The organism is Streptomyces sp. NPDC056231 (assembly GCF_048270745.1).
Lineage (GTDB): Bacteria > Actinomycetota > Actinomycetes > Streptomycetales > Streptomycetaceae > Streptomyces.
The window spans coordinates 1-57671 of record NZ_JBLVKW010000017.1; the positions used below are offsets into that span (position 1 = coordinate 1).

47 protein-coding genes and 2 pseudogenes (1 of these 49 running past the window's edge) are annotated in these 57671 nt (G+C 70.1%); 18 read left to right on the forward strand and 31 right to left on the reverse strand.

From position 1 onward, the window contains the following. Positions 1–167: 167 nt before the first annotated feature. Together ACNPQM_RS15990 and ACNPQM_RS15995 are read right to left on the reverse strand one after the other, a co-directional pair. The gene (locus ACNPQM_RS15990) at positions 168–851 is read right to left on the reverse strand and encodes a response regulator (protein WP_418084507.1); all 684 of its coding nucleotides are present in this window, start codon (positions 849–851) and stop codon (positions 168–170) included. Further along, positions 848–1987, reverse strand: a complete 1140-nt coding sequence (locus ACNPQM_RS15995) for a sensor histidine kinase (RefSeq protein ID WP_358859381.1) — start codon at positions 1985–1987, stop codon at positions 848–850. Before ACNPQM_RS15995 ends, ACNPQM_RS15990 begins: the two co-directional genes overlap by 4 nt. A gap of 168 nt (positions 1988–2155) precedes the next feature. Here ACNPQM_RS15995 and ACNPQM_RS16000 point away from each other — a divergent pair, with 168 nt between their 5' ends. Then, positions 2156–3139 carry a carboxymuconolactone decarboxylase family protein gene (locus ACNPQM_RS16000; protein ID WP_418084508.1) on the forward strand — a complete coding sequence of 328 codons (984 nt, stop codon included), beginning with the start codon at positions 2156–2158 and terminating at the stop codon, positions 3137–3139. Then, the gene (locus ACNPQM_RS16005; RefSeq protein ID WP_418084509.1) at positions 3136–3945 is read left to right on the forward strand and encodes a class I SAM-dependent methyltransferase; all 810 of its coding nucleotides are present in this window, start codon (positions 3136–3138) and stop codon (positions 3943–3945) included. Before ACNPQM_RS16000 ends, ACNPQM_RS16005 begins: the two co-directional genes overlap by 4 nt. An 11-nt stretch (positions 3946–3956) precedes the next feature. Here ACNPQM_RS16005 and ACNPQM_RS16010 read toward each other — a convergent pair whose 3' ends face one another. Beyond that, on the reverse strand, positions 3957–5393 hold the full coding sequence (locus ACNPQM_RS16010) for an amidase (protein WP_358859384.1): 1437 nt from the start codon (positions 5391–5393) through the stop codon (positions 3957–3959). Positions 5394–5575: 182 nt separating this feature from the next. On the opposite strand from ACNPQM_RS16010, the gene ACNPQM_RS16015 reads away from it, so the two are divergent. Beyond that, positions 5576–6187 carry a hypothetical protein gene (locus ACNPQM_RS16015; protein ID WP_418084510.1) on the forward strand — a complete coding sequence of 204 codons (612 nt, stop codon included), beginning with the start codon at positions 5576–5578 and terminating at the stop codon, positions 6185–6187. Here ACNPQM_RS16015 and ACNPQM_RS16020 read toward each other — a convergent pair. The 4 genes from ACNPQM_RS16020 to hydA all read right to left on the reverse strand — a co-directional run bounded on the left by ACNPQM_RS16020 (position 6178) and on the right by hydA (position 12811). After that, positions 6178–8055, reverse strand: coding sequence for a CocE/NonD family hydrolase (locus ACNPQM_RS16020; protein ID WP_418084511.1), 1878 nt, complete (start codon positions 8053–8055; stop codon positions 6178–6180). The genes ACNPQM_RS16015 and ACNPQM_RS16020 overlap by 10 nt on opposite strands. A gap of 522 nt (positions 8056–8577) precedes the next feature. Then, positions 8578–10140: an NCS1 family nucleobase:cation symporter-1 gene (locus ACNPQM_RS16025; protein ID WP_418084512.1), complete on the reverse strand. Its 1563-nt coding sequence runs from the start codon at positions 10138–10140 to the stop codon at positions 8578–8580. A gap of 80 nt (positions 10141–10220) precedes the next feature. Beyond that, positions 10221–11222, reverse strand: a complete 1002-nt coding sequence (locus tag ACNPQM_RS16030; protein WP_418084513.1) for a TIGR03842 family LLM class F420-dependent oxidoreductase — start codon at positions 11220–11222, stop codon at positions 10221–10223. A 188-nt stretch (positions 11223–11410) separates the two neighbouring features. After that, the gene (gene hydA, locus ACNPQM_RS16035) at positions 11411–12811 is read right to left on the reverse strand and encodes a dihydropyrimidinase (protein ID WP_393301026.1); all 1401 of its coding nucleotides are present in this window, start codon (positions 12809–12811) and stop codon (positions 11411–11413) included. Between the two features lie 434 nt (positions 12812–13245). Here hydA and ACNPQM_RS16040 point away from each other — a divergent pair, with 434 nt between their 5' ends. Further along, entirely contained in the window at positions 13246–14325 is a 1080-nt protein-coding gene (locus ACNPQM_RS16040; protein WP_418084514.1) for a mechanosensitive ion channel family protein, read from the forward strand. A 351-nt stretch (positions 14326–14676) separates the two neighbouring features. Next, the gene (locus tag ACNPQM_RS16045; protein WP_418084515.1) at positions 14677–16566 is read left to right on the forward strand and encodes an alkaline phosphatase family protein; all 1890 of its coding nucleotides are present in this window, start codon (positions 14677–14679) and stop codon (positions 16564–16566) included. A gap of 78 nt (positions 16567–16644) precedes the next feature. On the opposite strand, the gene ACNPQM_RS16050 is transcribed toward ACNPQM_RS16045, so the two are convergent. The 4 genes from ACNPQM_RS16050 to ACNPQM_RS16065 form a co-directional block, all read right to left on the reverse strand. After that, positions 16645–17928 (reverse strand): aspartate aminotransferase family protein, encoded by a 1284-nt coding sequence (locus ACNPQM_RS16050; protein WP_358859393.1) that lies wholly within the window; start codon positions 17926–17928, stop codon positions 16645–16647. Continuing rightward, positions 17925–18767, reverse strand: coding sequence for a nitrilase-related carbon-nitrogen hydrolase (locus ACNPQM_RS16055; RefSeq protein WP_418084516.1), 843 nt, complete (start codon positions 18765–18767; stop codon positions 17925–17927). Before ACNPQM_RS16055 ends, ACNPQM_RS16050 begins: the two co-directional genes overlap by 4 nt. Positions 18768–19079: 312 nt before the next feature. Continuing rightward, positions 19080–19469, reverse strand: coding sequence for a PPOX class F420-dependent oxidoreductase (locus ACNPQM_RS16060; RefSeq protein WP_358859394.1), 390 nt, complete (start codon positions 19467–19469; stop codon positions 19080–19082). A 10-nt stretch (positions 19470–19479) separates the two neighbouring features. Further along, positions 19480–19860, reverse strand: a complete 381-nt coding sequence (locus tag ACNPQM_RS16065; protein WP_418084517.1) for a winged helix-turn-helix transcriptional regulator — start codon at positions 19858–19860, stop codon at positions 19480–19482. Positions 19861–19992: 132 nt separating this feature from the next. Between ACNPQM_RS16065 and ACNPQM_RS16070 the strand changes: the two genes are divergently transcribed. Beyond that, on the forward strand, positions 19993–20637 hold the full coding sequence (locus ACNPQM_RS16070) for an NAD(P)-dependent oxidoreductase (protein WP_358859396.1): 645 nt from the start codon (positions 19993–19995) through the stop codon (positions 20635–20637). Positions 20638–20659: 22 nt separating this feature from the next. Here ACNPQM_RS16070 and ACNPQM_RS16075 read toward each other — a convergent pair. Next, positions 20660–20791: pseudogene (locus ACNPQM_RS16075) on the reverse strand (XRE family transcriptional regulator); the annotation flags it as partial. Here ACNPQM_RS16075 and ACNPQM_RS16080 point away from each other — a divergent pair. After that, positions 20792–21289: pseudogene (locus tag ACNPQM_RS16080) on the forward strand (M24 family metallopeptidase); the annotation flags it as partial. A 165-nt stretch (positions 21290–21454) separates the two neighbouring features. Here ACNPQM_RS16080 and ggt read toward each other — a convergent pair. From ggt to ACNPQM_RS16115, 7 genes are all read right to left on the reverse strand, one after another. Then, complete coding sequence (gene ggt / locus ACNPQM_RS16085) at positions 21455–23257, reverse strand: gamma-glutamyltransferase (protein WP_418084518.1); 1803 nt, start codon at positions 23255–23257, stop codon at positions 21455–21457. Positions 23258–23417: 160 nt separating this feature from the next. Continuing rightward, the gene (locus ACNPQM_RS16090) at positions 23418–25271 is read right to left on the reverse strand and encodes a serine/threonine-protein kinase (protein ID WP_418084519.1); all 1854 of its coding nucleotides are present in this window, start codon (positions 25269–25271) and stop codon (positions 23418–23420) included. Positions 25272–25626: 355 nt separating this feature from the next. Beyond that, on the reverse strand, positions 25627–26154 hold the full coding sequence (locus ACNPQM_RS16095) for a hypothetical protein (protein ID WP_418084520.1): 528 nt from the start codon (positions 26152–26154) through the stop codon (positions 25627–25629). Positions 26155–26327: 173 nt separating this feature from the next. After that, positions 26328–27764, reverse strand: a complete 1437-nt coding sequence (locus tag ACNPQM_RS16100) for an ATP-binding protein (protein ID WP_418084521.1) — start codon at positions 27762–27764, stop codon at positions 26328–26330. Next, complete coding sequence (locus ACNPQM_RS16105) at positions 27761–28444, reverse strand: response regulator transcription factor (protein WP_358859401.1); 684 nt, start codon at positions 28442–28444, stop codon at positions 27761–27763. The genes ACNPQM_RS16100 and ACNPQM_RS16105 overlap by 4 nt, the downstream gene beginning before the upstream one ends. A 102-nt stretch (positions 28445–28546) precedes the next feature. After that, positions 28547–30235 (reverse strand): murein biosynthesis integral membrane protein MurJ, encoded by a 1689-nt coding sequence (gene murJ, locus ACNPQM_RS16110; protein WP_418084522.1) that lies wholly within the window; start codon positions 30233–30235, stop codon positions 28547–28549. Then, complete coding sequence (locus tag ACNPQM_RS16115; protein ID WP_418084523.1) at positions 30232–31404, reverse strand: lipid II:glycine glycyltransferase FemX; 1173 nt, start codon at positions 31402–31404, stop codon at positions 30232–30234. The genes murJ and ACNPQM_RS16115 overlap by 4 nt, the downstream gene beginning before the upstream one ends. 226 nt (positions 31405–31630) lie before the next feature. Between ACNPQM_RS16115 and ACNPQM_RS16120 the strand changes: the two genes are divergently transcribed. Next, complete coding sequence (locus tag ACNPQM_RS16120) at positions 31631–32851, forward strand: Ig-like domain-containing protein (RefSeq protein ID WP_418084524.1); 1221 nt, start codon at positions 31631–31633, stop codon at positions 32849–32851. Positions 32852–33112: 261 nt separating this feature from the next. Beyond that, positions 33113–33907 (forward strand): class I SAM-dependent methyltransferase, encoded by a 795-nt coding sequence (locus ACNPQM_RS16125; protein ID WP_418084525.1) that lies wholly within the window; start codon positions 33113–33115, stop codon positions 33905–33907. Between the two features lie 83 nt (positions 33908–33990). Here ACNPQM_RS16125 and ACNPQM_RS16130 read toward each other — a convergent pair whose 3' ends face one another. Further along, positions 33991–34596: a DUF6191 domain-containing protein gene (locus tag ACNPQM_RS16130; protein WP_418084526.1), complete on the reverse strand. Its 606-nt coding sequence runs from the start codon at positions 34594–34596 to the stop codon at positions 33991–33993. A gap of 213 nt (positions 34597–34809) precedes the next feature. On the opposite strand from ACNPQM_RS16130, the gene ACNPQM_RS16135 reads away from it, so the two are divergent. After that, positions 34810–35556, forward strand: coding sequence for a DUF4232 domain-containing protein (locus tag ACNPQM_RS16135; RefSeq protein WP_418084527.1), 747 nt, complete (start codon positions 34810–34812; stop codon positions 35554–35556). 475 nt (positions 35557–36031) lie between these two features. Here ACNPQM_RS16135 and ACNPQM_RS16140 read toward each other — a convergent pair whose 3' ends face one another. Continuing rightward, positions 36032–37468 carry an amidase gene (locus tag ACNPQM_RS16140; protein WP_418084528.1) on the reverse strand — a complete coding sequence of 479 codons (1437 nt, stop codon included), beginning with the start codon at positions 37466–37468 and terminating at the stop codon, positions 36032–36034. Between the two features lie 91 nt (positions 37469–37559). Between ACNPQM_RS16140 and ACNPQM_RS16145 the strand changes: the two genes are divergently transcribed. Then, positions 37560–38195 (forward strand): TetR/AcrR family transcriptional regulator, encoded by a 636-nt coding sequence (locus ACNPQM_RS16145; RefSeq protein WP_358859408.1) that lies wholly within the window; start codon positions 37560–37562, stop codon positions 38193–38195. Between the two features lie 208 nt (positions 38196–38403). On the opposite strand, the gene ACNPQM_RS16150 is transcribed toward ACNPQM_RS16145, so the two are convergent. From ACNPQM_RS16150 to ACNPQM_RS16170, 5 genes are all read right to left on the reverse strand, one after another. Continuing rightward, complete coding sequence (locus ACNPQM_RS16150) at positions 38404–39270, reverse strand: amino acid ABC transporter permease (protein WP_358859409.1); 867 nt, start codon at positions 39268–39270, stop codon at positions 38404–38406. Further along, the gene (locus ACNPQM_RS16155; RefSeq protein WP_358859410.1) at positions 39267–39911 is read right to left on the reverse strand and encodes an amino acid ABC transporter permease; all 645 of its coding nucleotides are present in this window, start codon (positions 39909–39911) and stop codon (positions 39267–39269) included. The genes ACNPQM_RS16150 and ACNPQM_RS16155 overlap by 4 nt, the downstream gene beginning before the upstream one ends. Before the next feature lie 17 nt (positions 39912–39928). Continuing rightward, complete coding sequence (locus ACNPQM_RS16160; protein ID WP_358859411.1) at positions 39929–40840, reverse strand: glutamate ABC transporter substrate-binding protein; 912 nt, start codon at positions 40838–40840, stop codon at positions 39929–39931. A 14-nt stretch (positions 40841–40854) separates the two neighbouring features. Continuing rightward, the gene (locus tag ACNPQM_RS16165; RefSeq protein ID WP_358859412.1) at positions 40855–41598 is read right to left on the reverse strand and encodes an amino acid ABC transporter ATP-binding protein; all 744 of its coding nucleotides are present in this window, start codon (positions 41596–41598) and stop codon (positions 40855–40857) included. Positions 41599–41715: 117 nt separating this feature from the next. After that, positions 41716–42156, reverse strand: a complete 441-nt coding sequence (locus ACNPQM_RS16170) for a DUF6278 family protein (protein ID WP_358859413.1) — start codon at positions 42154–42156, stop codon at positions 41716–41718. A gap of 550 nt (positions 42157–42706) precedes the next feature. Here ACNPQM_RS16170 and ACNPQM_RS16175 point away from each other — a divergent pair. Beyond that, positions 42707–43939, forward strand: coding sequence for a Cmx/CmrA family chloramphenicol efflux MFS transporter (locus ACNPQM_RS16175; protein WP_418084529.1), 1233 nt, complete (start codon positions 42707–42709; stop codon positions 43937–43939). 291 nt (positions 43940–44230) lie between these two features. Here ACNPQM_RS16175 and ACNPQM_RS16180 read toward each other — a convergent pair whose 3' ends face one another. Next, positions 44231–45250: an RNA-guided endonuclease InsQ/TnpB family protein gene (locus ACNPQM_RS16180; protein WP_418084530.1), complete on the reverse strand. Its 1020-nt coding sequence runs from the start codon at positions 45248–45250 to the stop codon at positions 44231–44233. Between the two features lie 284 nt (positions 45251–45534). On the opposite strand from ACNPQM_RS16180, the gene ACNPQM_RS16185 reads away from it, so the two are divergent. Then, positions 45535–45702: a hypothetical protein gene (locus tag ACNPQM_RS16185; RefSeq protein WP_418084531.1), complete on the forward strand. Its 168-nt coding sequence runs from the start codon at positions 45535–45537 to the stop codon at positions 45700–45702. Positions 45703–45785: 83 nt separating this feature from the next. Here ACNPQM_RS16185 and ACNPQM_RS16190 read toward each other — a convergent pair whose 3' ends face one another. The 3 genes from ACNPQM_RS16190 to ACNPQM_RS16200 are packed head-to-tail and all read right to left on the reverse strand — an operon-like array spanning position 45786 to position 48561. Continuing rightward, positions 45786–46565 carry an exodeoxyribonuclease III gene (locus ACNPQM_RS16190; protein WP_358859416.1) on the reverse strand — a complete coding sequence of 260 codons (780 nt, stop codon included), beginning with the start codon at positions 46563–46565 and terminating at the stop codon, positions 45786–45788. A gap of 48 nt (positions 46566–46613) precedes the next feature. Continuing rightward, positions 46614–47270: an MBL fold metallo-hydrolase gene (locus ACNPQM_RS16195; protein WP_358859417.1), complete on the reverse strand. Its 657-nt coding sequence runs from the start codon at positions 47268–47270 to the stop codon at positions 46614–46616. Between the two features lie 13 nt (positions 47271–47283). Continuing rightward, entirely contained in the window at positions 47284–48561 is a 1278-nt protein-coding gene (locus ACNPQM_RS16200) for an alpha/beta fold hydrolase (RefSeq protein ID WP_358859418.1), read from the reverse strand. A gap of 359 nt (positions 48562–48920) precedes the next feature. On the opposite strand from ACNPQM_RS16200, the gene ACNPQM_RS16205 reads away from it, so the two are divergent. The 5 genes from ACNPQM_RS16205 to ACNPQM_RS16225 all read left to right on the forward strand — a co-directional run bounded on the left by ACNPQM_RS16205 (position 48921) and on the right by ACNPQM_RS16225 (position 54748). Continuing rightward, the gene (locus ACNPQM_RS16205; protein WP_418084532.1) at positions 48921–49565 is read left to right on the forward strand and encodes a DUF3558 family protein; all 645 of its coding nucleotides are present in this window, start codon (positions 48921–48923) and stop codon (positions 49563–49565) included. A 424-nt stretch (positions 49566–49989) separates the two neighbouring features. Beyond that, complete coding sequence (locus ACNPQM_RS16210) at positions 49990–51519, forward strand: hypothetical protein (RefSeq protein WP_418084533.1); 1530 nt, start codon at positions 49990–49992, stop codon at positions 51517–51519. Positions 51520–51551: 32 nt separating this feature from the next. Beyond that, the gene (locus ACNPQM_RS16215) at positions 51552–52097 is read left to right on the forward strand and encodes a DUF3558 family protein (RefSeq protein ID WP_418084534.1); all 546 of its coding nucleotides are present in this window, start codon (positions 51552–51554) and stop codon (positions 52095–52097) included. Positions 52098–52256: 159 nt separating this feature from the next. Further along, on the forward strand, positions 52257–52496 hold the full coding sequence (locus ACNPQM_RS16220) for a hypothetical protein (protein WP_358859422.1): 240 nt from the start codon (positions 52257–52259) through the stop codon (positions 52494–52496). A gap of 122 nt (positions 52497–52618) precedes the next feature. Further along, on the forward strand, positions 52619–54748 hold the full coding sequence (locus ACNPQM_RS16225) for a BTAD domain-containing putative transcriptional regulator (RefSeq protein WP_418084535.1): 2130 nt from the start codon (positions 52619–52621) through the stop codon (positions 54746–54748). 62 nt (positions 54749–54810) lie between these two features. Here the strand turns inward: ACNPQM_RS16225 and ACNPQM_RS16230 are convergent, their stop codons facing one another. Further along, a protein-coding gene (locus tag ACNPQM_RS16230; RefSeq protein WP_418084536.1) for a S8 family peptidase crosses the window boundary here: on the reverse strand, positions 54811–57671 show its 3' portion. Its footprint extends 526 nt past the window's final position; 2861 of the gene's 3387 nt are visible here — the last part of the coding sequence; the start codon falls outside the window, past its right edge; its stop codon occupies positions 54811–54813.

Genomic DNA, 57671 nt, shown 5'->3' on the forward strand with positions numbered 1-57671 from the left:
CGCAGCGAACTCCGGCGCTTCGCGCCTCCGGGCCGAGGATGCGTTTCCCTCCCCGGCTGAAGCCGGGGATACCCACGCAAGATCACGGATGGAACTGCTCCGTGAGATCGGCCGCTGGCCGCGGGAGCTTCCGGGCCGGTGATTCCCGTCGGGCGACCCGGAAGGTCTCAGGGGTGCGGGTCCCGCGGCGCGACGAGACCCGACTCGTAGGCGAAGACGACGAGTTGGGCCCGGTCACGGGCGCCCAGCTTCGTCATCGCCCGGCTGACATGTGTCTTCGCGGTGAACGGGCTGATCACCATGTGCGCGGCGATCTCCTCGTTGGTCAGCCCCCGTGCGGCCAGCGCACTCACCTCGCGTTCGCGCCGGGTCAGGGTCTCGAAGCCGGGGGCCGTGGCCCGGTCGGGCGGCCGGGAGACGAACTCGCCGATCAGACGGCGGGTGATGGCAGGCGACAGCAGCGCGTCGCCGCGGGCCGCGACACGGATGGCCTGGAGGAGTTCGGCGGGCTCGGTGTCCTTGAGAAGGAACCCGGCGGCCCCGGCGCGCAGCGCGTCGAAGACGTACTCGTCGAGCCCGTAGTTGGTGAGGATGACGACATGGACACCGGCCAGCAGCGGGTCGGCGGCGATCTCGCGGGTGGCCTCGATACCTCCCATCACGGGCATCTGTACATCGACGAGGGCAACGTCCGGGGTGTGGTGGCGGGCGAGTTCCACTGCCTGACGGCCGTCGGTCGCCTCGCCGATCACTTCGATGCCGTCCTCGGAGTCCAGCAGGGCACGGAATCCGGCGCGCATCAGGGCCTGGTCGTCAACGATCAGCACCCGGATCGTGTCCTGATGGTTCATAGCGCGGTTCCCGTTGTCCGCAGGGGCAGTTCGGCACGTACGGAGAAGCCGCCGCCAGGGCGTGGCGCGGCGGCGAGGGTGCCACCGAGGGCCCTGACACGCTCGCCCATGCCGGTGAGGCCGGTGCCCGGGGTGACGGAATCGCCGGGGGCGCAGGGGCCCTGATCGTCGACGCTCACAGTCAGCACATTTGCCTCGTAGACGAGTTCGACGGTCGTCCGGGCGCGGTCGGCGTGCCGGGCCACATTGGTGAGTGCTTCCTGCACGATGCGGTAGGCGGCCCGGTCGATGTCCGACGGCAGGGTGCGTTCGACGCCGGTGACGGTGACGGACAGTGCGATGCCCGCGGTGCGGGCCCGCTCGGCCAGCTCGTCGATGCGGTCCAGCCCCGTGCCCGGCTCCACCACATCGGTGCGAAGCACCTCCAGGGTCGCCCGCAGCTCCCGCATCGCTTCGCCGCTCGCCTCCTGGATCGCAAGCAGTGCGGGCTCCACCTCGCTGCCCCGCTTGCGGGCCAGGTGAACGGCAACTCCGGCCTGGAGCTTGACGATCGAGATGGAGTGGGTCAGCGAGTCGTGCAGCTCCCGGGCGATTCGCAGCCTCTCCTCCCCGGCCCGGCGCAGCGCCGCCTCGTCGCGGCTGCGTTCGGCGTCGAGCGCCCGCTGCTCGGTCTGGCGGAGATACGCCTGCCAGTTCTTGTCGATGAGTCCGGTGACCCCGGCGCAGAGGAACCAGCCGAGCAGCAGCAGGGTGCGCTCGATGGTGTCCTGTGCGCTTGGTGCGGCGACGATCAGGACCGTGAAGTACCCGGCGAGGAAGAGGGCGCCGGCGGCGATGCCCCACACGCGGTGTCCACTGCGTGCCGCCGCATGCACGGCGGACAGCACGGGGAACGCCGCCCAGCTTCCGGGGTGGGCGTGCACGACGTACGCCAGCATGGAGACGGTGGTGACGGCGAGCACGGCGCGCGGCGCCCGCCGGTGCCCGGCGAGTGCCAGGGTGCCGACTGCGACGAGCAGCAGGTCGAGCGTGTCCGGCCTTGAGGCGGCGCAGGCAGCGGCGAGGACCGCCGCGCAAATCGCGACGGCGAGTGCGGTGTCCAGCAGGTGAGTCCGCCGGTCGATGTCCCCCTGCATGCGCCGCACCCTAACTCCGCCCCGACAGCGTGGTCATCATCCTGCGGGACGGATTCCGCGCTACTCCCGGGGCAGCAGTCGAGGCCACCGCCGGTCGGCCGGGACCATCCTCAACTGCCTTCGGCCGTAAGACGACCGGGCACCGTCCGACGGGTGAGCATCGTCGCCATGACCGGACCCTTTCGATACACCTCACCCGAACCTCCGAAGTCGGCGACCGGAGCGGTCGCCGATGTGTACGCACAGCTGGCCACCGACTTCGGTATCGACCGCGCCGTGACCTTTGTCGTGCTGTCCGCCGCGCCGCCGCTGCTGGCCGGCACCTGGGCCGTCATGCGGGAGTCCCTGCTGGCCGGGCAGGCATCGCGCACCGGAAAGGAGGTGGTGGCGGCCGGGGTGTCGCTCGCCAACCGGTGCCCGTTCTGCGTCACCGCGCACACCGTGCTCCTGCATGCCACCGGCGACCACACCCTGGCCGAGAGAATCGCCCGCGGCGAACAGCCCGAGGACTCCCGACACCGTCAACTGCTGGCGTGGGGAAAGGATATGAGCAAGCCGCAGCCGTTCCCGTCCGGGGAGGCACCGGAGTACATCGGGACCGCGCTGGTGTTCCACTTCATCAACCGGATCGTGTCGTCCCTGCTGACCGAGGAGATGCTGCCCGGGGGTGCCGAGAAGTACCGCCTGGTACGGAGCGTGGCGGGCCGCTCGCTGGCCCGTACGGTCCGCCGCGAGCTTGTCCCCGGCGAGAGCCTGGCCCTGCTCGAGACGGAGGGGCCGCCGCCCGAGTGGGCGGCGGACACCCCTATCGGCACCGCGTTCGGCGCGTTGCGAGCGGCGGCGCACCTGGGCGCGGGGCTGCTCAGTGACGAGGACGCCGCCCTGGTACGGGCATCGGTCGCGGCCTGGGACGGCGTGACCCCGCTCCCTCTGCACGGCGAGGAGCTGCCCGACCGGGCGGAGCGGCCGGGAGCACGGCTCGCGCTGCTCGCGGCGCGTGCCCCGTACCGGATCACCGACGAGGACGTGGCGGCCTGGCTGGCGCCGCCGTTCACCGATCACTGCCTGGTTCATCTGATCGCGTTCGGCTCGATCTGCGCCGTCGAACGCATCGAGGCAACCCTGACCGCAAGGACCAAGGAGCACGCATGACCGTCACCGACGCGTGGAACGGACCGATCGGCCTGCACTGGGCCGACCATCCCGACCGCTACAACGCCATGCTGGCCCGCTTCGACGAGCCGCTGTTCGACGCTGCGGCTATCGGCACGGAGGACCGGGTCGTCGACATCGGCTGCGGCAGCGGGCCCTCGACCCGGACCGCCGCCCGGCACGCACCGCGGGGCCGGGTTACCGGCGTCGACGTCTCCTTGCCGCTCGTCGAACGCGCCAGGGCTCTCACCGACCCCGACGAATTCCCCTCGGTCTCGTACGAGTTGGGGGACGCACAGGTCCATCCTTTCGAGCCGGGCGGCTATGACGTGGCGATCAGCCGGGGCGGCGTCATGTTCTTCACCGACCACATCGCGGCGTTCACCAATATCGCGCGTGCCCTGCGCCCCGGCGGCCGGCTGGCGTTCATCAGCCCGCAGCCCCCGTCGCCGGACGGCGAGGAGCGCAAGGCGCTCGGGCTGCTGGCTTCCCTGCTGGGACAGGAGCACCCGGTGGAGAACGCCGTCGCGGACGCCATGACCTCGCTCTCGGACCCGGAGCACGTCCGCAAGGTGCTGGGCACGGCGGGCTTCGAGGAGATCGGCATCGCCTCCGTGACGGCCGCGACCTGCTGGGGGCGGGACGCGGCGGACGCGGTGGACTTCTTCATCTCCCGTACGCCGGGGCTCACCGTCTCCGGCACCACCCGGGCCTCGATGACGAAGACCCTGCTGCCGTACGAGACGGCGGAGGGCGTGCTGCTGCCGGCGGGGGTGTGGGTGGTCGGCGCTCGCCGCCCGCTCTGACCGGCGGGGTGTCAGGCGTCCGCGGAGGCCGGCGGCCGGTGCTCGTACCAGCGCTGATCGGCCTCCAGCTGGGCGGCGAGGGAGATCAGCAGCTCCTCGCTGCGGGAGGGGCCGAGCAACTGGGCACCGATGGGGAGCCCGTCGGCGGTGAAGCCGGCCGGCACATTGATGCCGGGCCACCCCAGCACGTTCCACGGCCAGGCGTACGGGCACGCCTCGGTGATCGCCACATCGGTGCGCCAGGCGCTCAGGCCGTCGAATGCGCCGATCCGGGGCGGCGGCGCTGCGGTGGTCGGGGTGAGCAGTACGTCGAACCGGGCTCCCGCCCGGGGCGCGTGGAAGAGCGCACCGATCCTGCGCTGCTGGCGCACCTCCCGGGCCCGGGCCGCCCGCACTGCCCGGCCCCCGAGCCGGGTGCCGGTGCGCAGGGCGCTGCGGGTGCGCGGGTCGAGGAGGGCAGGTTCGGGGTGGAGCGCGGCAAGTTCGGCGATCCCGGCCGTGGCACGGGGGAGGAAGCCGAGACCGATCAGCCCGTAACGGGGCCTGGCCTCCTCGACCTGATGGCCGAGCCGGGCGAGCGCCTCGGCGAGTGCCGCGACAGCCCGTCGTACTTCGGGGTGCGGGGCGGTACGGGTGAGGGTGAGCGGGGGCTGCCACGCGAGGGCGATCCGCAGCCGGCCGGGGTCGCGGCCGGCGGCGGCGGAGGCCGCGACGGGCGGGGGCCGGTGCAGGTCGTCGGGGTGCGGTCCGGCGGCCGCGTCGAGCAGCAGGGCGGCGTCGGCGACGGTGCGGGCCAGCGGCCCGTTGACGGTGAGGCCCTGGAAGGCGTCGTGGTGCGGGTGGACCGAGATCCGTCCGCGCTGCGGCTTGATGCCGACGAGATGGGTCCAGGCGGCCGGGATACGGACGGACCCGGCGCCGTCCGAGCCGAGGGCCGCGGGCACCAGCCCGGCGGCCACGGCCGCGGCGGAACCGCCGGACGACCCACCGGGGGTGTGGTCGGTGTTCCACGGGTTACGGGTGGCACCGAAGGCAGGTCCTTCGGTGAAGGGCCACTGCCCGAGCTCGCAGGAGTTGGTCTTGCCGACGATCACGGCCCCGGCGGCGCGGAGCCGGCGGACGGCCTCGCTGTCGGTGGTGGCTGCGGGCAGGTCGCCGCGGCAGCCGAAGTAGGTGGGCATTCCGGCGACATCGGTGTCGTCCTTGACGGCGACCGGCACCCCGAGCAACGGCAGCCGCTCCCCCCCGGCGAGGCGCCGGTCGGCTTCGGCGGCCTCCGCGAGCGCTTCGGTGACACGCAAGTGCCGGAAGGCATTGAGGGTGCTCTGGCTCGCTTCGATGCGTTCGAGGGCGGCGGACACCTGCTGGGTCGAGGTGGTCCGGCCGTCGGCCAGCTCGCGTGCGCTGTCCGCCAGTCCGGTCGACTCCGTGAACTCTGCTGAGGACATGGGCTGTACGCCTCCCGGATTTCGGCGCGTTCCCGCGCCTTCCGCATCTGTCCGCCCAAGCGAACTTACTGGAGGGTAACGAGTAGCGGGCGGTCTGCTCAACCGTTCGGCGGGGAGTGTCAGTCCCCGTTGCCGGTTTCTCCGACAGGAGTGGACAGAACCGAACGGCCGAGGTGAGGCCTGTGGGAGCAGAGTTCGCGGGAGAGCTCGAGACGCACCTGACGGTGCGCCTCGACACCGCGGTCGGCGCCATGGATGCGAGTTCGCGCCTGGAACACTGGGCGGGCAGGACCGGACTGAAGCTCACCCGCATCGCCTTGGACCGCGGTTCCATGCCCGACCAGCCCATGCCGACCGAGACCGGGCGCGGCCCCCTCACCGAGCGGCGGGCCGCCGCCCTGCTCCGTTCGGCCGAACTGCGGGCGGCGGACTTCCCCGTCATACGAGTGAAAATCGAGGCCGCTCCCTGGAACGCGGACATACCGCAGATGGCGGACGAGGCTGCCGCGCTGTCCCCTGTCGGCCACTTCGAAGCACCACATCAAGCTGCCGCTGGGGGAACCGGAGGTGGCCACGGCACGGGCCGTGGCCGAACGGCACAGCGCGCACCGATCGCGCAACGCCCGCCGTGCGGCCCGGGAGGAGGGGCACGAGCGGTTCGTCATCCAGCGCTGCCGCGCGGGTCGGCCGCCCTGAGGCCCGCGCCCGGCCTGGGCCGGCGCCGGACGGCGCTCCGGAGCGAGTCCGCGAGCCGTGCCGTCGGCGCCGGCCTGTGGGCGTCGGATCAGATGTGACCGCCAGGCGTCACGGTGAAGGACGCCGGACCGGCCGGCAGGTCCACGGTGTACTGGCGCAGGTAGGTGTCCAGGTACGGTGAGCGGTCGCCCTGGGTGGCCACGTCGTCGGACGGGTCGTCCAGGGACAGCCTCAGCACGGCGCCCGAGACGTCGATGGTCTGGCCCGACGGGGCGTCACGCCACGACCCGGTCTGGATCGAGCCTATCTCCACAGCCAGGACATGACCGGCCGCCAGCGTCCAGTCGGTCGCCTTGAGGTCGACGCTCATCCGGCCCTTCTTCAGCAGGGAGACCTGCTCGTCGAACATCACGGCCTTGCCGTCCGGGCCGACGTCGTAGAGCTTGAGCATGAGGTTGCCCTCGCCCTTCACGGTCAGCGAGATGTTCGGCGCGGCAGTCAGCCGCACGTCCTGGGCGAGCGGCTGCGACCAGACGAAGAAGCTGGAGCCGACCTCACCGGCCTGCTGCTTCTTCGCGATCCCCTTGGCCAGACCCTTGGGCGCCGGCTGCTCGGTCGCCGGGGCGTTCTCCATGTCCCAGTTACCCGACGGCTGGACCGCCTTGGGCGCCGGCGTGCCGGCTGTGGCCAGGACGGCGCGGGCGGAGGCACCGCCGTCGTCGAGGTAACTGCCGTTCCCCAGCGGGAGGGTGACGTCGCGCTCCACCGCCGGCCAGGTGTCCTGGGCGCGCCAGTGGCCGGTGGAGTCCTCGACGGAGTACATCGGGTAGTCGACCGAGGGCTCAACTCCCTTGAGGTACTGGTCGTAGAAGGACAGCGTCTCGCCGTACCAGTTCTCGCGTCCCATGGCCAGGCGGCCGTCCCTCACCCGGTCTCCACCACGCACGTGGTCCCACTGTCCGACCCAACCGCGCTCCGGGCCGGTGTGGTTGGTGAGGTACTCCTGCATCTCCTCGGGCTTGGTGTTGTTCTCGATGAAGCCCTGGGTGACGAAGAGCGGCGTGTTGGTGCCCTGAGCCATCTTGGCCAGGTCACGGGAGGTCCAGAACGGGTCGTTCTGGTCTGAAATCCGGTAGCCGGCCGAGTTCTCGGTCAGGCACTGGGGGTGGGAGTTCTCGTACCGGGCGTTGGCCTGGTAGTGCGCGTCGTCGTCCGGCAGCGGAGCCATCGTGGCAATGCCGTTGTAGGCATTGGCGGTTCCGGTCACATTCGGGCGGGGGACCCCGTTGGAGTAGATGTACTGGTACATGTCCCAGAGGGGCTCCTGGGCAACGACGGCCTTCAGCGGGGACTGCTTCAGGTTGTTGCCGATGAGGCCGGTGACGGCGTCGTAGGACTTGCCGTACATGCCCACCGCGCCGGTCGACCACGACTGGCTCGCGGCCCAGTTGATCGCGGCCTTCACGTCGGCCTGCTCCCCGGGACCGCCCCAGTCGAGGCAGCCGGTCGAGCCGCCGAAGCCGCGCAGGTCGACCATGAGGAACGCGTAGCCGTGGGCGAAGAGGTCGCTGCCCTCGATGAAGTCCTGGAAACGACTCGAGGGACCGGTGTGGGTCCAGCCCTCGGGGCCTGTCTGGCCCGCGTGTCCGAAGTACGGGCCGATGGAGAGGATGACCGGCACCTTCTGCCCGGCGGGCACGCCTTTGGGCATCAGCAGGTCGCCGTGCAGTTCGGTACCGGAGCCGTCCGAGGACGGGAAGTAGTGCTGGGTCCAGACCGAGCCCTCTGGGACACGGTCGTTCTGCTCGTGCGTGATGCCGTCGGCCGCGGTGGCGACCTCGGCGGTCCGGGTCTGAGCGGAAGCGGCGGTCGGTGACGCGACGGCGGGGCCGGCGAGTGCGCCGGTCAGCGCCAGAGTGGTGACGAGTGCCGAGGCGGCCCAGCCGGGCGCGCGACGTCTGTTCACTGGCTCTCCAGAGTCGTCGGTACGGAGTGGGGCGGCGGTTCCGGCTGAGCGGCAGCCCCCTGCCCGCCGTCGCCGCAGCGACGACGGACGGTCGCACACACATCAAGAACGGGACCGTGTGTGCGAACCCCGGCCGGAACCGATGGTTAGAGACCCTAAGGTCATCACTGAAACGCGTCAACGGTGCTGTATAGCCCTTGTGTTATTGATGTGACGGGAGCAAGTACGTTGCCCATAGGGACGGTTGCATGAGAGGAAGGTGCGAACGCCGGCTGCTGACGCAGCCCGTCCAGGAAAACCTCGGACGCAGGTCAGAGGCCCTTCCGAAGGAGAAACCGCAGGTAGCGGCAGACAAGTCGGGCTGTACGCCGGGTACAGGCTCCCTACCCCGGTGTCACAGCGGCAAGGGTGGCTCTCCTCCTGCCGCAGGAGATCGCCGCATCCTCGCCCTGCGGATGGCGTGCACGCCCCCGCCTCGCGGCGGGCGCCGCGAGGCGGGGGCGGCTGCGGGGTTTCGGGCTCTCAGCGTCTGGTGCGTTCACCAAGGTTGAGGAGGGTGTAGAGGAGGAGGGAGGAGGCGAGGCCGACGGCCCAGCCGTAGTCGGCGAGGGGTTTGAGGACGGGGATGAGGCCGTCGACGGGGAAGGGACCCTGTGCGGTGCCGTTGGCGTCGATGGTGGAGTAGGAGCCGCCGATGGCGAGGACGCCGCCGACGAGGAGGGCGAGGACGGCGCGCAGGTTCCAGCCGGCCGTGTACCAGTAGCGGCCGGCAGGGCTGTACAGCTCGTCCAGGGCGAGTTGGGTGCGGCGGACGATCCAGTAATCGGCGATCAGGATGCCCGCGACGGTGCCGAGCAGGCCGCCGACGACGCCCAGCCAGGTGAAGATGTAGACGTGCGGGTTGGCGATCAGCTTCCACGGCATGATGGCGATCCCGACCACGCCCGTGATCAGCGCGCCGGTACGGAAGTTGATGAAGCGCGGGACCAGGTTGGCGAGGTCGTACGCCGGGCTGACGACGTTGGCCGCGATGTTCACCGACAGGGTGGCGACCAGAACCACGAGCAGGGCGAAGAGCGTCCCGGCGACGCTGTCCATCTTCGCGGCGAGCGCGATCGGGTCCCAGATCGGGACGCCGTAGACCGCCTGCGAGCCCGAGGTGACCAGCACCGAGAGCAGCGCGAACAGCGTCATGGTGGTGGGCAGGCCCAGGGCCTGGCCGCGCATCTGGGCGCGCTGGCTGCCGCCGAAACGGGTGAAGTCCGGGATGTTGAGCGACAGCGTGGACCAGAACCCGATCATGCCCATCAGAGCCGGGAAGAACACCATCCAGAAACCGCTGCCCCACCCCAGCGCCGACGGCTGCGACAGCAGCGGACCGAACCCGCCCGCCTTCACCGCGATCCACGCCAGCAACGCCAGCGCGCCCACGATCACGAACGGTGCGGCCCAGTTCTCGAACCGCCGCAGGGTCTCCATGCCCCGCGCGATCACCGCGATCTCCAGCGCCCAGAACAGACCGAACGACAGCCACAGTGTCCACGGCTGCCCGGCTACCTGACCTGCGGTCTGCCAACCGCTGCCGAAGAGCTTCCCGGCCAGCAGGAAGATCCCCTCGCCGCCGATCCAGGTCTGGATTCCGAACCAGGCACACGCCACCGCCGCCCGAATCAGCGCCGGCAGATTCGCACCCCTCATCCCGAACGAAGCCCGCGCGAACACCGGGAACGGAATCCCGTACTTCGTCCCCGCATGCCCCGTGAGCAGCATCGGCACCAGCACGATGAGGTTGGCCAGCGCGATGGTGAGGACTGCCTGCTTCCAGTCCATGCCGAGCGCGACCAGACCGGAGGCCAGAGTCCAGGACGGGATGTTATGAGCCATTCCCACCCAAAGACTCAAATAGTTGTAAACACCCCAGGTGCGCCTCTCGACGGGCACCGGCGCCAGGTCGTCGTTGGCGAACCGTGTGTCGCCCAGGACGACCCCCTCGGCGAGGGCGACGCGGCCATCGGGATAGGTCTGCTGGATCGTGGACGCGGATATGCGGCCCTGCGGTGGAGTGGGTGGGACGGTGGATGTCATGGCGGCTGGACCCTTCGCTCAGGAGCGGTGCTGTGCGGGGCTGGGGAGGGGGCGCGTACAGCCGTGGGGGGAGGCGCGGGTCAGGCGGAAAGGGCGGAGATGATCTCGGAGCCGTACGCGTCGATCGTCGCTTCGCGCGCATCGTGCATGTTGTAGACGGCGAACTGGTCGACGCCCAGGTCGCGCAGCGCCCGGAGCTTCTCGATGTGTGCCTCGGCGGGGCCGAGCAGGCAGAACCGGTCGACGATCTCGTCCGGCACGAAGGCGGTGTCCGGGTTTCCGGCGCGCCCGTGGTGGCTGTAGTCGTATCCGGCACGCCCCGCGATGTACTCGGTCAGCGCCTCGGGTACCAGGCCGGAGTGTTCGCCGTACCTGGACACCAGGTCCGCGACATGGTTGCCGACCATGCCGCCGAACCAGCGGCACTGCTCGCGGGCATGGTCGAGGTCGTCGCCCACATAGGCGGGGGCGGCGACGCAGATGGTCACGGAGTCCGGGTCGCGGCCCGCCTCCGCCGCCGCGTCCCGGACAGCCTTGATCATCCACTCGGTGAGGAACGGGTCGGCGAGCTGCAGGATGAATCCGTCGGCCTTCTGTCCGGCGAGGGCGAGCGCCTTCGGACCGTACGCGGCCATCCAGACAGGCAGTCTGCCGTTCTTCACCCACGGGATCTGGACCGGCTGCCCGTCGACGGTCGCCTCCCGGCCTTCGGCGAGGTCGCGGATGACGTCGATGGCCTCGCCGAGGCGGGCCAAGGTGTTGGGCTTGCGTCCGGCGACGCGCATCGCGGAGTCGCCGCGGCCGATGCCGCAGACGGTGCGGTTGCCGTACATGTCGTTGAGGGTGGCGAAGGTGGAGGCGGTGACCTCCCAGGTGCGGGTGCCCGGGTTGGTGACCATCGGGCCGACGATGAGGCGTTCGGTGTGTTCGAGGATCCGGCTGTAGATGACGAACGGTTCCTGCCAGAGCACCGCCGAATCGAAGGTCCAGCCGTAGCGGAACCCGTTGCGTTCGGCGCGGCGCATCAGGCCCACGACGGCTGATGCGGGCGGGTCGGTCTGGAGGACGAGTCCGAAGTCCATGGCAGGTGCTCCTAGGGCGTGTTTCGAAAGTGGCGTCGTCCGCCCGTAGGGCGGGCCGGGCGGCGTCCGGGGCGTGCGATCGCAAGGCGGAGGGTCGCCCCGATACCGGTGGTATCGGGGCGGGCCCGACAACGCGGCGAGCGTGCGTGCCAGGCATCGCCCGGCAGGCGGGACGTCCGAAGCACGCCCTAGTCCAGGTACTGACTGGTGGCGCGCGGGGTGTAGATGCCGTGGCCGGCGCGCCCGGTGAACTTCCTCCGGTCGATGACGACTTCGCCGCGCGAGAGGACAGTCTCGACCTGTCCGGTGATCCGCTTTCCCTCGTACGCCGAGTAGTCGACGTTCATGTGGTGGGTCTCGGCGGAGAGGGTCTGCTCGGCGTGCGGATCGTAGATGACGACATCGGCGTCGGCGCCCGGGGCGATGGTGCCCTTCTTCGGGTAGAGGCCGAACATCCGGGCCGGGGAGGCGCAGGCGATCTCGATCCAGCGGCGGCGGGAGATGTGGCCGTCCACGACCGCCTGATGGAGGAGGTCCATCCGGTTCTCCACGCCGGGCATGCCGTTCGGGATCTTCGAGAAGTCGCCGCGTCCCATCTCCTTCTGGCCGGAGAAGCAGAACGGGCAGTGGTCGGTGGAGACGACCTGGAGCTCGTTGTTCCGCAGGCCGCGCCAGAGAGCCTCCTGGTGCTCCTTGGGCCGCAGCGGTGTGGAGCACACGTACTTCGCGCCCTCGAAGTCCGGCTCGGCGAGGTTGTCGGTGGAGAGGAAGAGGTACTGGGGGCAGGTCTCACCGAAGACCGGAAGTCCCTTGTGGCGGGCGGCCGCCAGCTCGGCGACGGCCTCGTCGGCGGAGACGTGCACGACGTACAGCGGGGATCCGGCGACCCGGGCGAGCTGGATGGCACGGTGGGTGGCCTCGGCCTCCAGGGCCACCTTGCGGACGTCGCCGTGGTAGCGCGGGTCGGTGCGACCCGCGGCCAGTGCCTGTTCGACGAGGACGTCGATCGCGATGCCGTTCTCGGCGTGCATCATGATCAGCCCGCCGTTCCCTGCGGCCCGTTGCATCGCGCGCAGGATCTGGCCGTCGTCGCTGTAGAAGACACCGGGGTACGCCATGAAGAGCTTGAAGGACGTGACGCCCTCCGAGACGAGGAGGTCCATCTCCTTGAGCGAGGACTCGTTCACATCGGAGAGGATCATGTGGAAGGCATAGTCGATGGCGCAGTTGCCGTCGGCCTTCGCATACCAGGCGTCGAGTCCTTCGCGGACCGCGCGCCCCACGGTCTGGATGGCGAAGTCGACGATCGTGGTGGTGCCGCCCCAGGCGGCAGCCCTGGTCCCGGTCTCGAAGGTGTCGGCGGCGTAGGTGCCACCGAACGGCATCTCCATGTGCGTGTGCGCGTCGACACCGCCCGGGATGACGTACTTGCCGGTGGCGTCGATGGTCCGGTCGGCGGTCCAGCTCGTGGCCGCGTCGGTGCCGTGCGCGGCGAGCGCGGCGATGCGGCCGCCCTCGATGAGTACGTCGGCGTGAAGTTCGTCGGACGCGGTGACGACGAGGCCGCCGTGGATGACGGTGCGGCTCATGTACCCCTCCTCACTCTGGCGGAATGGGTCTACGCACGTAGATGTGGTGCGTGGTGAAGAACGTAGAAGTGGGTTACCCACTGTGGCAATACCGCTGCGGCTAACTGCTGAAGACGTTTGCGTTTCCGGGCATCCCGTACACCGTCGGCCCAAAGCCGGCGCCGCCGCACGACCGGAAGGTCCCCGCACTCTGATCTGCCATCAGTACGTCCGCCCCGCGTGAGCCGACGCAGGGTCAGCCGCGGCTCGCGCGAAGGCGTACGGCAGGATGAGCGATCGCGTCGGCCCCCGACTCGCACATCCGTATGTCCCGACGCGAACCGCACACCCGAGAATCGAACAGGTAACACGGTGACGAAGCATCCCGTCCGGCGCCCGGAAACGGCGACGGTTCCCCCCATCAGTCGCGTTCCCCGGAGAGTGGGGGCGCAGCGGTGAACCGGGCCCTCACTCTGCACGACTTGATCGTCGCCGGTATTGCGATGGCTGCCGGCATCGCGGCGGGCCTCCTGCTGCGCGTGATTCTGCGATGGCTGGGAGAACGAGCCAGCAGGACGCGATGGACCGGTGACGACGTCATCGTCGACGCCTTGCGGACCCTGGCCCCCTGGGCTGCACTGGCCGCCGGCGCGGCGGCGGCAGCCACGGCACTTCCGCTGACCGCCAGGGTCGGGCACCACGTCAACATGACGCTGACCGCCCTGCTCATCCTGGCCGCAACGCTCACGGCAGCCCGGGTGATCACCGGCCTGGTGCGGTCCGTGGCGCAGTCCAGGTCGGGGGTGGCCGGATCGGCCACTATCTTCGTCAACATCACGCGCGTCGCGGTGCTGGCGATGGGCTTCCTCGTCATGCTCCAGACGCTGGGCGTCTCCATCGCGCCTCTGCTCACCGCGCTGGGCGTGGGCGGTCTGGCGGTCGCCCTGGCGCTGCAGGACACGCTGGCCAATCTGTTCGCGGGCGTGCACATCCTCGCTTCGAAGACGGTGCAGCCGGGCGACTACATCCGGCTCAGCAGCGGCGAGGAGGGCTATGTCGTCGACATCAACTGGCGGAACACCGTGGTGCGTCAGTTGTCGAACAACCTTGTGATCATCCCGAACGCCCGGCTCGCGGGCACCAACATGACCAACTTCAACCGGCCGGAACAGCAACTTTCGATCACGGTCCAGGTGGGCGTCGGCTACGACAGCGACCTCGAACACGTCGAGCGCGTCACGGCCGAGGTCGTCGAGAACGTGATGACCGACATCACCGGCGCCGTACCTGAACACGAACCGGCCATCCGGTTCCACACGTTCGGGGACTCCAGGATCAACTTCACGGTCATTCTGGGGGTCGGCGAGTTCAGCGACCAATACCGGATCAAGCACGAGTTCATCAAGCGCCTGCATGCGCGATTCCGGACCGAGGGCATCGCGGTCCCCGCTCCGAAGCGCACCGTGACCGTGCAGCCGGGAACGACGCCGGTCACGATCCCCCACCAGCGCGAGGCGAAGCAGTCGATGTCATAGCCGTAGGAAGTCCGAGGTGCGGACGGTGGTACGGACCGGCCGGGCTCCGCGTTCCCCGGAGCCCGGCCGTTCGCGAACACCGATCCGCACGCCCGGCAGCTGACATTCCGCCAACACCGACCGAACCACGATGAGTTCACTTCGGATCACCCGGCAGGACATCGTCGCCCCGCAGGCGACAACAACCGAGCCAAATATAACGCAATGATTACGGGTCTGGTCCAAATGTTGGGTACGGTTCACGTGCTCGTCCCGTTTCGGGCGTGAGGCGATCACCGCGGACGACGAGTCTGTGGCGCGTCACCGGACGCCTGTTGTCCGGTTCCCCCGCTTTCGATCCCGGAGGATCACGTGCCCATATCACGCTCCGTGCGTACCGTGCTGGCCGCCGCCACCGTCGCCGCCGTCGCCCTTCCGCTGTCCGCAGCCTCGGTCGCCCGGGCCGACGAGCCCCAGGCTGCCGCCGCTGCCCCGTACGCCGGTCTGCCGTCCGGCAGCAAGCAGGCGAAAACCCTCGTCATCGGCATCGACGGCGCCACGTTCGACGCCTTCGCCCGCGCCGATGTACCGCACCTCGAGCGGCTGATGGCCGAGGGGATGACCGCGCGCAGCAACCTGTACGCGAACCCGATGGCCCCGACGGTCTCCGGCGCCGGCTGGTCGTCCATCGCCACCGGTGTCTGGCCGGACAAGCACAACGTGAAGGACAACAACTTCACCGACCCGAAGTACGGCCAGTACCCGGACTACGCGACCCGGCTGGAGACCGCCGACCCGACCACGTCCACCCTGGTCGTCGGCACCTGGAGCCCGGTCCCCCAGATCATCTTCGGGTCGGCAACGGATCTGCGGATCGCCGGCGGCAACGACGAGAACACCACCGCGAAGGCCGCGGACTATCTCGCCCACGGCAACCCCGACTCCACCTTCGTCCACCTCGACGAGGTCGACGGTGCCGGGCATGCCTCCGGCAGCGCGAGCGACGCCTACCTCAAGGCACTCAACACGGTGGACGGACAGGTCGGCCGGCTGCTCGACGCCGTCGCCTCCCGGCCGACCTACGCCAAGGAGAACTGGCTCGTCGTCATCACCGCCGACCACGGCCACACCCCGACCGGCGGCCACGGCGGCAACACACCGCTGGAGCGCGGCACCTTCGTGATCGCCCGAGGCCAGGGCATCGAGCCCGGTTCCGTACGCAACGACGTCAAGATCACCGACATCGCGCCGACCGTACTGCGCCACGAGGGCGTCGCCACGGATCCGGCCTGGAACCTCGACGGCACCGCGCTCTCCGAGCTGAAGCCGGACGCGTTCGACGCGCTGCGCGACTCGCTCCGTACCCCCGTCGACGAGACGAAGCTCCCCGCCGGCACCAAGGGCTGGACCAACACCGCCCCCGACGGCTGGACGATCGACAACTCGAAGATGCCGGCCGGTGGCGTCACCGAGTGGCGCGGCTGGTCCTTCGCCACCGACGAGTTCTGGACCAATGCCGAGCGCGGCCAGGGCCGCGAGACCAACGTCCGCGCCCGCAATGTGTTCGCCGTCGCCGACTCCGACGAGTGGGACGACAAGGCACACGACGCCGGACAGTTCGACTCCACGCTCGTCAGCCCCGCGTTCCCGTTGAACGGTGCGGCCACGGCGAACGTCTCGTACGCCACGAACTACCTCATCGACGGCCCGCAGACCGGTGATGTCTACGTCTCGTACGACGGTGGCACACCGCAGCTCGTGAAGTCGTACCGGGCGAACACCAATACGGTCGAGCACCTGCAGCTGAACGTTCCGGCGGGCACGCAGTCGGCGAAGCTCAGCTTCCGCTACACCGGTACGAACAGCGCCTTCTGGACCGTCGACCAGGTCGCGTTCGGCCAGCCCAACCCGCCGTCGCAGCTTGCCGTCGCGTCCCTGAAGGCCGACACCGAGCTGCTCGGCCGGCCGGGCACCGACGCCCCGTGGAAGGTCACCGCGGACGGCGTGGTGAGAACCGCGCAGGGCGAGCCGGTGCGGGGCGCGAAGGTCGTCGCCGAACTGCGGTACGGCAACGAGGTGCAGAAGCTGACCGGAACGACGAAGACGGACGGCTCCGTCCGCTTCAGGGCGACCGTGCAGCAGGGCAACGCCGAGGCCACCGTCACCGTCACCGACGTGCGCTACCAGCACCTCGGGTACTACGGCGAGCTCGACCCGGTCCACACCTTGGAGCTCACCCGCCCCACCGGCCACAACGGCTGACCGAGCCACTCCGACCGGCCGGACCCCGCGCCTCCGCGGGGTCCCCTGGAGCCTGTACGCCGGCACACCCCCGTCGCCTCACCCCACCGTCCGCAGCGCGGCCGCGAGGATCTTCGCACCCTCCTCCGCCTCGGCGATGGACAGCGACAGCGGCGGGGCGATCCGGAGGACGCTGGTGTTGTGCGCGCCGCCCTTGCCGATGAGCAGCCCGCCCTCGCGGGCCGCTTCGAGGACAGCGGTTGCCGCCTCCGGGTCGGCCTCGTCCGTGCCGGGTTTCACCAGCTCGATGCCGATCATCAAGCCCCGGCCGCGTACCTCCCGCACACACTCCGCTCCCGCGCCGATCGCCCGCAGCCGCTCGATGAGCAGCCCGCCGACTCGTCGGGCGTTGCCCTGGAGGTCGTGGTCCAGCAGGTACGACAGGTTTGCGAGGCCCGCCGCCATGGTGACCGGGGAGCCGCCGAACGTCGAAATGGAGTTGGCGTCCAGGCAGTTCATGACGTCGGCGCGGGCGACGACGCCACCGATCGACATGCCGTTGCCGATGCCCTTGGCGAAGGTGAGGATGTCCGGCGGGCCGTTCCGGGAGTGCGCCTGCCAGCCCCAGAAGTGTTCGCCGGTACGGCCCCAGCCGGTCTGCACCTCGTCGGAGATCCACAGAATGCCGTGCCGGTTCAGGACTTCGCGGAATGCCGCGAACAGGCCGTCGGGCGGGGAGGTGAACCCGCCGACACCCTGGATGGGTTCGGCGATCAGCGCGGCGGCGCCGCGGGTGTGGCCGAGCAGGTCCTCCAGATCGGCCACGCACGCCTTGATGAACTGTGCGTCGCTGAGTTCCGCGTACGGGCCCCGGGTCCGGACCCCGCCGTGGACGTACAGCGTCTGCAGCGGGGACAGACTCGTCGGTGACCAGGCCTTGTTGCCGGTGATGGCGACGGCCGAGAACGACCTGCCGTGGTAGCTGTTGCGCATCGCGAGGATCTGGTTCGAACTGCGGTACGTGGTGGCGAGCAGCAACGCCGTGTCATTGGCCTCGGTGCCCGAGGTGGTGAAGAAGACCCGGGCATCGGGGATGCCGGAGAGCGTGGCGATACGCTCGGCCAGTTCGACCATCGGACGGTTGAGGTACAGCGTCGAGGTGTGGATGATCCGCCCGGCCTGCTCGGTGACCGCCTTCGTCACTTCGGGCAGCGCGTGAGCGGTCATCGTGGTGAGGATGCCGCCGAAGAAGTCGAGGTAGCGCTTGCCGTCCGCGTCCCAGACATGGCGGCCCTCACCGTGCGTGATCTCCAGCGGATGCCGGTAGTAGAGCGCGAGCCATTCGGGGCTGACGGCGAGGTGGCGGTGGTGGAGACTGCTCACGGCTCCACCAGTCCCTCGTACGCGTCGGGGCGACGGTCCCGGTAGAACGCCCACTGCTGGCGCACTTCCTCGATGAGGCCGAAGTCGAGTTCCCGGACGAGGAGTTCCTCCTCCTTGTCGCTGGCCACCTCCCCGACGAACTGACCGCGCGGGTCGACGAAGTAACTGGTGCCGTAGAAGTCGTTGTCGCCGTACTCCTCCTGGCCGACGCGGTTGATCGCTGCGACGAAGTACTCGTTGGCCACGGCGGACGCGGGCTGTTCCAGCTGCCAGAGGTAGCTGGAGAGGCCGCGCGAGGTCGCGGACGGGTTGTACACCAACTGGGCTCCGTTGAGTCCGAGTTGACGCCAGCCCTCAGGGAAGTGCCGGTCGTAGCAGATATAGACACCGACCTTGCCGACGGCAGTGTCGAAGACCGGCCAGCCGGCATTTCCGGGCTTGAAGTAGTACTTCTCCCAGAACCCCTTGACCTGCGGAATGTGGTGCTTGCGGTACTTGCCGAGGTACGAACCGTCGGCGTCGATCACCGCGGCGGTGTTGAAGTAGAAGCCGGACTGCTCGATCTCGAAGACCGGCACCACGATCACCATGCCCGTCTCGCGGGCGAGCTCCTGCATCCGCCGGACGGTCGGCCCGTCCGGGACGGCCTCGGCCCAGCGGTAGTGCTCGGGCTCCTGCACCTGGCAGAAGTAGGGTGCGTTGAACACCTCCTGGAAGCCGATGATCTTCGCCCCCTGCCGGGCGGCCTCGCGAGCATGTTCCTCATGCTTGGCGATCATGGATTCGGTGTCGCCGGTCCAGGTCGCCTGGACGAGTGCGGCGCGTACGACGTGGGACATGAGCTGCTCCTTCGACGCGGCGTCAGAGAGCCTCTACGCGTTTTCTACGCACGTAGATTCGATGCACAGGAGGAGAACGTAAGCCCCGCCACACGACGGGGCAAGACCGTAGCCGTGAACCGGTCGAGTCGATCATGTTTCGTACCCGTGCGGTTCACACTCTCTCTTCTCCTCCCCCGGGGAGAGCAGATGCCACGCCGACAGACCAAGCCGGCTCGGAAGCAGGTACGGGTGTCGGCTCGTGGACCGTGCTCCACACCGTGCCACCGGCGCTCGCCGTAGCGGCGTTCAAGGACGGCGCCCCCGTCGGTCCTAGAAAGTGACGGCGATCCCGGTGTGCGGCCGCCTGCCGAGGCGTACGACCGTGGCCGGCCAGTCGACCAGCCAGAACTTCCAGGTGTACTTGCGGGCCAGCAATCCGCGTACGGCACGCGTCCCCGCCTCGTCGAGCAGCCGCGCCGTACCCTCGGCGCTCGGCGCGCCGTCGGCGATCCGGCCACGCACGTCGCAGACGGTCACCGTGACCCGGCTGTTGTTCCGGATCCTTTTGACCTTCCACGAGTCGCTCCGGGTCCAGATGAACAGCTCCTCGCCGTCGGCCGCCGCCCACACGGGCGTCGCGACGGGCGTGCCGTCCTTCCGGTACGTGGTCAGGCTGACGTACTCGCCGCGGGCGAAGTCCTGGAGTGTCTGAGGAGTCACGGGCGTGACCCTACGCTTCCTGTCTGCCGGACACGTATGCCGCACGCGCGCTCACCAGCTCCGGAAGATGCTCCCGGGTCCACGCGCAGGCCATGTCGAGCGGGCCGAGCAGGGAGCGGCCCAGCGCCGTCAGTTCGTACTCGACCCGCGGCGGCCGCTCGTCGTGAACGGTGCGGGTGAGGAAGCCGTCCCGCTCCATGGCCCGCAGCGTCTCGGTGAGGACCTTCGGAGTGACCCGGTGCAGCGGCACCCGCAGCTCCGAGAAACGGCGCGGGCCGTCCTGCAGGCAGCGCAGCACCATGGCGGTCCATTTGTCGCCGACCCGGAACGGCTGGACCGGTTGCACGCAGTCCGGGTCGTTGAACAGGTCGGCGGCCAGAGGTTCTCTCATCCTCCCGACGCTAACGCACTCCCCCGCGGGGAGGCCGTGACCGAGTTCCCTTGAAGTAACCGAGGGGGCAGGTCCTACCGTCGCTCCAGCACCGCAGAGACCGTACGCAGCAGCAGAGAACAGGGGACTTCCATGAGCAGCAGGATCGTCGTCTTCGGGGCCGGTGGCCGGGTCGGTCGCGCGGCGGTCGCGGAGGCCGTCCGTCGCGGGCACACCGTGACGGCCGTGGTCCGCGACCCGGCCCGCTATCGGGACCTTGCCGGTCCGGGCATCGAGGTCGTACGGGGAGACGCCACCGATCCCGGGTCGGTGTCGGCCATCGCTGCCGGCCACGACGCGGCGGTCAACGCGTCGGCGCGGCTGGACATCCCGTCCGAGGAGTACTTCGTCGCGGCGGCCCAGGCGCTGATCGCAGGACTGGGTTCGGCCGGGGTGCGGCGACTGGTGGCCGTCGGAATCGCGTCGACGCTGGAGACCGCGCCAGAGGTACGGGTGATGGACGCGCCGGATTTCCCGGAGGCGTACCGGGTCTTCTCGCAGGGCCATGTCGCCGAGTTCGAGACCCTGACCGCGGCGGGTGAGGAGCTGGACTGGGTCATGGTGGTGCCGCCGATGGACCTGGACGCGGCGGGTCCCCGTACCGGCGGATATCGCAGCGCGGTGGGCACGGTGCTCGACGGCACCGGGCACATCTCGCACCCGGACCTGGCGATCGCGCTGCTCGACGAGATCGACACACCGCGCCACCACCGCATTCAGCTGGCGGTCGCCGACTGAGCAGCCCCGGGGCCGCCCGGCGCTACCCGGCCAGCCGGACTGCCGTGTCCGGTTCCCCGGCGCAGCGGATCAGCAGATCGTCCATGGAGAGGCCGAGCGCGCCGGCCAGTGCCGCAACGGTGAAGAACGCGGGGGTCGGGGCGCGGCCGGTCTCCTGCACGACGGCGATCTCGTGAGCATCGACGCGGGCGCGACGCTCAACGGCTGGGCCGGCGATTCAGCCGTCAGCTTCACCGTCGGCCGCGCCCGGCCCGCGGACACCCGGCTGATCGACACAGCGTTCGCCGCACTGGACGCCGGGATCGCGGCGGCGGTCGTCGGCAACCGGATCGGAGACATCGCACACGCGAGTGGAACGGTCTGCCGGAGCGCCGGATACGGCATTCCGGAAGGGTTCGGCGGCCACGGTGTGGGCCGCTCCATGCACGAGGACCCGTCCGTCCCCAACGAGGGACGACCGGGCCGCGGCATGCCTTTGCGGCACGGAATGGTGCTGGCGATCGAGCCGATGCTGATCGGCAGCGGGCACGATGCGTTCCGTGCGGACCGGGACGGCTGGACGCTGCGCACCTCCGACGGCAGTCGGGCGGCGCACTTCGAGCACACGGTGGCGATCACGGACGAGGGACCCAGCGTCCTCACCGCTCTCTGAACAACCCGTACCCATGCCCCCGTCACGGCCGCGTGGCTGGTCCATGGCCGCCATCCGGCCCTGGACCAGGGCGTGTTTCGAAAGTAGCGTCGTCCGCCCGCCCGGCAGGCGGGACTTTCGAAACACGCCCCAGCCCCGTGGATCACCTGGGACCGACCGTCACATTCAGTCGCTCGGCGTCACGACCATGGCGGACCCGCCGCCGCGCCGCACCTTCTCCGCCGCCGCGAACCACCTCCCGTCCGGCAGCCGCTGCACACCGGTGGCCGCACCGATCTCCGGGTTCAGCTTGAAGGCATGGCCGAGCGACTCCAGTTCCGTCCGCAGCGGACTGTTCCACAGCGCGGGTTCGAGCTCGGTCGTCGGCGAGTTGCGCTGACTGGCGCGTGGCGCCGCGATCGCATCGGCGAGCGGAAGACCGCGGTCGACCGTGCCGACGAGTGACTGCAGCACCGTGGTGATGATCGTCGCGCCGCCCGGCGAGCCCAGGGCCAGTACCGGCTGCCCGTGCTTCAGCACGATCGTCGGCGAGATCGACGACCGCGGCCGCTTGCCCGGACCGGGCAGATTCGGGTCGTGCACCGCCGGGTTGGCGGGCGCGAACGAGAAGTCCGTCAGCTCGTTGTTGAGCAGATAACCGCGTCCCGGAACCGTGATGGCGCTGCCGCCGGTCTGCTCGATGGTCAGGGTGTACGCGACGACGTTGCCCCACTTGTCGGCGGCCGTCAGATGTGTGGTGTTCTCCCCCTCGTACGTCGTCGGGGCGGCCGTTCCACGGTTCGCACAGTCGGCAGGATGGCGCGGGTCGCCGGGGGCGAGCGGGCTGGTCAGCACCGCGTCGTCCTTGATCAGGCACTCCCTCGAGTCGGCGAACCGCTGGCTCAGCAGTCCGCGCGTCGGTACGTCCTCGAAGGCCGGGTCGCCGACCCACCGCCCGCGGTCGGCGAACGCGATCCGGCTCGCCTCGATGAAGCGGTGCAGATACTGGGACTCGCTCGCCCGCGAAAGATCGGTGTTCTCAAGAATGTTGAGCGCCTCGCCCACGCTCGTACCACCGGACGAGGACGGCGCCATGCCGTACACGTCGAGCCCCCGGTAGCCGACCTTGGTCGGCGCCTGCCGCAGGGCACGGTAGGAGCGCAGGTCCTTCGCGGTGAGATCGCCGGGGCGCACCACCCGGCTCGCCTTCGGGTCGACGGGCGGGTTGCGGACGGTCCGGACGACGTCGTCGGCCAGGTCGCCGCGGTACAGCTCGTCGATGCCGTCGCGGCCCACCTTCTCGTACGTACGCGCAAGGTCGGGGTTCTTGAAGACGGAACCGACCACGGGCAGTTGCCCGCCCGGCAGGAACAGCTTCGCGGTGTCCGGGAAGTCGGCGAACCGGGCCTGGTTCCCCTCGGTCTGCGAACGGAAGGTGGAGTCGACGACGAAGCCGTCCCTGGCGAGCCGCACGGCCGGCTTCAGCAGCGCGCTCAGTGGCTTGCTGCCCCAGGCGTCGAGCGCGGTGGCCCAGGTGGCCGGGGTGCCGGGCGTGCCGACGGCCAGACCACTGGTGACGGCGTCCGCGAAGGCGAGGGGCTTGCCGTCCTCCAGGAAGAGGGAGGAGTCCGCGCTTCGTGGCGCGGTCTCGCGGCCGTCGACGGTCTCCACGGTGTGCTTCTTGGCGTTGTAGTAGACGAAGTAGCCGCCCCCGCCCAGGCCCGACGAGTACGGCTCCGTCACACCGAGCGCGGCTGCGGTCGCCACGGCGGCGTCCACGGCGTTGCCGCCCTTGCGGAGCACCTCGATCCCGGCGGCCGTGGCATCCGCGTCGACGCTCGCTACGGCACCGCCGTAGCCCACGGCGACGGGCGACTTGGGGGGCGGCGATATCGGCGGTGCGGACGAGGGCGGTGCGGCCGCCCCGACCGAGACGACAGCGGCGAGAACACCCAACAACGACACATTCCGTGCGACGGAACGTCGCATGCGCACCTCCAGTGAAGGATCGTCCGCGCAGGGTAACTCCGCCTCCTACGTCTCGTCAGGACCGTGGTCAGCATGGATCTCAGACTCGTGCACCTCGACGCGGACAGGCAGCCCGCGTCAGCCGGTGGCCGGAGCGCGGGCGACCACCGCGAACGGCGCCTCACCTCATACGGTGGAAGGTGGTGGTGCGCGACTCCGAGAAGGACGACCGCACAAGGACGTTGGGGTCCCGGTCAGCCAGTCGGTAGTCGTAGGTGCCCCGCGGCGCCTGACACTTCGGCGCGCGGACGACCGGTTGAGCGCCGGTCGTCCGCAGCACCCCGTCCTCGTAGGAGAGAAGGGCGGCCTCCCAGCGGCACGTACGGCCGCCTGCGACCAGTTCACCGGTCACCGAGACCAACCCGAGTCCGCCTTCAACGAAGGTGATCCGCAGTCCGTTCCCGTCCTGCCAGACCCCGCGCATCACGGCGGGCACCTGCACGGCTCCCGACTCCACGTACTCCACGTCGGTCGAGGTGCTGCCCTCCACCCAGGCCATCGAGCCGTCCGGCCCGGCTTCCAGGCGCATGCTGCGCGGCACTCCGCAGGTCCGCGCCGGGCCCGATCCGGCCGCCTCCATCGTGAACTCGGAGAGCACCAGCGCCTTCTCACTCCTGGACGTGGCCACCGCGCTGCCCCGGCAGATGGCGTCACCTGTGGCTGCCACGACGTCGACTCGGTGCGCGGAGGTGACACGCCGGGGTATGTCCAGGCGAATCACGAACAGGGGAGCGTCCTCGCCGTGCCCCGTCAGCCACGCACCCGAGAAGTCGGTGCCCGGCCCGGCCGCGTCGAGGGTGTGCTCCCGGGGAGAGCCGTCCCCGCCCCAGAGGCCGTAGGCACCTGGAGCCGCCGCCAGTACCCCGGCGGTCAGCACGGCGGCCACGACGCGCCCGCGCCGGCGCTTCGGCGCGGGCTCCTGGGTGGCGACCGTACGGCTTGCGCCCTCGGCGGGCGGGGAGGAGAGGTGCGCCACGCCCGGTTCCGGCCCCGTGTCCCAGTTCGCGCCCGGCTCGGACGTGTGGACGGAGAGCACCGCCGGGCCGGGGCCTGCGCGGTCCTCCTCGCGTGAGGCCACGGCAGGGACCGGCTCCGCCGCGAACCGGTGCACCCGAGCCAGCAGGGACGGTGGCAGCCACGCACCTGCGGGGGCGGTCCGTGTCCGCTCGGCGATCTGCATCGTGCTCGGCCGTTCCGCCGGATCCTTCGCCAGGCAGTCCCTCACCAGGTCGGCCACCGACTCCGGAATCCCGGTGAGGTCCGGCTCCTCGTAGGCGATGCGGAAGAGCAGGGCGTGGATCCCGGACTCCGCGTCCCCGAACGGGGTCCGGCCGGTCGCCGCGTACGCCAGTACGGAGCCGAGTGAAAACACGTCACCGGCCGTGGTGACCTGCTGGCCGCGCACCTGCTCGGGTGCCATGTAACGGGGGGAACCCGGCCCGGCACCGGTCGAGGAGAGCGTGTCGGCGTCGGTCCCCTCCAGGGCGCGGGCGATACCGAAGTCGATGACCCTTGGCCCCGCCGCGGTGAGCAGCACGTTGGACGGCTTGAGATCGCGGTGGACGATCCCCGCACGATGGATGGCGGTGAGGGCCAGAGCCATCCGATGGGCGAGTACCTGGGCGGACGCCGAAGGCAGAGGGCCGAAACCGTCGTCCACCACGGCTTGCAGGGTGGGACCAGCGATGTAGGAGGTGGCGATCCACGGGGGAGTCCCAGCGGTGTCCGCATCGAGGACCGGCGCCGTCCACACATGCCCGACCCGACGAGCCGCACGCACTTCACGGGCGAACCTGGCTCGGAAGGTGGGGTGTTCGGCGATCTCTGCCCTGATCGTCTTCACCGCGACCAGACCGTCGCCCGTCTCGTCACGGTGCCGCGCCAGATAGACCCGCCCCATGCCTCCCGCCCCCAGCCGGCCGAGCAGCCAGTAGGGGCCGAGATGTGACGGGTCCTCGTCAGTCAGTGGTCGCATGGTGCGGCATCCTCGCACGACAGGGATGCGGCCGGGCGAAATCCGGCCGCGTTGGCGCAGGCTAAGGGCTGTCCCGTAATCCCTGGTGGATCAGCGCGCGGCGTCAGATGCGGTGCATCGCAAGGCGGATGGGCGTCCTCATACTGGGCGTATTCGGGCGTTCCGACAACGCAGCTAGCTGCCGTAGCTGCCGTCGTGCGCCCGCCAGGGATTACGGGACAGCCCTTAGGGGCTGTCCCGGCAAGCCTTGCCCCGTCGCACCGCCCGGCACGCCCGCTCGCCCGGACGGCAGCTCCGGGCCCCGGCCGAGGGCACCCGGCCCGACGGTCTCGTCCCGGAGTCCGCCCGCGGACGGTCAGACGGTGCAGTGGGTGGGCCCGACGGAGCCGTCGGTGCCGGACAGCGTCACCGCCGCACCCGGGTCGGGCACGCCGGAGTGGACTGCCGTGCAGATCAGCTGCTGCTGGGCGAGTCCGGAAAGTCCGGCGACAGGGATGTCCAGCCGGACCAGCACCCCGCTGCGAGTCAAGGTCAGGCTCAACCCACCATGACTCGGGGGAAGTTCGGTCGCCAGTCCGGCATTCATCTCCGCTCTGGAGGGGCCGCCGAACAGCAGGACGAGCGGCTTGCCCGCCCAGCTCGTCAGATCCCCCGTACCCGAGGACACGCCCTGCACCGGTATGCCGGTCTGCCGCACGACGGGCAGCAGCGTGCCCGGGGATGACGAGGAGATGAAGTACAGCAGCATGCCCTGCCGGCTCCCCGGGGTCACCTCCACGGTCGCCGGATCGCCGACCTCGACCACGTCCGAGGCCCGGATGCCGCACCCGGTCGCCAGCAGCGCGAACGTCATCAGCGCGACCAGGGCTAGGGCGTGTTTCAAAAGGAGCGTCGTCCGCCCGTAGGGCGGGCCGGGCGACGTCTGGTGCGTGCGATCGCAAGGCGAAGGGTCGCCCCGATACCGGTCGCATCGGGGCGAGCCCGACAATGCAGCGAGCGTGCGTGCCAGACGCCGCCCGGCAGACGGGACTTTCGAAACACGCCCTAGCAGCCGGCTCACTTCCCCTCCCGTGGCAGCTCGACGGTGAACACCGCGCCACCGGACGGGTTGTCGGCGGCGCGGACCGTGCCACCGTGCAGCCGTACGTTCTCCTGCGTGATCGCCAGACCGAGTCCGCTCCCGGCCGAGCGGGTACGTGCCGCGTCGGCCTTGTAGAACCGGTCGAAGATGTGCGGCAGCACGGCTGCGTCGATCCCGGGGCCGCTGTCCGCGACCTCGGTCACCAGCTGGTCCCTTCCGTCCCGCCGCTCGGTCCACAGCCGTACGGAGACGGGCTCGGCGCCGTGCCGCAGCGCGTTGCCGACCAGGTTGGCCACGATCACGTCGAAGCGGCGCGGGTCGAGCACCGCCCTTACGCCTTCCGGGAGTTCGGTGTCAACCCGGTCTTCCCACCGTCTGCTCTGCAAGGTCTTGCGGATCGTCTCGGCGACATCGACCTCGTCGGGATGAAGGTCCGCGGCCTTCGCGTCGAAGCGGGAGATCTCCATCAGGTCCTCGACCAGGGTGGCCAGCTTCCCGGTCTCCGTGCTGATCAGCCGCACGGCTGCCGCGGTGTCGGCGTTCAGGTGCGCGGCGTCCTCGTCCAGGACCTCGGTGACGGCGAGCATCCCGGCGAGCGGGGTGCGCATCTCGTGCGAGACGTCGGAGGCGAAGCGTCTGGCGCGTTCCTCTGCCTGCCGGAGCTCCGCCACGGACTGCTGGAGCTTGGTGGACGATTCGTTGAACGTCCAGGCCAGATCGGCGAGTTCGTCCGAACCCTTCACCTCGATACGGGTGTCGAGCTCGCCGCGGCCGATACCGGCGGCGGCCCGCCGCAGATCACGTACCGGGCGCAGCACACTTCGGGCGGCGAGCAGTGCGGGCACCAGCGCGATGAGGAGGGCGGGCAGGGCGCCGTCGCGGGCCGCGGTGACCATGGCGCTGACATTGGCCTCCTCAGGGACGAGCGGCATCACGGCGTAGAGGACGAGCCCGGTGGGCTGACGCCCCTGGCCCCGGTCGAACATCACGGGCATCCCGATCGTCAGCCAGGGTTTACCGTCCTTGACGACCCGCTGGAACGAGGCGTGCGCGGTGTTCCGGGCCGCATCGCGCAGTTCGCTTGTGATCACGTTGGAGACGGGCCGGTCCGAGGACGAGACCTTCAGGTCCGCGTATTCGGCGAAGACGATCCAGGTGTGCGGCTTGCCCTCGCGGGCGAGGGTCTGGCACATCGTCCGCAGCCGGGTCGCGTCGAACGGCAGGGACACCGCCTGTGCAGTGATCCGGTCCCGGAACTGGGCGACCGCCGTGTCCTGCGCCTGCTGAAGGATCGCGGACCGGGCCTCGCGGTAGGTCAGGGTCGCGGTGGTGGCCGCGCTGATCGCCGCGACCAGCAGAAAAGCGGATATGAGACGGATACGCAGGCCGAACCGGGCGGCGAGAAGTCTCATGCGAGCGGCCCGAATCGGTAGCCGAAGCCACGGACCGTCTGGATGTAGCGGGGGCTGCCCGCCACGTCCTCGATCTTCTGCCGCAGCCGCCGCACACAGGCATCGACGAGTCGCGCATCGCCGTGGTAGCTGTGCTCCCACACGTATTCGAGGAGTTGCTGCCTGCTGAAGACCTGCTCGGGCGAGGCCGACAGGTACAGCAGCAGCTTCAGTTCGGAGGGGGCGAGCAGAAGGCGCTCCCCCGCCTTGGCGACGGACAGCCCGGCGCGATCGACGGCGAGTTCGCCGTGGAACTCGATGCCGCTGCGCCCGGCCGGCTCGGCGAGCCGTCGCAGCACGGCCCGGATCCTGGCCTCGATCACCTCGGTACGGGCGGGTTTGACGATGTAGTCATCGGCCCCGGCCTCCAGCCCGACGACCACGTCGAAGTCGTCACCGCGCGCCGTGAGCATGATGATCGGCAGTTGGCTGGACTCCCTTATGCGACGGCAGACCTGGACGCCGTTCATGCCGGGCAGCATCAGATCCAGCAGGACGAGATCGGGCCGGAACTCCGCCAGCGCACCCAGTCCCGCCTCCCCGCTCTCCACGGCCCGGAGTTCATGCCCGCGCCGACGCAGCCCGAGCTCGACCCCTTCCCGCACGGAGGGGTCGTCCTCGATCAGGAGCACACGCGGCATGGCACCAGTATCCCAACGATCATGATCGAACCTGTCCAGCACCTCATCACGCCCGTCCGGCCAGGGAGAACGGATCGTCGGCCGGACGCGAGCGGCACCCGCTCACCGGCCCCCGGCCCCGCGGATCCGCGCACGCCCCGCACCCAGCATCGCGCTGACCTCGCTCAACCGCAGCGGCCGGGCCAACACCCCCACCACTGCCAGCAGCGCTGCCGTACCCGCCCCCGCGGCCGCGAAGTCCCCGAATCCGTCGCACGCCCGGGCCACCCCGTACGCCAGCGCCCCCGCCGGCACACACGCCACCACCAGCCGCGCATGCGCCCACAGCCCGGCCGAGCGCCACAGCACCGACCTCGGCCCCCCGGCGCCTTGAGACACCCTGCGATGCAGCACATACCCGGTTACCGCGAACCCCGCGAAGAGCGCCACCGAGTACGCCCCCGCCATCCCCGTCACCGCCCATCGCGCAGGCAGCATCAGATAGGCGAGCGCCGACAGACCGGCGTTGAGTGCCGCGATCACCAGGTTCAGGAAGAACGGCGTGCGGGTGTCGCTCATCGCGTAGAACCCACGGGACAGCACGTACTGCCCGGAGTACGCGATGAGCCCCGGCGCGAACGCCATCATCATCCCCGCCATCACCGTGATATCGGCGTCGCCGGTCCGGCCGTATCCGAACACGGCCCCCATCACCCACGGCGCCAGCGCGAAAAACACACCCGCTGCGGGCACCACCACCGCGGCCGTGGTCCGCAGTGCGTATGAGACATCGCGGCGCACCCCCACGAGGTCGCCGTCGGCCGCCGCCCGGCTCATCCGCGGCATCAGCGCCGTGACGAGCGAGACGGTCACGATGCCCTGCGGCACCACCCACAGCTGAAAGGCGTAGCTGTACGCGGTGTAGCCCGCGCCGCCGACCACCCCCTGCTCGACGGCGTGCTGTCCGGTGATGGTGGAGAGCCGGGTCACCACCCAGTAGGCGCCCTGGTTCGCCAGTACCAGCATGACAAGCCATCCGGCCGACCGCAGCGGGCGGGTCAGACCGCTCCCCCGCCAGTCGAACCGGGGCCGCCAGCGGAACTTCGCGGCGCGGAGCGCGGGCACCAGGGCCAGCGTCTGCACGACTATCCCGGCGGTCGTCCCCCAGCCCAGCAGCCGGGCGTGGGTGGCGGTCAACTCCCCACCGGAACCAGATGCGACCACCAGATAGAGCCCGAACACCGCAATGATGACCACGTTGTTGAGGACGGGGGTCCACATCATGGCGCCGAACCGGTTCCGGGCGTTGAGTACTTGGCCGAGGAGGGTGAAGAGCCCGTAGAAGAGGATCTGCGGCAGGCAGTAGCGGGCCAGCGCGATCGTGAGCTCCGCCTGCTCCCCGGAGTAATCCGTGTAGGTGCCGACGATCAGCGGGGCGCCGACGACCGCGAGCGCGGTGAGGGCGACGAGGCCGACCGTGCAGACGGTGAGCAGCCGGTCGGTGTACGCTGCCCCGCCGTCGCTGTGTTCCCTGGCGGCCCGCACCAGCTCCGGGACGAACACGGCGTTGAGGGCTCCGCCGATCAGGAGCATGTAGAGGATGTTCGGGACGGTGTTGGCGACCGTGTAGCCGTCGGCCGTGAGTCCGGTGCCGAGGGCGGCGACGACAACCGCCGAGCGTATGAACCCGGTCGCCCGCGAGACGACCGAACCCGCGGCCATGACGGCGCCGCTGCGCAGCACCGAGCCCGGCTTCTGCCGTCCCTCCGGCCCCTCCTGCACGACCGTTCCGGTCGTCCGCGCGGCGGTCACCGGCGGGCCAGGTATGCCTGGAACGCCCTGTACAGCGTGTTGTTGGCGGCTCCGCCCACCGATGTCTCCCACTCCCCGAGAGTCTCGACGACCTGCCCACCGGTGCCGAGCTTCCAGCGCAGCAGTCCGAAGGAGCGGTCGTCGGGGTCAAGGGTGGAGGGTACCCCGCGCATGTCGTACAGCTGGGCGCCGAGGGCGTGCGCATCGAGCATCATCCGCCACTGGAGGGCGTTGCTGGGGCGTACCTCGCGCCGGTGGTCAGCGGACGCGCCCGTCTGGTACCAGACCCGCCGCCCGGCGCTGATCATAGTGTGCGCGGCAAGGATCTCGCCCTCGTGGACGGCGAGATAGAGCTGCATCCGGCCGGGCTGCTCGGCGTTGAGCACGGCGTACTGACGCTGGAAGTAAGCGAGGGAGCGGCCGAGCCGGAAGCCGTCGCGCTCCTCGGTGATCCGCAGAAGCCGGTGGAACTCCGGCAGCTCCGCCGCGCCACCGACGACGATCCGGACACCCGACTTCTCCGCCTTGCGGATGTTGCGACGCCACTCCTGGCTGAGCCCCGCCCACAGATCGTCAGCACTGCGTCCGGCGAGCGGCACCTGGAAGACGTAGCGCGGCTGCGCGTCGGCCTCGTTGCCGGCGTCGCCGTCCCCGCCGCACCGCCGCCAGCCGCGCGCCCGGAGCCGGTCGGCGACGGCGGTGCCGAGCGGGTCCACCTCGGCCGCCAGCACATCACGGACCTTCCGGCCCGGCCCGGTGGCCGCCTTGAGCCGGGCGGTGTCCCAGCGCCGGTACGCCGGTGACGGCCCCATCCGTACGGCGAAGGCGCCCGCCTTCCGCAGATGCGCCATCAACGGCCGCAGCCAGCGGTCGATCTCCGGATCGGCCCAGTCGGCCACCGGCCCTTCCGGCAGATAGGCAAAGTATTTACGGGTGCCCGGGAATTGCCGGTAGAGGACCAGCGCACTGCCGGCCAATTTGCCGTCGTCGCCGTGCCATCCGACCATTTCCGACGTCCATTGGTCCTTCACTCCGGCCCAGGACGGATATTGCAGAAAGCTCGCCCCCGGCCGCGTGGTCACACTCGTCCGGTGCTCGGCTGCGGTGAGGCTGCGTATCCGCATCCCCTGTTCACCTCTTCGGTCACCGGTCGCGAGCAGCGCTGACATGTCCGTGGCCCTCCCTGGTCCCGCCCCTTCATTCGGCTCGGCGGGGCTGCACAGGATGCTCACAGCGGTCCATGACGGGTCCGAGCGGCACATGTGACGGGACGATGACCGTTGCGCTCCATTCCTTGTCACACAACGGAATTCATGACTCGTCAGGGATTCGAGGAACCTAAAGTCTGGTGAATGCCTCTCCACCGGTGAGAAGCACAGCCCTGGAGGTTTTTCGTTGTCCTCTGCACGCCGGCGCATACGCCGTACCGCCCCCCTGGCCCGACCGGCCCGGCTCACCCTGATAGCCGGAACTGCGGTGCTCGGCACCACCCTGACCGCCTGCTCCGGCGGCGCTGCCGCATCGGAGACCGGTTCCCATCACGCCGCCGGGGCCTCTCGGGCTCCGGACACCAGGATCTCGGTGAACCTCCAGGGCACCAGCGCCACCGCGGGCAAGCCGGTGAAGGTGACGCTGGCCGACGGAAAGCTGAAGACGGTGAAGGTGACCGCCGCCGAGGGCGACGCGCTCACCGGCCGGATATCCGGCGACGGCCGCAGCTGGACCTCGGACCGGGTCGCCGCGCCCGGCACCGAGTACAGCGTCGAGGCGACGGACACCAGGGGTGGCACGGACCACGCCGGCTTCTCGACAGCCGAGGCCGACAAGGTCAACAAGCTGACGCTCGCCCCCGGCAAGAACACCACGGTCGGCATCGCCCAGCCGCTGTCGATCGTCTTCGACAACCCGGTGAAGGACAAAGCGGCGGTCGAGAAGGCACTCCGGGTGTCCACGTCGAACAACACCGAGGGTTCCTGGGGATGGCTGCAGGACCACTCCGGCAAGGAACGCGTCGACTGGCGGCCCAAGGATTACTGGAAGCCCGGTACCCGCGTCACGCTCGACGCCGATCTCAACGGCATCGACTCCGGAACGGCCGGCGGCTGGTTCGTGCGCGACTACCGGACGACCTTCACCATCGGCCGCAACCAGGTGGTCAAGGTCGACCTCGACCGTCACCGGCTGGCGCTGCACCGGGACGGGAGGACGGTCATGGACGTGCCCATGTCGGCGGGCACCCCGGGCGGCCAGAAGGCGTCCTGGCGGGGCACGGCCGTACTGATGGCGAAGGAGGGCACCATCAACATGCGCTCCGAGACGGTCGGTCTGGGCGATGCGTACGACAAGATGGTCGACTCGTCGATGCGGCTGACCTGGTCGGGGATGTACGCCCATGCCGCGCCGTGGAACGCCGCGTACTTCGGCGTCGCCAACCACAGTTCCGGCTGCGTGGGAATGAGCAATGCGAACGCCGCGGAGCTGTACAAGGAGGCCCAGGTCGGCGACCCGTTCGAGATCACCGGCGCGGACGCCAAGGGGACGGTCGCGGAGGGCAACGGCTACGGGGCGTGGAATGTGTCCTGGTCCGACTGGCAGGCGAAGAGCGCGCTCCACTGATCCCTTTCCCGCCCCGGTCCCCGGCGCGCTGTGGTGTGGGGGCGCACCGAGGTGCGCCGAGCTCCGCCCCACGCGCCCTTCCCCACAGGTTCACCGGCCCCGCACGCTGAAGGACGCACGGCAAAAGGAGCCGGGCGCGGCGTATCGGCCCGGACCGGTCCGGGCAGGAAGGACGTCATGGAGCAGGCAGCGGATCAGGGGCCTTCCGTGCAGGAGGTCGGAGCGTGGTACGACCGCTTGGGGGGTCTGTACAGCCTGACAATGGGTGACAGCATGCACCTGGGCATGTGGGACGACGGGGTGCGCCCGAAGCCCGGGCGGACGCTGTCGGCGGACGAGGCGTGGCAGGAGCTGACAGCGGCGCAAGACCGGTGGACCGACGAACTGATCGACGAGCTCGCCCTCGGGCCCGGGCAGCGGGCGCTGGACGTGGGCTGCGGCACCGGACGGCCCACGGTGCGTCTGGCCCACGCCTCCGGCGGGCAGGTCCTCGGTATCACCGCCAGCAGCTCCCAGGTCGAGCAGGCCCGTGACCGCGCCGCCCGCACCGGCGTCGCCGACCGCACCGAGTTCCTGCAGGCCGACGCGATGAACCTGCCGTTCGAGGACGCGTCGTTCGACGCCGTGTGGGCGATCGAGTCGTTCGCCCACTTCGCCAACCGCCCCCGTGCTCTGCACGAGGCCAAGCGCGTCCTGCGTCCCGGTGGCCGGCTCGTCCTCGCGGACTGCTTCGAGCACGTCCCGTTCACCGACCAGGACGTGGCGCTGTTCCGCGCAGGCTTCGCGCTCGCCCGCCTGCCCGGCGCCCTCGCCGACTACCCGGCCCTCGCCCGGCAGGCCGGCTTCACCATCGACCGTGTACGCGACAGGACCGGCGACTTCACACCCACCTACCACCTGATCCCCCAGATCTTCGCGGCACGTCGCCAGCAGATCGAGGAACTCCTGGGTACCGACGTCGCCACGCAACTGGACTCGGCCTATCCGCTGATCCTCGGCCTGTGCCGGGACAAAATGGGCTACGTCATGGTCCGTGCCGGCAAACCTGCCCCGTGATCGCCACGCTCGCCGGCCGCCTGTCCTGGCAGCGAGGTGCCGCAGCTGTCGTCGTGCGCCCGCCAGGGATGACGGGACAGCCCTCAGGGTGCGTCGTGCCTGCTCGTGGGGCTCCGCATCGGACGGATAACCGCCTTGCCCGAGTCGAGGTCAACGGAGCTCGGCGGTGCACCGGATTCGGCGTCGTCTCGGAAAACGAGTTGCCGTTCCCGCTCCTGCTGGACATGTCGCTGTGATGGATGGAAGAGCTCACTCCACGCCTCAGCGGTTGATGCTCCGCCGCCGCCACGCTTGCGCCGACGCCAGCCGACCCACATGAAGAGGACCAACCACAAGGCGATGACGACGCTGCCGGCCACAAGCAGCAAGGGCTCTCTCCTCTGGGCGCCGAGGTTTCCTGCCGGCAGTCTGCTGACGACCGGGCAGCATGTTTTCGGCAGCAGCATAGAGCCGTCCGGGAATTCGGGAAGGAGAGGCGGCTCAGCCGCCCCTGTCTCATGAGACACCTCGCAGTCTGGAGAACGACGGCTACCGTGCGCTGCTGCTCTCGTCCGGGCGGGAGTGAGATCAAAAGTCGCGCGAAAAGCCGATGGTGACCCTGGGCAAGCTCCCCGCCGCGGAGGCTTGCCCAGGGCTCCGGCCGCCGCCAGTAGCTCGTTCGGAGTACGGCCCGGCCGGACGCCGCTCATTGAACCAGCACGACCACAGCAACCACTGGCGCCGCCGTCCCCACGCCCATGGCTGCTCCGTCGGTGCGAAGTCGGGCAGGCGCGACCCGTGCCTCGCGGCCGCGGCTCGGGACGCGGCGGATCATGGCACAGCGGGCATCCGGATCCACAGGCACGGGCGGTGCGTCCGCAGGTCCCATGTCTTTGTCGTGCTGTCACACTCAGGGGATCCTCATGCGTACGTTCCACAACCGTCACCACGCCACCGTCATCGGCGCCGCCGCCACTGCGGTACTCGCTCTGGCTTCGACCGCCTGCGGTGGGGAGGGGATCGGCACGAAGGCCGCGGGCTCGGTGGACAGTTCTGTAGCCGCTGCGGCTTCGGCGGGGTCCTCGCGGTCCACCGGGTCGGTGAAGACCAGCGACGCCGTGCAGAACACCGGCATCACGAACGCCGTCACCGTGAACGCCGGCAGCGCGAAGGCGGCCGGCGGCAACGCCAACAGTGACAGTGCCGCCTACCTGCACGCGTGCGAGATGCAGAAGCTGTCGCTACACGTGACCCGCCGGGCCGGTGCTCCCACCCAGCGGGTGATCAAGGTGCGCAACGTCGGCGCGAACACCTGCGGCCTGAGCTACTACCCACGGGTCAGCCTGGGCAACTCGAAGTCCGCGGACCACAGCCACGATGTCCGGCCGCTGATCCCCAGCGGCCTCGGTGGGGCACCCGCATACCCGGTCCGGGCCGGACGCACCGCCTACGCGGTGATCGACCTCAATCCGAGCGGCGCGGCCACCGGAACCGTGCCAAAGATCGACGAGATGAATGTGCTGGCCGACGGCGACCATATGCCCAACGCGGACACGCTCAACTTCCCGCTCGGCTCCGGCGCTAAGGTACTGAAGCCCAAGCTCGGCCTGTACAGGAACACGATCGCGGACGCGGTCAGTTCCATGACCCGGGCCGACACACAGTCCTGAACGCGCCCCACACCAGCCAGCCCCGCCTGCGGCGTGCATCCCCGCATGCTGCGGACGCTCGCGGGCGCGTGGTCGTCCGGGGCCTGGTTGGGACGGTTTCGGCGCGCTTGCCGGGCGGGCTGCTGTAGCGCGGACGTTGCGAAACCCCCGGCGGACCCGGGCGGGGGTGAGGCGGTTCACCTGATGATCCGAGTGCTGGTCGGCCGTCGATGTGCGGCAGTAGCCGACGAGCATGTGCCGGAACCCATCGGCCGGACCCTTCATCGACGTTGATTCCCACGCGAGTTGCCGACACTGCCGCCTGCGGGTTCGTGATCGCGCCCCCCAGTGTCGGCAGACGGGTCGTCTGCCGACACTCGCGAGTCGATGCGGCCGGCCGGCAAGGAGGTTGTGCGGTCAGGACTCCGCCGGTGCTTGCCTCTCGTGGCCGCCCGGCCGGTCCTGACCAGCTTGCTGCTCGGTGCGGTAGCGCCGCCTACCGTGCGGCAGTCGGGACTTCAGAACGCGGGTCGATCGGGGTCAGCACGCCGAGGCGGTCCTCGACCTCCTGGGCGGCGGTCAGGCACAGGTCCTCCCGGAACGCGCGCCCGATGATCTGCACGCCGGACGGCAGCCCGTCGGCCACTCCGGTCGGTACGGCGACGCCGGGCACGCCCACGAAGCTGGTCACCGTGCACAGGCGCATGCCCGCGCCGACCCGGTCATGTCCCTCGCGGTCGCGCGACTCCAGCCCCGGCTCGACAGGCGGCTCGGTGAACACCGGTCCGAGCAGCAGCGGGTACTCGTCGAGGAACTCCGCCCAGGAACGGCGGATGCCCAGCCAGGCTCCCATCAGCTTCATGAACTCCGCGGCGGTCACGGGCGGAGTCTTCTCCATCGCCATCTCGATGTAGTGGTCTCCGCCTTCGCCGAGCAGTGTGCGCACCACTGGCCACGTCGGGGCGAATTCGGTCGCAGTGATCCGGCGGTACGCCTGGAGTGCCTCGTCCAGCCGCGGAACATCCGCTACCTCCCGCACGTCGTATCCGGCGTCTCGCAGCGCGTCGGCCGCGGCGGCAACGGCATCGCGGACCGTGGGGTGGACACCGTGACCGCCGGGGTCGGCGACGACTGCGACCTTCATCGGCCCCGCCAGCGGCTCGCCGTGGACGGGCACCGGTACGGCACGCGGGTCCCGCGGGTCGGTCCCGGCCAGTACCTCGTATGCCAGTCGCAGGTCGGCGACCCTGCGGGCCAGGGGCCCGTCGGTGACCAGCATCTGCGAGGCCGGTCCAGGGTCGTCGGGGCCGATTACGCGGTGGTCGGCGGGGAACCGCCCGGCGGTCGGCTTCAGCCCGGCCACGCCGCAGAACGAAGCCGGGATCCGTACCGATCCGCCCGAGTCGTTGCCGAGCCCGAGAGCAGCCATGCCGGTGGCCACAGCCACCCCGTCGCCACCGCTGGTGCCCCCTGGGGTCCGGTTCGGGTCCCAGGGGTTGACCGTGTCGCCGAACAACTCGCTGCGGGTGTGCATCCCCGCCAGGATCAGGGTGGGCATGTTGCTGTGGCCGATGGGAATGGCTCCGGCCGCACGGAGCCGGGCCACCGGCGGCGCGTCGGCGGATGCCACCAGGTCGCGGAAGCGCGGCGTTCCGAATGTGGTCGGCACGCCTTCGATGGCGGTGGACTCCTTCACCGTGAACGGCACGCCGGCCAGCGGCCCGAGCTCTTCGCCGGAGGCCCGCCGCCGGTCCGTCTGCGCTGCGGCCGCACGGGCGCGTTCGGCCAGCAGCTGGGTGACGGCGTTGACCTGCGGGTTGACCTCGCTGATGCGTTCCAGGTGGCTGTCGACCAGTTCGGCCGCGGATATCTCTCCGTCTCGGACGGCCTTTGCCTGGGCGGCGGCCGGCAGCTTCCACAGCGCGTCCTGCATGATCCTTGTGCTCCCCATCCACGTGTCGACGTACTTGTGCCGGAACAGTACCCCGGAAGCGATACGCTTGTATCGGAATAAGGAGGCAGCCATGCCCAAGCAGGTGGACTACGAAGGCCGACGCCGTCAGATCGCCGAGGCCGTCTGCCTCCTCGTCGACGAACACGGACCGGAGGGGGTGACCATGCGCGACGTCGCCGCCCGCGCGCAGGTCTCCCTGGGTGCGGTTCAGCGCTGCTTCCGCGGCAAGGAGGAGATGCTCCTGTTCGCCGTCGACTACGTCGGCGAGCGCATCACCGAACGCGCGCGGGCCCGACTGGCCCGGAGCCCGGCCCAGTCGGCCGCCACCGCCCTGGGCGACACGGCCACCGAGATCGCCCTGCTCCGCGAAGAACACCGCGCCGAAGCACGGGTCTGGCTCGCGTTCGTCGCCCAGGCCGCCGTCAGCGAGCCGCTCGCCGGCCCGCTGAGAACCAGCTACGCGGCCCTCGAGGACCTCCTCGCCCGCCTCATCACGGAGGCCACCGAGAGCGTCCCGGCCGACGGCGGCGCTGCGCCGCCCGACCCGCAGCGCGAGGCTCGCACCCTGCTCGCCCTCACCGACGGCCTCACCAGCCACGTACTCATAGGCCACCTGACCGCAGAGGAGGCCGAAGACGTCCTGCACGCGCATCTGGTCGGCCTCTGGGCGCGCCTCCACACCACCGGCCCGCGGAAGGCCGTCTGATATTCACGGTGCTCATCGCGCGGCCCGTGCCACGTCGGCCGGGGCGGCCCCCAGGGGCGAATGGCCATGGGGGCCAGGCGGAGTGCCGTCTGCCCGCCGCGGCGTGCCGGGGCGAGTGGGCGGCGGCGTTCAGTCCCCAAGTTCGGTGATCAGGCGGCCCACCATGGCCGACCATCTCACGGCCACGCCGCACTGGTTGAAGATCAAGTCAGTGCACTCCCGGCAGCACCGTTCCTGGTTCGGCCGGTGCGACTTCCACAGCCTCCGTCTTCGGGCTGCGCCGCTCCCGCTTGGCCACCCAGGTGGCGAACCAGGAGAGCAGCATGCACATCCCGATGTAGATCGGCGAGATCACCATCACGACGGGAATGAAGGGAAGACCGTAGTCGAGGTTGGACGCGATGAGTTTGCCCGCGTGGAGGAACTCCTCGTACGTGATCAGATAGCCGAGCGAAGTGTCCTTCAGTGCCACCACCAACTGGCTGATGATGGTGGGCAGCATGGCGCGAACCGCCTGCGGGGCCAGCACGAAGGTCATGACCTGCGTCTTGCGCATCCCCAGTGCGTACGCGGCCTCGCGCTGGCCGCGCTCCACCGAGTTGATGCCGGTACGGAACACCTCGGCGAGCACCGAGCCGTTGTAGAGGGTCAGTCCGGCGACCAGCGCGGGCAGCGGCTGCACCTTCAGCGCCACGAAGATGAAGAAGATCATCACCAGGACGGGCATGGCCCGGAAGAACTCCACGACGAGCGTCGCCAGCCGGCGCACCGCCCGGTGTTCGGAGAGCCGGCCGACGGCCAGGACCGCCCCGAGGGCCAGTGAGAGCCCAGCCGCCAAGGCGAACGCCTTGAGTGTGTTGCCGAGCCCGCGCAGCAGGAGCTCCTGGATGCCCTTGTACGCGAAGGGGGTCCACTTGGCGCTGGTGAACTGCTCCGTCACGAAGAGCAGATAGATGACCCAGCCGATCAGGGCGATGATCAGGACCGTCGAGACGATTCCGTACACGACGTGGCGTTTACGGGTCCGCGGGCCCGGGAGGTCGTAAAGCGCGGTGGCGGCCTGCGTGTGGGTCATCGGGCCACTCCGTAGCGCTTCTCCAGCGCGTTGAAGAGCGCGCTGATGGACAACGTGATGACGAGGTAGCCGACGGCGATCCAGACGAAGGTCCAGATGATGCTGTAGCCCAGCTCGTTGAGGGTCTTGTAGGTGCCGAGCAGTTCGGTGACGCTGAACGCCCCCGCGATCGCCGAGTTCTTGGCGAGGGCGATGAGCGTCGAACCGACCGGAGGGATCACCGAGCGGAACGCCTGCGGCAGCACCACGTTGCCCAGCGTCTGTCCGAAGGTCATTCCGAGACTGCGGGCCGCCTCGCCCTGCCCCTGCGGCACGGTGTTGATGCCGGAGCGGATCACCTCGCAGATGAATGCGGAGGTGTAGCAGCCGAGTGCGAGGATCGCGAAGACCTTGAACGGGAGGACCAGACCGAAGCGCGGCAGGCCGAGCAGGACGGCGAAGAAGAGCAGGGTCAGCGGGGTGTTGCGCAGCACCGTCACCCAGACGGTGCCGAACACTCGCAGCGAGCCGACGGGCGCCACCCGGAACGAGGCCATGACGAGGCCGAGGAGCAACGCCAGGATCGAGGCGTAGACGGTGAGTTCGAGGGTCCCGAGGAAGCCTTTGGCGTAGAGCGAGAAGTTCTGTGTGAGTACGTCCATGGTCGTGGACCGTCCCCTCAGGTCGCCGGGTAGCGGTCGATGGGCGGCGGAGTCGGCGCGGGCACTCCGGACAGGCCGAGCGTGGCCTCGAACGCCTTCTTCCAGTTGCCGTTCTTCTCGTTGGCCTCAAGGGCGTCGTTGAGCGCGAACCGGAGCGCGTTGTCACTGCGCGGGACGCCGATGCCGTACGGCTCCTCGGAAAACGGCTTGCCGACCACCTTCAGCTCCTTGGGCGCCTTGGCCGCGAAGCCCAGCAGGATGGCGTCGTCGGTGGTGACGGCGTCGACCTGGTACGTCAGCAGGTTGTCGACGCAGATCGAGTACGTGTCGTACGCGACCAGGATCGCCTTCGGGTAGTCGGCCGCGATGCGCTGGTACGGGGTCGAGCCCGCGGCCGAACAGACGGTCCTGCCGGCCAGGTCCTGCGGGCCGTTGATGTCGTGCTCGTCCGTACGGACGAGCAGGGACTGGCCCGCCATGAAATACGGTCCGGCGAACCCGACGAGCTTCTTTCGCATGGCGTTGATGGTGTAGGTGCCGACGTAGTAGTCGATCTGCCCATTCTGCAGCGCGGTCTCGCGGTTGGCGGAGGCGATCGTCCTGAAGCGGATCGTCTTCGGGTCGAAGCCGAGCGAGGCCGACATCATCCGGGCGATCTCGATGTCGAAACCGGAGTAGACACCCGTGGCCGGGTCCTTCTCGCCCAGATAGGGCTGGTCCTCCTTGGCCCCGACCTGGAGATAACCGCGCTTCCTGGCCCTGGTCCAGGTCGTCGACTCAGGCAGCCGGAATGCGGTGTCGACCTTGTAGACCGGCAGCTGGCCGGGCTTGGGCCCCTTCACCGGGGGGCTGCCCTCCTTCCCGCAGCCGACGGCGAGAACGGCCACCAGAAGGCCGGCGCAGGCGGCCAGAATTCTTCTCGTACGCAACAGGGAGCCTCCCGTCAGTGCTTGAGGATCTTGGACAGGAAGTCCTTGGCCCGGTCGGTCTCCGGGGCTGTGAAGAAGGCCTCCGGGGTGCGGTCCTCGATGATGCGGCCGTCGGCCATGAAGACCACGCGGTTGGCCGCGGAGCGGGCGAACCCCATCTCGTGGGTGACGACGACCATGGTCATGCCGTCCCGGGCCAGCTGCTGCATGACCTCCAGCACCTCGTTGATCATCTCCGGGTCGAGCGCCGAGGTCGGCTCGTCGAAGAGGAGGGCCTTGGGGTCCATGGCGAGGGCGCGGGCGATGGCCACCCGCTGCTGCTGACCGCCGGAGAGCTGGGCGGGGTACTTGTCCGCCTGGGAGGCGAGCCCGACCCGCTCCAGCAGCTCCCGGGACCGCAGGTCGCACTGGTCCTTCTTGCGCTTGCGGACCTTGAGCTGGGCGAGCGAGACATTGGCCAGCACGGTCTTGTGCGCGAAGAGATTGAAGGACTGGAAGACCATCCCGACTTCGGCCCGCAGCTCCGCGAGTCCCTTGCCCTCCTCCGGGAGGGGCCTGCCGTCGATGGCGATGTAGCCCGACTCGATCGTCTCGAGCCTGTTGATGGTCCGGCAGAGCGTCGATTTGCCGGAGCCGGAGGGGCCGATGACCACCACCACCTCCCCGCGGCCGACGGTGAGATTGATGTCCTGCAGTACGTGCAACTTTCCGTAGTACTTATTGACGTTCCGCAGCTCGATCAACGGATCGACGGCCATACGCTGCCCTACCCACTTGTCGCTGTGTCGAGGTCAGCGCAAACTATCCATCCCGGCAAGGGACTTCACACCCGACACGCACAAATGGGGTATAAGGCGTTTTATTCGGCTTTGGTCTTAGCCTTCGGCCGACTCCGCGTACACCTGCGAGAGCTCAGGGCTGCCGGCCATCGCCCAGTCGAGCCCGGCCTCGACGACATCGATCTCGCGCCCGGAGGCGAGCCGCACCACCGGCTGCCCGCTGGGCCAGATGTGCCAGACGGCGCCGGGGACGTTCCGCACCAGAACGGTGCCGAGGTACAGCCCGGCGTCATTACCCAGCCAGGGCAGCTCCTCCGGGTCGTCCCGCCAGCGGGGAGGCAGTTGGTCGAGCGCCGTCAACGAGGCTGGAGTGTCGTCGAGTTCGAGCCCCCGCTGCCCTGCTCGGACACGCAGCAGCTCGCACTCGGCGAGCAGCTCGGCCACGCCGTCCGGGTCGGCCTCGACGGCGGCCGCGAGGCCCGCTCCGTGCCTACCGTCGTGACGCTTACGCCAGTTGTCCAAGAAGGGGATGTTCATACCACTCAGGGTCGCATCCCGGCCCGGTTACGCACCACAGGCGCGCGGCCTGCCGTTCGAGTGCTGAACCAGGTGCGCACGCCCACCGCTGCGCCGCCGCGCGCACCGCACAACCGCCGGGCCGGCCGTCACACCCGCCCATTTTGTGAGCTCCTCTCAGCCGGGTACATGTGCAGGCCATTGTCTTTGAAGGGGTGGAGGCGGAGTGATCCGGACTGGTACCTTCGCCATCATGTCCAGCCCCGAGGCGAACAGACTCTAGCCACCGGTCCCGCCGGTGGCTGACCCGCTGTCGAGTCGATCCCGCACGGCCGATCAGGCCGGAGGATCGCTTCTGTCCGGCTGCCGCCGCAGGACCACCGCAGTGTGGGCTGCGCATCCCCGTATGCGCTCGTGCGCAGATTCCCGACCACGACGGCTCCTTGCCGCGTTGTCGCGTCACGTCCGTGAACAGACCTGACGTTCTTCCGCGTTGCCGCTCGACCTGTCGGGCGGGCGCGGCCCACACCCCTGCCTGGTCCGTCCTTCAGTCTGCCCATGGGGTTTCTTCATGCCATTTGCTGTCTACGCGCTCGGGCTCGCCGTCTTCGCCCAGGGCACTTCCGAGTTCATGTTGTCAGGTCTGGTCTCGGACATCGCCGACGACCTGCGCGTATCCATCCCGGCCGCGGGCTTGCTGACGTCGGCGTTCGCGGTCGGGATGGTGGTCGGCGCGCCCGCGATGGCGCTCCTCAGCCGGAACTGGCCCCGGCGTCGCGCGCTGCTGTTCTTCCTCTCCGTCTTCACCGCCGTCCATGTCATGGGCGCGGTCACACCCGGATACGGCGTGCTGCTGGCGACACGGGTCGTCGGAGCGCTGGCGAACGCTGGTTTCTGGGCCGTGGCGCTGGTGACCGCGGTCTCCGTGGCCGGACCCGGCGCCCGGGCTCGCGCCACGTCGGTCGTGGTCGGCGGTGTCACCGTCGCCTGTGTCGTGGGGGTGCCCGCCGGTGCGGTGCTGGGCGGGCACTGGGGGTGGCGCGCCGCGTTCTGGGCCGTCGCCCTCGTCTCCGTACCAGCCCTTGCGGTGATCGCCAGGACGATCCCCGGCGAGCGGGCCGAGTCCCACGCGGTGGGCGGGCATGCCGAACTGCGGTCCCTCACCGAGCCGCGGCTCGCTCTCACCCTGCTGACGAGCGCGCTCGTGCAGGGCGCGACCTTCTGCGCGTTCTCCTATCTGGAGCCGCTGGTCACCCGGGTCACGGGGATCGGCTCCGGGTGGGTGCCCGCCATGCTCGCACTGTTCGGGGTCGGCTCGTTCCTGGGTGTCACCGTCGCGGGCCGGATCGTCGATGCGCGACCGGTCGCCGTCACCACCACCGGGCTGGTGGCGCTCACCGCCGGCTGGGCCGGGCTCGCACTGGCCGCGGAGAGCCCGGTCGCGGTCGTCGCGCTCGTCCTGGTCCAGGGCATGCTCGCGTTCGGCACCGGAACAGCGCTGATCTCGCGGGTGCTCCAGTCGGCGTCCGGTGCGCCGACGCTGGCAGGCTCGTTCTCCACGGCCGCCTTCAACGTGGGCGGTGCGCTGGGGCCCTGGCTCGGCGGCGTCACGATCGGTGCGGGGTTCGGCTTCCGGTCGCCGCTGTGGGTGAGTGCGCTGCTGATGGTCCTGGCGCTCGGCGCGACCGCTGCGTGGACCGCATACGACGCCCCGTCCGGCGCTGAAGGGGCGGTGCGGTCCAGAGCTTCGCGAGCAGCCGGCAAGCGGGACAATGACAGGGATCACCGTATCGGCAACCACTGACCATCGGCCCGGGCCGATCTGAGATGCTCGCCCTCGTACGTGGGCGACCAGGGCGAACAGGGGAAGCGCATGACCGAGGACCGCGACGGCATGGTTGTCTACTGGCGGCCCGGCTGCCCGTACTGCATGAAGCTCCGCCTGCAGCTCCGGTTCACCCGCCTCAGGTACACCGAGGTCAACTTCTCGGCCGTAAACGACCGAGCTCGTTGGCTCGGTCGTCTACACCTTGTCGCGCTCCCGACTGCCCCCTACGACAGGGCGGTCACGGGTCGCATCTACCAGCCAGGGAGGTCAAGCCCTTTGTGGTACGGGTCCGTTGACGAGAACCCACGCCGAGCGTGCGCGGTTGCGCACGTTGACCCCGGCGACGTGATCGGCGGGGCCGGCGAGCCCGCACCGACGACAGGAGAACACGTCCCGGGTGGGACGGTTGTGTCTCGCTGTGTGCCCGCAACGCGGGCACATCTGCGAGGTGTAGCGGGCATCCACCGCGATCACCGGCACTCCGGCCCGCCGGGCCTTGTACCGGAGGTGTTCTTCGAGCTGGTGGAACGGCCAGGACGAGAGCGTGGCCCGCTGGTCGCGGGAAGGCCGTACCCGGTCACGGATGCCGCCCAGTTCTTCGAGGGCGATCCCGCGTCCGGTGCGTTGTGCGACGGCCACGATCTCCTTGCTGATCCTGTGGTTGATGTGCGCGGCGTGCCGGGACTCGCGCTTGGCCCGCCGCTTGGCGCGCCGGGTGGCGGAGCGGGTCCGCTTCGCCTGGAGTTCGGCGCGTTTGCGTGCGTGCCGGCGCCGGTAACGGCCAAGACGGCGGCCCTGGTAGTTGTCCCCGTCGGATGTGGTGGCGAGGTTGGCAATGCCCCGGTCCACGCCGATCCAGTCCGACGGGTCGGTGTTGAGCGGTGCTTCGGGGACTTCGCACGTGGAGATCAGGAACCACATACCGTCGCGGTGGACGAGATCCGACTCGCCTCGCCGGTACTTCGCCAGCGTCGCCAACTGGCCGGGGTGCCCGGTGTACCCGATGCCCTTGATCCGCCCGCCCACGGTCCAGATGCTGACGGTCCGCGCGTCGTGCTGCCACGACAGGATCCGGTCGTCATACGGCTGAGCCGCATCGGGACGGAAGGCGATCGGCTTCGACTCCGCACGCCTGCGCCGCCTCGATCCCTCGGGGCCGAGGTTCCCGGCCCGGATGTTCGCACGCAACGTCGTGTAGGCGTCAACGACCTTCTTCACCGTGCGGACGGCCGGTTGGGCAGCGAGCCCGAACTCGGCCTTCAGACGAGCGTAGACCAGCTTCTGCAACGCGTTGCGGGACGTGGTGCCGGTCTCCTAGGCCACCACCGATACGGCATCGGCCGCCCGGTTGCATGCAGGCAGGGTCGCAGCCAAAACCGTCGCCACCTCGGGCGACGGCAGCAGCTTCACCTGCACCACAATCTTCACCCCTCCAACCTAGCCCCGACCACTGACAACACCCGAAAGCACAGGTCACGGCAGGTACGCAGAGAACTCCGCCGCTTCACAGCTCCGCTCCAAGGACCCATTCCTCCCCGGCCTGAAGGCCGGGGCATCCTGCGAGAAATCAGGTGAACATCTGGCGGGATCCCGAGGCTGCGGCGTTCGTCCGCTCGGTCGCCGACGGAAACGAGACCGTTCCGACGGTGTCCGTGGCGGGGCACGCGATGGTCAACCCGTCCAAGCGGCAGGTGCTCGACGCGGTCCGGGCCCATGCGCCGCAGCTGGAGACGTCGTAGGGTACGGGTCTGCATGTCCCCCAGGACGTTGCTCATCAAGGCGCCATGGTGCGCCGGGGTCAGCGAACGTCACCGGACGGCGGTCACAGGTCCAGGTCGACGACCACCGGCGCATGATCGGACGCACCCTTGCCCTTGCGCTCCTCGCGGTCCACATAGCTGTCCTTGACCGCCGCCGTGAAGGGGGCGTTGCCGTAGACCAGGTCGATCCGCATGCCCTTGTTCTTCGGGAAGCGCAGCTCGCGGTAGTCCCAGAAGGTGTACGGGCGGTCGTACTTGAGCGGGCGCGGCATCACGTCCGAGAGGCCCTCCGCGCGGAGGGTGGCGAGGGCAGCGCGCTCGGCGGGGGTGACATGCGTGGCACCCTCGAACAGGGCGGGGTCCCAGACGTCCTCGTCGGTCGGCGCCACGTTGAAGTCGCCGAGGACCGCGAACGGCTGGGAGCCCGCGGCGTCGGGGGCGACCGCTCTCTGCAGGGCCTCGAACCAGCGCAGCTTGTAGGCGTAGTGCTCGTGGGCGACCTCGCGGCCGTTCGGCACGTACACCGACCAGAGACGGACCGGGCCGCAGGTCGCCGAGATCGCCCGGGGCTCCTGCACGCCCTCGTAATCGGGGCCGCCGGGCAGCCCCGTGACGACGTCGGCCAGTCCGGCCCGGGAGACCAGCGCGACGCCGTTCCACCGGCCCGTGGCGTTGACTGCGGACTCGTAGCCGAGCTCGCGCAGCTCGTCCGCCGGGAACTGCTCGGCCGCGCATTTGGTCTCCTGGATGCACAGCACGTCCGTGCCGGTGCTCTCCAGCCAGGCCAGCAGCCGCGGGAGGCGGGCGGTGATCGAATTGACGTTCCACGTGGCGATGCGCATGTAGGTAAACCTAGCGGCTCCCACTGACAGTCGCCGGACCGGCGCCGGTCACAGGCCGGTCGAGTCACCCGGGGTCAGCCGGCCGTGGTCGGTGCCGCCGAGGCTGCCGATCTGCCGGTCGTAGATCGGGCGGGCGAGATCGGTGAGCAGCGCGTCGTGGATGTCGATGGCGCGCCTCGGCTTGACCTCGCGTACGTAGTCGATGACCTCGGAGATCTTGTTCCAGGGTGCCATCACCGGGAGCATCAGGGTGTCGACGGGGTGGTCGGGCACGGTGAGCGCATCGCCCGGGTGGAAGAGCGAACCGTCCACCAGGAAGCCGATGTTGGTGATCCGCGGGATGTCGGGGTGGATCACCGCGTGCAGTTCGCCGTGCACCTGTACGTCGAAGCCGGCCGCGGAGAACGTGTCCCCGTGCCCGACGGTGTGAACGCGCCCGGGGAACGCCGCGGAGAGCTGGTCGGCGACGCTGCGCAGGGTCCAGATCTGCGCGGCCGGGTTGGCCTCCATACCGGCCCGCAGCCGGTTCTCGTCGAAGTGGTCGGCATGCTCGTGCGTCACCAGCAGCGCGTCGGCGCCCAGTGCCGCGTCCTCCTCCGAGAAGCCGCCCGGGTCGATGACCAGCGTCCGCCCGTCCTTTTCCAGGCGGATGCAGGCGTGCGTCTTCTTCGTCAGGGTCAGGTGCACGGGGTTCGCAGCGTTCATGGTCCCCATCCTGCTACGGGTGGGGCCGGGTTTCTTCCTGAATCACGGTCTGGGCGATCGTGAACGCGGCGCCCGCGGCCGGTATGCCGCAGTAGACGGCGGTCTGCAGCAGCACCTCCTTGATCTCCGCGGGGGTCAGCCCGTTGCGCAGGGCTGCCCTGATATGCGCGGCCAGGCTCTCCAGATGGCCTGAGGTGACCAGCGCGGTGAGCGTGATGCAGCTGCGGGTGCGGCGGTCCAGGACCTCGCGGGTCCAGGTCTCCCCCCAGGCGTAGCGCGTGACGAGCTCCTGGAACTCGCCGGTGAACTCGTCGGAGGTGGCCATGACCCGGTCGACATGGGCGTTGCCGAGCACCTCGCGGCGTACCTTCATGCCCGGTTCGTACGGGTCGGCGCGGCCGCCGGTCACGGCCTCCGGCTGATCCGCGGCGGGGGCGATCTCCGCGACGGGCAGCACGGGGGCGGAGAGCGCGGGGCCGGTGCTGGGGACAGGGATGGCGAGGAGGGTGTCCTGCCAGCTCGTCGAGAAGTGGGTGACGAGCAGGTCGGTGACGGCGGCGGGCTGCTCGACCGGGGCGAGGTGCGAGGCTCCGGGGACGAGGGCGAGCCGGGCGTCCGGTATGCCCGCGACCAGGGTCCGGGCCTCGGCGGGCCCGGTGACCCGGTCCTCTGCGCCGACCAGCACGAGGGTCGGGACGCCGATGCGGCTGAGTTCGGTACGGATGTCGAAGGCGGCGAGCGCCTCGCAGGCGGCGATGTAACAGCCGGGGTCGGTGGTGCGGACCATCTGGACGGCCCACTCGACAATCGCGGACTGGGCGGCGGCGAAGCCGGGGGTGAACCAGTGTTCGGGCGCGCTGCGGGCTATCGGCTCCAGGCCGTTGGTGCGGACGACCACCCCGCGCTGCCGGAACTCGTCGGCGCTGCCGAACCGGGGCGAGGCGGCGACCAGGGCCAGCGAGGCGACCCGGTGCGGATGGCGCAGCGCGAGGTCGGCGCCGATCGCGCCGCCGATGGAGCAGCCCACGTACCCGAAGCGCTGGACACCGAGACCGTCGAGGGTGGCCAGCAGCCGGTCGGAGAGCTCACCGACGGCGGTGGCCGGGTGCGCCAGGGCGCCGCCGTGGCCCGGCAGGTCGAAGCGGAAGATCCGCCAGTGCTGGGAGAGCTCCGGTATCTGCCGGTCCCACATGTGCCATGTGGTACCGAGTGAGGGACCGATCACCAGGATCGGTGCGTCGTCTGGCCCGTCAAAGCGGTATTGCAGGGTGTTCGGTGGTGTCTCGCTCATCCGTCCGACCCTCTCATGTATCACGAAATCTCACTTCGCCGGGGCGAACCTAAGGGCTGTCCCGTAATCCCTGGTGGATCAGCGCGCGGCGTCAGATGCGGTGCATCGCAAGGCGGAGGGGCGTCCTCATACTGAGCGTATTCGGGCGTTCCGACAACGCAGCGAGGTGGCGCAACTGTCGTCGTGCGCCCGCCAGGCATTACGGGACAGCCCTTAGCGGGTCTTGTCCGGACGCCGGCCGACGCACGTGCGCGCGGATGCGGTCACGGTCGTCGGGGAAGGCGCTCTCCCATGTCGGCGGCGAGAGGCGCCTCCGTTCACCTGAAGAATTCCTTAACCGGGCACGAACACATGCGTCCATGCTGATCAGGGAGGTGGACCGGCCCGGACAGTACGGGGCCGGAGCAGCCGCCCTCGCACGGCGCAGGGTCGGCGGCGGTGACAAGGAGGTCTGGCTGATGATGTCCCGAAGACGCTTGCGGCATGCTCCGGTGCTGACCGTGACGCTGCTCATGACGCTCGCCGCAGCCGGGTGCGGCGGTTCCGACGACGGGGCTCCCTCGGCTGCCGACCGGCCGCGGTCGGACACCACGGACCGCACAGGCGACAGCGGCGGAGCCCCGGCGAAAAGGCCGCCGGCGGAGCCCTGCGGGCTCATCTCCGTCCAGGAGGTCCAGCAGTTGGGAGGCGTGTCCGTCACGGCGAAGACGAGCGAGTTCAACACCACGGGCTGCGAGTACTCGCACGAAGGGGTGCTGATCTCCTCGACCGTACAGGGCCACGAAGCCAAGGCCTTCGCCGACGACATGCTCGCGGGAGCCCACAAGAAGCCGCTCTCCGGCGTGGGCGAGGAGGCCTACTCCTACGACGCCTCCGATCACGGGACCTTCGCCGTGCTCTTCCGGAAGTCGGGGACCTGGGTGGCGATGACCGTGGTGGCGGACAGGGCGGACAACGCCGGGCGGCTGAACGAACTCGCCCGGACGGTGGCCGCGCGCATCTGACACCGGCAGCCGGGCCCGCGCCGGCCCACACCCCACGAGCACGGCGCGGTCGGCGGGGGCACGTGCCGGGGGTGGGGGCCGGGCACGGGCGGAAGTGCTGTCGTGCCGCGCGGCCCGTTCCCGGGACCCACCTTGTCCGGCCGTACCGGAGCCCTGCACGTCCGCGTGCGAGACGAGGCGGTGGTGGAGCACTCCACGAGGCCGTCTGCCGCCGTTGCCCTGCAGCCGCAGCGACCACGAGAGACGACGCAGCGACCGGTGGCCCGAAGGATTCCTGAACAGGGCACGAACACTCCAGTTGATGACGGTCCAGGGGTACGGCGCCGCGCGCGTCGGCCATGGCGAACGGATTCACGACATGAGAGGTATCCGGCTGCTGTCGGCTGTGTCACGGGGGGCTGCGGCCCTCCGCGCGGAGTGGGCCGTGAGCGCGCCGCGCCTGGGGAGGCGGGCCGCGCCGCTTGCGATTGCGTTCCTCCTGACCACCACGGCGGCATGCGGTGGCGCATCCGGGCGTGAGCACGAGGGCTCCGGTCCGACCGACACGTCCGAGGCCGCGCTCACCTACGGGACCCGGCCGGTCCGCGATCCGTCGATCACCTACCAACCCGACGTCGTGATCGTCGAGGGCGGACCGCGAGCGATCCGGTCGGCATCCAGTGACGGTCTGACCTGGACCATCGACGGAAAAGCCCGCGGTGCCCAGGAGGTCCGGCTCGGAAAGGTCCTGTACGCCACCAGCCGTGCGGTGGGGCGGGTGCAGAAGGTGCGCCGGGTGCACGGAGACGTCGTGGCCACCCTGGGCCCGGTGGAGTTCACCGAGGTCTTCCGCGACGCCCACCTCACCCTCGACCAGGACATCGACGATGGCGCGCTCCACTACCTGGAGATCCCGGACCTGCCCGGGGCGGTGACCGTGTCTGCGGATGCCTCGACGGACGCTGCGACAGAGGCCGAGAAGGGCGCTGCCAAGGACGCCGCGCGGGATGTTCCGACGACGGCGCGGACGATCGGACAGACGTCGGTGCGCGCCGCGCATTCGGGGCGCGTCGGCACCGTGGTCGCACCGGGACCGGTCCGGGTCGCCGCGGCGGCCGGGGGCACGCTGCCGCCGGCCAGGTCGAGCAGCGTCGCGGCGGATCTCGGGGAATGGAAGGCCCAGCCGTACCGCAGCCCGGGGGCGTTCGGCCTGAAGTTCAATCACAAGGCCGCGGCGGGGCTCAAGGTCTTTGTCGACTTCTCGCTGAAGACGGAGAAGCTGCACGTCCGTTCCGATGTACCGATCTCCGGTGGTCGGGTCGCCGACGGGGCCACGTTCGCCGTCGAGGGGATCAAAAGCGTCGCGATCAGTATCGCCGCCGGTGCGGCCAACGGTGTCATCGACAACTCGAAGATCCGGGCCGAGGTACCGGTCCAGATGACCCTGCCGATCGCGGGGACCCCGTTCGCCTTCGACATCAGCTGGAAGTTCAGTGTCGCCACCGCACTCGGTGGCAACAACACCACGGTGACCGCCGGCGGTGAGTGGGGGCTCGACGGTGCCATCGGCATGGTCAACGGATCGATCGTCACCCCGAAGCTCTCGGTGATCAAAAGCATCATGGACTCGGTCACCGGAATCTCCGTCGGAGTCAGCGGCATCGCCACCGCCGTCGAGTTCAAGGTCCAGGTCGGAATCGGTGTGCCCGCCGCCTTCGCCGGTCCCTACGCCAAGCTCGTCATGGACTTCGGGGTGACCAACGGCTCGGCCCTCGGCGCCCCACTGACCCGCTGCGTCGGAGCGACGCTGGACGGCAAGGTCGGCGGGGGCGTGGGAGTCTCCGTCTCCGCCGTGGCCATGGCCGCCCTCAAGAAGCTCCTGCCCACGATGAAGTTCCAGCTGCTGCAGGAGAGCCTGACACCTTTCGTCCACAGACAGCAGACGCTGCCGGACGTACCGCTGTGCAAGTCCTGACACCGAAACGAAGGCAGACAGTGAGGATCCCGATGAACCGCAACCGCAGCCGCCCGCCGTCGCCACTGGTGCCCCTGGCTGTGCTCGCCTTGCTCGCGCTGTCCGGGTGCGGCGGCCACGGGCAGTCCTCGACAGCCGGCCCCTCGTCGGCCGAGCCGGCCACGGCAACCCGGACTCCGGAGAAGAGCCCCGAGGCGCCGTCGCCGAATGGGGCAGCCGTCGACCCCTGCGCCCTGGTGACCAAGCAGGATGCCGAGAAGCTGGCCGGAACAGCGCTCGACCCCGCGACGCCGGTACGGGAGACCTGCACCTACACGGGTCCTGTCACCGGGCCGACGGCCCAGGTGGAGATCTTCGTCGGGGACGGTGCGAAGAAATACCTCGACATCGAACGCGACCTCGGACACACGCTCAGGCCACTGGCCGGTATCGGCGACGAGGCGTACGCCGAGGACGAGGCGGTCTTCCTCCGCAAGTCCGACCGGTGGGTGTCGATCCGTCTGGTGCGGCTCAACGACCCGGCGGAGAACCGCACACCGCTGGAAGAGCTGGCCCGAAAGGTGGCCACCGGGCTCTGACCCGTGTCCGCCGTGCGCACGGGTCCCATCCACAAGAGCCCCCGCGACCCTACCCGTCGCTGTCGTTCTCGTCGTGCTGCTGTTCATCCTCGCCTTCGTCGTGCCCTACAACACCGGCCCGGCGCAGGCATCGTCTCCTGGGCGCTGCTCCTGATGCTGATGGGCAGACTGAACGGCGAGCGCGGCACCCGGCGGGGCGTCGAGGTCGCGGGCCGCCGGCCGGGTGTGCCTGAACACCTCGCCGCGAGTGGGCTGTTCGGCCGGCAGCCCGCCGTCTCGGTCACCCTGTGGGGCCGGCATCCGGCTTACGCAGCGGCGCTCGGCCTCGCCCCACGCACGGTGGCCCTCCCGGTCGGCGGCGCCGCCGACCACAGGCTGCCACCGCCGACTCCACGGTGAGATGGGCCACGTCCCACCCGTCGAGTCTGAGACCCATCACTACATGAAATCCACGAAACCCCAGGTCACAACCACATCCGACATCTCTACCGAACCCGGGCGGTTCAGAGTATCCTGACGCGGTGACCACCGGCGCGGGAGGGGCGGCGGGCGCTGACCGGGTGCGCGGCCCCGATACTGTCGCGCGACTGGCGGAGTCGGCCCTGCGACAGGGGCAGTACAACGAGGCGCTGCGGCATGTCGCGACGCTCCCGGCGGGCACGCTGCTGCCTGCCGAACTGGCCTGGAGGCTCGGCCGCGTACTCCATCAGCGGGGCGAGTTCGAGGGCGCCGAGTCGCTGTACGAACGCGCGGCCGCCGATGCCGGGGACACCGGCGCGGACCAGGCCCAGTTGCTGGCCGGCCGGTCCGCAGCTCGCTGGGCCCGTGGGGACCGGACGCGGGCACGGAGCCTCGCCGACGAGGCGGTACGGGCGGCCGAGCAGAGCCGCGACGACGCTGCGCTGGCGGCGGCCTACCTCGCCCAGGCGCTGGCCGCCTTCAGTGAGGGCGACCGCGCCGCCAACGAACACGCCTACGCCAGGGCCTTCGCGGCGGCCGAACGGGCCGGGGACATGGGCCTGCAGCTGCGGATCCGCTCCAACGTCGGCTCCCGCCTGGTCGAGGAGGGGCGTCTGCGCGAGGCGGTCGACGCCCTCACCGAGGCGATCCGCCTCGGTGAGGGCGCCCCCCAGCAGACGGTGCTCGCACTGGCCCTGCACAACCGCGCCGAGGCCTGGCTGGGGCTCAGCGATCTCAACGCCGCCCGCGCCGACGCCGATCGCGCGCTCACCCTGTGGCAGCGGGAGGGCTCACCGCTGGCCGCGTTCGGACTGCTGATGATCGCCCGGGTGCACCTGACCCGGGGCTCCGCCTGGCAGGCGACGGCGACCTACCGCGAGGCCGTGGCGATGGCCGAGCCGGACGGCAACTCCCAGGTAGTGGCGCAGGCATGGGCGGGGCTCGCGCGCACCTGCTACGCCGACGATCCGGGCGAGGCGGCGCGATACGCGGAGTTGTCCCTCACGCTTCCGAGCGCCGCCGGGCCGGTCATCGGCGAGTTGGCCGCAGGCTGGGTCGCACTGTGCAGCGGAGACACCGCCTCGGCCGCCCAGTACGCCGCAGACGTCCGCGCGGAGGCCGGCCGCCGCCGCGACCCGGCCGGGCTGGCCGAGGCGATGGAACTCGCCGCGCTCGCCGCATACCGGGGTGATTCGGCCGCGATGCCGGGGCGCCCTACCGCACGCCGTGCCGCCGGGCTGGTGGAGGCGGCCGCGGTCTGGGCCGACACGGGCAACGAGGTGGCACTGGCCACCAACGCGCTGCTACGGGCGCGCCACGCGGGCGACCGGCTGTCCGAGGACGTCGCCTGGCAGCGGCTGCACCGGCTGGGAGTGTGCGACGACATCTGGCACATCGCCGGGCCGCTGGCGGCCATCGGTCCACCGCCGGTCCCCGAGGTCGCCGTGCAGACCCTGGGCCACTTGGCGGTACTGCTCTCCGGAACGCCCGTCCCCCCGGCCGGATGGCAGTCGCGGAAGGCCCGTGAGCTCGTCAAGGTGCTGGCGGGTCAGCTGGGAAGACCGGTCACCCGGACCGCGCTCGCCGCCCTGTTGTGGCCGCACACACCTTCGGAGGTGGCCAACCGCCGCCTGTCGGTGCTGATTTCGACGGTGCGCGCGGTCCTCGACCCGGCGCGGCGGCATCCGGCCAACCGCTTTCTGGTCACAGATCCCTCCAGCGTGCGGCTCAACACGGAGCACGTCGTCCTCGACACGGTCCGGTTCTACGACGCGGCCCGTGCGGCCATCGCGGCGAACGCCGCGCTCGAGGGAAGCCGGGACACGGCGGCCGGCGTCGACATGGTGGCGCGCCTGGAAGTGGTCGTCGGCATGTACACCGGTGACTTCGGCGACGACGGCGAGCTCACCGAGGAGTGGATCGACCGCCCGCGCGCGGCCTTCGCCGAGCTGCACCGCGACGTCGTCCGTACCCTCGCCCGGCGCTGCCTGCGGCTGGACCGCTGCGACGCGGCAGCCGGCTGGTACCTGCGCCTGATCGGCGAGGACGGCTACGACGAGTCGGCCCACCTCGAGCTGATCGCCGCGCTCTCCGCGGCGGGCCGGCACGGCGAAGCCCGCCGCCGCTACCGGGACTACGCCAAGCGCATGCACGAGATCGATGTCCGCCCCGTCCCCTTCCCCACGGCGTGACGGTCCGGGCGAGTAGCCCGCAGGCGTACGGTTCACCTGCCGCGCCCGGCCGGACTGTGTGGTTACCGAACGCCGTAGGCGCGGGTGATGGTCTGGGTGACCGCGTTGCCGTTGGCGTCGGTGAAGGTGGCCTTCGTCATGACCTGCTTGCCGGAGGCTCCGGTGTGGTCGAGGACGGCCGTCCACTTGCCGTCCTGCTGCTCGGTCGGCGCCTGGGTCCAGGTGGTGCCGCCGTCGTAGGAGTAGGACAGCGAGGCCGCCGTGATCGCGCCCGCGGTGTACCCGGCGTGACCCTCGACCGACAGGCCGACCTTGATGCCGCTCTGCGCGGGCAGGGTGTTCATGCCGTCCACCGGCAGGTCGTACGCCGGGTGGAGGAGCGGCAGGCCGCGGGAGTAGACGTCCGGCTCCCGGTGCGAGCGGAAGCTCCAGGTGGTGTCGGCAGCGGTGGTACGCAGCCAGTTGCGGTCCCCGGTGTAGATCTTCTCCAGGTGCTGGGTGAGCTCGTACGCGGAGTCCTCGTCCGGCACCTCGAACACGCCGTAAGGATAGGCGAGTTTGCCGATCTGCTCACCGTTGCGCTTCAGCGACATCTTGCCGATGTCGCCGAACGACCCGCCGTAGGTCCAGTGGTCGCCGGAGCCGTCGACCCAGAGGGCGTTCTGGATGCCGAACAGGTTGCCCTGCCGCTCGGCGGCCAGCATCAGGTTACCGTCGGCGTCGCGCGCCGCGCCCGGCCGCAGGGGGCCGCCGTACCACTCCTCGGCGCTCCGCTGTCCGGCCTTGTAGGTACGGTCCTGGTCGCTCATGAAGGCGGCGAACGGGAAGCTGGTCATCGCGCCGTGGTACCAGGCGTCGTCGCCGGTCGTGTAGTAGGCGGTGCGGGTACCAGGCACGTGGACCGTCTGGTACAGGCTCACGGGGATCTGAGTGTTGCTGCTCCCGGAGGGACGGAGGAACAGCGCGTCGATGTAGTCGGCCTCCTTGCCCATGGCATGCCACGTCTCGGTGACCTGGGCCAGCCGGGAGTCATTCGGCCGGTAGGCCTGGTCGGAGTGCAGCGGCCCCTCGGTCGGGAACGACACGTTGTAGACGTAGGACAAGCCGTCCTCGGAGCCGGTCGCGCGCCAGGTGGGCCGGAACTCGAAGGTGCCCGTCCGAGCGCGCCCGTCGATGTCCGCGTAGAACTTCTGCACGGCGCTGCCGGCCGTGAGTGTTCCGCTGAGCCGCCAGGTGTCGTCCCACCCGCGGGTGTAGTTCAACGTGGTGCCCTGCAGCGTCGAGGGGCGGTCGGTGTGCAGGCTCAGCTGGTGGGCCTTGCGTGCGTCGAGGACAACGGTGGTGTCCTCGGTGATCCGCATCTGCGGGTGGGCGAGGTAGCTGATCGATTCGGGCGCGTTGCTCGCGTCGGGCGTCGCCACGAAGCTGCTGAGGGCGTACTCGCCCGGGCGCACACGGTAGGTCTGCTCGGGCGCACCCGCGTTGGTGCGGCGCTCGCCCTCGTCGGAGTCGAGGCTGGCGACGTCCAGGGAGGAGGTGCCGGTCGCGGGCTTGCCGTTGCGGTCGACGACCTTGACCCGGAGGGTGACCGTCTCCGGCTGGACGTAGAGGGTGACGGGCACGGAGACGTGCACATCGCCGCCGGTGGCCAGGATCCGGCCGGTGACCGCACCGTACTGGGCGGGCTTCAGACGGGCGGTGGGGTCGATCTGCAGCGGCACCTGAGCGGTGGCCCCCGCCGGGACCGTCACCTGGTTCTCCTGCGGCTTGATGATTCCGGAGGTGACGTCGCTGCCGTCGTTGCCGTGCACACCGCTGAGCTTCAGATGGAGCGTCAGGTCGCTGTCGCTGGTGTTGGTGAAGGGCACCTGCACGGTGGTGCGGTCCGACGGGTCCTGCGGCCAGTTGTAGCTGCCGGCCTGGACAGCCGGCGCGGAGAGCGCCTTCTGGTTCACCGCGCCGAACACGTCAAGCACCCCACCGCCGGTCTGGTCGGCGCCGGCGACCTTGCCGCCGGTGCGGGCGGAGGAGACCAGGGCAGCCTTGATCTGCTGCGCGGTCCAGTCCGGGTGCGCCTGGCGGACGACGGCCGCAGCGCCCGCGACATGCGGGGTGGCCATGGAGGTGCCCGACATCGTCCGGTAGGCGTAGACGCCGCGGCCGCCCGCGCTGGCTGCCGAGATGTCGACGCCGGGGGCGGCGATCTCGGGCTTGAGGGTGTGGGTGACGGCCACCGGGCCGCGGCTGGAGAACTGCGCGGTGGTGTCGTCGCGGTCGACGGCGCCGACGGTCAGCACGCCGGGCACACAGCCGGGCGAGGAAACGGTCTCGGTGCCCGGGCCGGAGTTTCCGGCGGCGACGACGAACAGGGTGTGCGTGTTCTTCGACAGCTCCTGCGTGGCCTGGGCCATCGGGTCGGCGCAGTCGCCGATCCTGGGGTTGCCCAGGCTCATGGAGACGACGTCGGCCTTCTGGTCGACGGCCCACTGCATACCCGCGATGATCCAGGAGTCCAGGCCTTGGCCACTGTCGTTGAGGACCTTGCCGATGAGCAGGGAGGAACCGGGGGCGACGCCCTTCTTGAGGCCGTCACTGGCCGCTCCGGACCCGCCGACCGTGGAGGCGGTGTGCGTGCCGTGACCCTGCCGGTCGTCGGTGGTCTTGGAATCCGTGAAGTTCTTGGCCGCGGCGACCTGGTTCACCAGGTCCGGGTGCTCGGCGTCCACGCCCGTGTCCAGCACGGCGACCTTGGTGCCCTTGCCGTCGTAGCCGGCCGCCCAGGCCTCCGGCGCGTGCACCTGCTTGGTGGACCGGTCCAGCGTGGCCTCGACCTTGCCGTCCAGCCACAGCTTCTTCAGCGTGGAGCCAGAACGTGAGCGGGTGTTGGTGACGTCCTGCCAGAAGGCGGCAGCGGTGTCCTTGC

What these genes read in the sequence shown, in the direction of transcription:
- ACNPQM_RS16140 (WP_418084528.1), bottom strand. Translation starts at nt 37,468, where the DNA reads ATGCAGGACGCGCTGTGGAAGCTGCCGGCCGCCGCCCAGGCAAAGGCC.
- ACNPQM_RS16005 (WP_418084509.1), top strand. Translation starts at nt 3,136, where the DNA reads ATGACCGTCACCGACGCGTGGAACGGACCGATCGGCCTGCACTGGGCC.
- ACNPQM_RS16165 (WP_358859412.1), bottom strand. Translation starts at nt 41,598, where the DNA reads ATGGCCGTCGATCCGTTGATCGAGCTGCGGAACGTCAATAAGTACTAC.
- hydA (WP_393301026.1), bottom strand. Translation starts at nt 12,811, where the DNA reads ATGAGCCGCACCGTCATCCACGGCGGCCTCGTCGTCACCGCGTCCGAC.
- ACNPQM_RS16000 (WP_418084508.1), top strand. Translation starts at nt 2,156, where the DNA reads ATGACCGGACCCTTTCGATACACCTCACCCGAACCTCCGAAGTCGGCG.
- ACNPQM_RS15990 (WP_418084507.1), bottom strand. Translation starts at nt 851, where the DNA reads ATGAACCATCAGGACACGATCCGGGTGCTGATCGTTGACGACCAGGCC.
- ACNPQM_RS16195 (WP_358859417.1), bottom strand. Translation starts at nt 47,270, where the DNA reads ATGAACGCTGCGAACCCCGTGCACCTGACCCTGACGAAGAAGACGCAC.
- ACNPQM_RS16100 (WP_418084521.1), bottom strand. Translation starts at nt 27,764, where the DNA reads ATGAGACTTCTCGCCGCCCGGTTCGGCCTGCGTATCCGTCTCATATCC.
- ACNPQM_RS15995 (WP_358859381.1), bottom strand. Translation starts at nt 1,987, where the DNA reads ATGCAGGGGGACATCGACCGGCGGACTCACCTGCTGGACACCGCACTC.
- ACNPQM_RS16200 (WP_358859418.1), bottom strand. Translation starts at nt 48,561, where the DNA reads ATGAGCGAGACACCACCGAACACCCTGCAATACCGCTTTGACGGGCCA.
- ACNPQM_RS16205 (WP_418084532.1), top strand. Translation starts at nt 48,921, where the DNA reads ATGCTGATCAGGGAGGTGGACCGGCCCGGACAGTACGGGGCCGGAGCA.
- ACNPQM_RS16215 (WP_418084534.1), top strand. Translation starts at nt 51,552, where the DNA reads ATGAACCGCAACCGCAGCCGCCCGCCGTCGCCACTGGTGCCCCTGGCT.
- ACNPQM_RS16220 (WP_358859422.1), top strand. Translation starts at nt 52,257, where the DNA reads ATGGGCAGACTGAACGGCGAGCGCGGCACCCGGCGGGGCGTCGAGGTC.
- ACNPQM_RS16030 (WP_418084513.1), bottom strand. Translation starts at nt 11,222, where the DNA reads ATGGACTTCGGACTCGTCCTCCAGACCGACCCGCCCGCATCAGCCGTC.
- ACNPQM_RS16115 (WP_418084523.1), bottom strand. Translation starts at nt 31,404, where the DNA reads ATGTCAGCGCTGCTCGCGACCGGTGACCGAAGAGGTGAACAGGGGATG.
- ACNPQM_RS16145 (WP_358859408.1), top strand. Translation starts at nt 37,560, where the DNA reads ATGCCCAAGCAGGTGGACTACGAAGGCCGACGCCGTCAGATCGCCGAG.
- ACNPQM_RS16135 (WP_418084527.1), top strand. Translation starts at nt 34,810, where the DNA reads ATGCGTACGTTCCACAACCGTCACCACGCCACCGTCATCGGCGCCGCC.
- ACNPQM_RS16125 (WP_418084525.1), top strand. Translation starts at nt 33,113, where the DNA reads ATGGGTGACAGCATGCACCTGGGCATGTGGGACGACGGGGTGCGCCCG.
- ACNPQM_RS16090 (WP_418084519.1), bottom strand. Translation starts at nt 25,271, where the DNA reads ATGCGACCACTGACTGACGAGGACCCGTCACATCTCGGCCCCTACTGG.
- ACNPQM_RS16170 (WP_358859413.1), bottom strand. Translation starts at nt 42,156, where the DNA reads ATGAACATCCCCTTCTTGGACAACTGGCGTAAGCGTCACGACGGTAGG.
- ggt (WP_418084518.1), bottom strand. Translation starts at nt 23,257, where the DNA reads ATGCGACGTTCCGTCGCACGGAATGTGTCGTTGTTGGGTGTTCTCGCC.
- ACNPQM_RS16150 (WP_358859409.1), bottom strand. Translation starts at nt 39,270, where the DNA reads ATGACCCACACGCAGGCCGCCACCGCGCTTTACGACCTCCCGGGCCCG.
- ACNPQM_RS16070 (WP_358859396.1), top strand. Translation starts at nt 19,993, where the DNA reads ATGAGCAGCAGGATCGTCGTCTTCGGGGCCGGTGGCCGGGTCGGTCGC.
- ACNPQM_RS16105 (WP_358859401.1), bottom strand. Translation starts at nt 28,444, where the DNA reads ATGCCGCGTGTGCTCCTGATCGAGGACGACCCCTCCGTGCGGGAAGGG.
- ACNPQM_RS16190 (WP_358859416.1), bottom strand. Translation starts at nt 46,565, where the DNA reads ATGCGCATCGCCACGTGGAACGTCAATTCGATCACCGCCCGCCTCCCG.
- ACNPQM_RS16065 (WP_418084517.1), bottom strand. Translation starts at nt 19,860, where the DNA reads ATGAGAGAACCTCTGGCCGCCGACCTGTTCAACGACCCGGACTGCGTG.
- ACNPQM_RS16175 (WP_418084529.1), top strand. Translation starts at nt 42,707, where the DNA reads ATGCCATTTGCTGTCTACGCGCTCGGGCTCGCCGTCTTCGCCCAGGGC.
- ACNPQM_RS16055 (WP_418084516.1), bottom strand. Translation starts at nt 18,767, where the DNA reads ATGTCCCACGTCGTACGCGCCGCACTCGTCCAGGCGACCTGGACCGGC.
- ACNPQM_RS16010 (WP_358859384.1), bottom strand. Translation starts at nt 5,393, where the DNA reads ATGTCCTCAGCAGAGTTCACGGAGTCGACCGGACTGGCGGACAGCGCA.
- ACNPQM_RS16130 (WP_418084526.1), bottom strand. Translation starts at nt 34,596, where the DNA reads ATGAGCGGCGTCCGGCCGGGCCGTACTCCGAACGAGCTACTGGCGGCG.
- ACNPQM_RS16155 (WP_358859410.1), bottom strand. Translation starts at nt 39,911, where the DNA reads ATGGACGTACTCACACAGAACTTCTCGCTCTACGCCAAAGGCTTCCTC.
- ACNPQM_RS16025 (WP_418084512.1), bottom strand. Translation starts at nt 10,140, where the DNA reads ATGACATCCACCGTCCCACCCACTCCACCGCAGGGCCGCATATCCGCG.